49 protein-coding genes, 1 tRNA gene and 2 pseudogenes (1 of these 52 running past the window's edge) are annotated in these 57,041 nt (G+C 59.2%); 28 read left to right on the top strand and 24 right to left on the bottom strand.

Annotated elements, in window-relative coordinates; translation table 11 throughout:
- Positions 1-1,615, bottom strand: a 1,615-nt coding sequence (locus QRN41_RS09405; protein WP_285421471.1) for a DUF6531 domain-containing protein, incomplete at its 3' end; no start/stop codon positions are given.
- 249 nt (positions 1,616-1,864) lie between these two features.
- Between QRN41_RS09405 and QRN41_RS09410 the strand changes: the two genes are divergently transcribed.
- Complete coding sequence (locus tag QRN41_RS09410; RefSeq protein ID WP_034097203.1) at positions 1,865-2,950, top strand: DUF1615 domain-containing protein; 1,086 nt, start codon at positions 1,865-1,867, stop codon at positions 2,948-2,950.
- A gap of 142 nt (positions 2,951-3,092) precedes the next feature.
- Here the strand turns inward: QRN41_RS09410 and QRN41_RS09415 are convergent, their stop codons facing one another.
- Genes QRN41_RS09415 through QRN41_RS09425 form a run of 3 tightly spaced genes read right to left on the bottom strand, consistent with a single transcriptional unit; the run spans position 3,093 to position 5,678 of the window.
- Positions 3,093-4,274: an acetyl-CoA C-acetyltransferase gene (locus QRN41_RS09415; RefSeq protein WP_167417402.1), complete on the bottom strand. Its 1,182-nt coding sequence runs from the start codon at positions 4,272-4,274 to the stop codon at positions 3,093-3,095.
- A gap of 11 nt (positions 4,275-4,285) precedes the next feature.
- On the bottom strand, positions 4,286-4,945 hold the full coding sequence (locus tag QRN41_RS09420) for a CoA transferase subunit B (RefSeq protein ID WP_034097206.1): 660 nt from the start codon (positions 4,943-4,945) through the stop codon (positions 4,286-4,288).
- A 34-nt stretch (positions 4,946-4,979) separates the two neighbouring features.
- Complete coding sequence (locus QRN41_RS09425) at positions 4,980-5,678, bottom strand: CoA transferase subunit A (protein WP_034097208.1); 699 nt, start codon at positions 5,676-5,678, stop codon at positions 4,980-4,982.
- Positions 5,679-5,811: 133 nt separating this feature from the next.
- Here QRN41_RS09425 and QRN41_RS09430 point away from each other — a divergent pair, with 133 nt between their 5' ends.
- Positions 5,812-6,714 carry a LysR family transcriptional regulator gene (locus QRN41_RS09430; RefSeq protein WP_034137745.1) on the top strand — a complete coding sequence of 301 codons (903 nt, stop codon included), beginning with the start codon at positions 5,812-5,814 and terminating at the stop codon, positions 6,712-6,714.
- A gap of 122 nt (positions 6,715-6,836) precedes the next feature.
- Here the strand turns inward: QRN41_RS09430 and QRN41_RS09435 are convergent, their stop codons facing one another.
- The 4 genes from QRN41_RS09435 to QRN41_RS09450 all read right to left on the bottom strand — a co-directional run bounded on the left by QRN41_RS09435 (position 6,837) and on the right by QRN41_RS09450 (position 11,025).
- Positions 6,837-7,166, bottom strand: a complete 330-nt coding sequence (locus QRN41_RS09435) for a hypothetical protein (protein WP_034097212.1) — start codon at positions 7,164-7,166, stop codon at positions 6,837-6,839.
- Positions 7,167-7,649: 483 nt separating this feature from the next.
- The gene (locus tag QRN41_RS09440; protein WP_285421472.1) at positions 7,650-8,495 is read right to left on the bottom strand and encodes an NAD-dependent protein deacetylase; all 846 of its coding nucleotides are present in this window, start codon (positions 8,493-8,495) and stop codon (positions 7,650-7,652) included.
- Between the two features lie 8 nt (positions 8,496-8,503).
- Complete coding sequence (locus QRN41_RS09445) at positions 8,504-8,944, bottom strand: CBS domain-containing protein (protein WP_094066321.1); 441 nt, start codon at positions 8,942-8,944, stop codon at positions 8,504-8,506.
- Between the two features lie 131 nt (positions 8,945-9,075).
- Entirely contained in the window at positions 9,076-11,025 is a 1,950-nt protein-coding gene (locus QRN41_RS09450) for a DNA topoisomerase III (RefSeq protein WP_285421473.1), read from the bottom strand.
- Between the two features lie 47 nt (positions 11,026-11,072).
- Here QRN41_RS09450 and QRN41_RS09455 point away from each other — a divergent pair, with 47 nt between their 5' ends.
- Positions 11,073-11,246 carry a hypothetical protein gene (locus tag QRN41_RS09455; RefSeq protein ID WP_285421474.1) on the top strand — a complete coding sequence of 58 codons (174 nt, stop codon included), beginning with the start codon at positions 11,073-11,075 and terminating at the stop codon, positions 11,244-11,246.
- 21 nt (positions 11,247-11,267) lie between these two features.
- On the opposite strand, the gene QRN41_RS09460 is transcribed toward QRN41_RS09455, so the two are convergent.
- Both QRN41_RS09460 and QRN41_RS09465 read right to left on the bottom strand, forming a co-directional pair.
- Positions 11,268-12,890, bottom strand: a complete 1,623-nt coding sequence (locus tag QRN41_RS09460) for an MFS transporter (protein ID WP_285421475.1) — start codon at positions 12,888-12,890, stop codon at positions 11,268-11,270.
- Between the two features lie 65 nt (positions 12,891-12,955).
- Positions 12,956-14,602, bottom strand: a complete 1,647-nt coding sequence (locus tag QRN41_RS09465) for a GMC family oxidoreductase (protein WP_285421476.1) — start codon at positions 14,600-14,602, stop codon at positions 12,956-12,958.
- Between the two features lie 129 nt (positions 14,603-14,731).
- Here QRN41_RS09465 and QRN41_RS09470 point away from each other — a divergent pair, with 129 nt between their 5' ends.
- Entirely contained in the window at positions 14,732-15,625 is an 894-nt protein-coding gene (locus QRN41_RS09470) for a LysR family transcriptional regulator (RefSeq protein ID WP_034112917.1), read from the top strand.
- 109 nt (positions 15,626-15,734) lie between these two features.
- On the opposite strand, the gene QRN41_RS09475 is transcribed toward QRN41_RS09470, so the two are convergent.
- Both QRN41_RS09475 and QRN41_RS09480 read right to left on the bottom strand, forming a co-directional pair.
- Positions 15,735-17,081: a glutamine synthetase family protein gene (locus QRN41_RS09475; protein WP_094066320.1), complete on the bottom strand. Its 1,347-nt coding sequence runs from the start codon at positions 17,079-17,081 to the stop codon at positions 15,735-15,737.
- 11 nt (positions 17,082-17,092) lie between these two features.
- Positions 17,093-17,650 carry a helix-turn-helix domain-containing protein gene (locus QRN41_RS09480; RefSeq protein ID WP_034137752.1) on the bottom strand — a complete coding sequence of 186 codons (558 nt, stop codon included), beginning with the start codon at positions 17,648-17,650 and terminating at the stop codon, positions 17,093-17,095.
- Between the two features lie 161 nt (positions 17,651-17,811).
- Between QRN41_RS09480 and QRN41_RS09485 the strand changes: the two genes are divergently transcribed.
- On the top strand, positions 17,812-18,120 hold the full coding sequence (locus QRN41_RS09485) for an RcnB family protein (RefSeq protein WP_034097230.1): 309 nt from the start codon (positions 17,812-17,814) through the stop codon (positions 18,118-18,120).
- 88 nt (positions 18,121-18,208) lie between these two features.
- Positions 18,209-19,402, top strand: coding sequence for an MFS transporter (locus QRN41_RS09490; RefSeq protein ID WP_285421477.1), 1,194 nt, complete (start codon positions 18,209-18,211; stop codon positions 19,400-19,402).
- Here QRN41_RS09490 and QRN41_RS09495 read toward each other — a convergent pair.
- From QRN41_RS09495 to QRN41_RS09515, 5 genes are all read right to left on the bottom strand, one after another.
- Entirely contained in the window at positions 19,365-19,637 is a 273-nt protein-coding gene (locus QRN41_RS09495; RefSeq protein ID WP_034097233.1) for a DUF1652 domain-containing protein, read from the bottom strand. The genes QRN41_RS09490 and QRN41_RS09495 overlap by 38 nt on opposite strands.
- A gap of 133 nt (positions 19,638-19,770) precedes the next feature.
- Entirely contained in the window at positions 19,771-21,267 is a 1,497-nt protein-coding gene (locus tag QRN41_RS09500) for a helix-turn-helix transcriptional regulator (RefSeq protein ID WP_167417404.1), read from the bottom strand.
- Positions 21,268-21,428: 161 nt separating this feature from the next.
- Entirely contained in the window at positions 21,429-22,598 is a 1,170-nt protein-coding gene (locus QRN41_RS09505) for a hypothetical protein (RefSeq protein WP_285421478.1), read from the bottom strand.
- Between the two features lie 14 nt (positions 22,599-22,612).
- Positions 22,613-23,500, bottom strand: coding sequence for a nitrilase family protein (locus QRN41_RS09510; RefSeq protein ID WP_034137756.1), 888 nt, complete (start codon positions 23,498-23,500; stop codon positions 22,613-22,615).
- 111 nt (positions 23,501-23,611) lie between these two features.
- Entirely contained in the window at positions 23,612-25,570 is a 1,959-nt protein-coding gene (locus tag QRN41_RS09515) for a flavin monoamine oxidase family protein (RefSeq protein WP_285421479.1), read from the bottom strand.
- A 201-nt stretch (positions 25,571-25,771) separates the two neighbouring features.
- Between QRN41_RS09515 and QRN41_RS09520 the strand changes: the two genes are divergently transcribed.
- The 7 genes from QRN41_RS09520 (at position 25,772) to QRN41_RS09550 (ending at position 35,735) form a co-directional block, all read left to right on the top strand.
- Entirely contained in the window at positions 25,772-26,116 is a 345-nt protein-coding gene (locus QRN41_RS09520; RefSeq protein WP_094066315.1) for an FKBP-type peptidyl-prolyl cis-trans isomerase, read from the top strand.
- Between the two features lie 35 nt (positions 26,117-26,151).
- A complete protein-coding gene (locus QRN41_RS09525; protein ID WP_285421480.1) occupies positions 26,152-26,739 on the top strand; it encodes a GNAT family N-acetyltransferase in 588 nt (195 codons plus the stop codon).
- Positions 26,740-27,192: 453 nt separating this feature from the next.
- Positions 27,193-29,898 (top strand): magnesium-translocating P-type ATPase, encoded by a 2,706-nt coding sequence (mgtA, locus tag QRN41_RS09530; protein WP_034137759.1) that lies wholly within the window; start codon positions 27,193-27,195, stop codon positions 29,896-29,898.
- A gap of 16 nt (positions 29,899-29,914) precedes the next feature.
- On the top strand, positions 29,915-30,631 hold the full coding sequence (locus QRN41_RS09535; protein ID WP_034097241.1) for an MgtC/SapB family protein: 717 nt from the start codon (positions 29,915-29,917) through the stop codon (positions 30,629-30,631).
- Between the two features lie 300 nt (positions 30,632-30,931).
- Positions 30,932-31,561, top strand: a complete 630-nt coding sequence (locus QRN41_RS09540; RefSeq protein WP_034097243.1) for a response regulator transcription factor — start codon at positions 30,932-30,934, stop codon at positions 31,559-31,561.
- A 1-nt stretch (position 31,562) separates the two neighbouring features.
- Positions 31,563-35,177, top strand: a complete 3,615-nt coding sequence (locus QRN41_RS09545) for a transporter substrate-binding domain-containing protein (RefSeq protein WP_285421481.1) — start codon at positions 31,563-31,565, stop codon at positions 35,175-35,177.
- A gap of 135 nt (positions 35,178-35,312) precedes the next feature.
- Positions 35,313-35,735: an ANTAR domain-containing protein gene (locus QRN41_RS09550; RefSeq protein ID WP_285421482.1), complete on the top strand. Its 423-nt coding sequence runs from the start codon at positions 35,313-35,315 to the stop codon at positions 35,733-35,735.
- A gap of 75 nt (positions 35,736-35,810) precedes the next feature.
- Here QRN41_RS09550 and QRN41_RS09555 read toward each other — a convergent pair whose 3' ends face one another.
- Positions 35,811-36,881 (bottom strand): 3-deoxy-7-phosphoheptulonate synthase, encoded by a 1,071-nt coding sequence (locus QRN41_RS09555; protein WP_123480173.1) that lies wholly within the window; start codon positions 36,879-36,881, stop codon positions 35,811-35,813.
- A gap of 619 nt (positions 36,882-37,500) precedes the next feature.
- Between QRN41_RS09555 and QRN41_RS09560 the strand changes: the two genes are divergently transcribed.
- Together QRN41_RS09560 and QRN41_RS09565 are read left to right on the top strand one after the other, a co-directional pair.
- Positions 37,501-38,250 carry a carbon-nitrogen hydrolase family protein gene (locus QRN41_RS09560; RefSeq protein ID WP_167417410.1) on the top strand — a complete coding sequence of 250 codons (750 nt, stop codon included), beginning with the start codon at positions 37,501-37,503 and terminating at the stop codon, positions 38,248-38,250.
- Positions 38,251-38,682: a GNAT family N-acetyltransferase gene (locus QRN41_RS09565; RefSeq protein ID WP_167417411.1), complete on the top strand. Its 432-nt coding sequence runs from the start codon at positions 38,251-38,253 to the stop codon at positions 38,680-38,682.
- 35 nt (positions 38,683-38,717) lie between these two features.
- Here the strand turns inward: QRN41_RS09565 and QRN41_RS09570 are convergent, their stop codons facing one another.
- Positions 38,718-38,957 (bottom strand): DNA-binding protein, encoded by a 240-nt coding sequence (locus tag QRN41_RS09570; protein WP_034097254.1) that lies wholly within the window; start codon positions 38,955-38,957, stop codon positions 38,718-38,720.
- Between the two features lie 82 nt (positions 38,958-39,039).
- Here QRN41_RS09570 and QRN41_RS09575 point away from each other — a divergent pair, with 82 nt between their 5' ends.
- From QRN41_RS09575 to QRN41_RS26295, 7 genes are all read left to right on the top strand, one after another.
- Complete coding sequence (locus tag QRN41_RS09575; protein ID WP_034097256.1) at positions 39,040-39,405, top strand: helix-turn-helix domain-containing protein; 366 nt, start codon at positions 39,040-39,042, stop codon at positions 39,403-39,405.
- Between the two features lie 151 nt (positions 39,406-39,556).
- Positions 39,557-40,198: a response regulator transcription factor GacA gene (gene gacA, locus QRN41_RS09580; protein ID WP_003190387.1), complete on the top strand. Its 642-nt coding sequence runs from the start codon at positions 39,557-39,559 to the stop codon at positions 40,196-40,198.
- 1 nt (position 40,199) lies between these two features.
- On the top strand, positions 40,200-42,023 hold the full coding sequence (gene uvrC, locus QRN41_RS09585; RefSeq protein WP_034137765.1) for an excinuclease ABC subunit UvrC: 1,824 nt from the start codon (positions 40,200-40,202) through the stop codon (positions 42,021-42,023).
- A 32-nt stretch (positions 42,024-42,055) separates the two neighbouring features.
- Positions 42,056-42,616, top strand: a complete 561-nt coding sequence (gene pgsA / locus QRN41_RS09590) for a CDP-diacylglycerol--glycerol-3-phosphate 3-phosphatidyltransferase (RefSeq protein ID WP_034137766.1) — start codon at positions 42,056-42,058, stop codon at positions 42,614-42,616.
- 63 nt (positions 42,617-42,679) lie between these two features.
- Positions 42,680-42,755 (top strand) — tRNA-Gly (locus QRN41_RS09595).
- Between the two features lie 223 nt (positions 42,756-42,978).
- Positions 42,979-43,227 carry an Arm DNA-binding domain-containing protein gene (locus tag QRN41_RS26290; RefSeq protein WP_425326814.1) on the top strand — a complete coding sequence of 83 codons (249 nt, stop codon included), beginning with the start codon at positions 42,979-42,981 and terminating at the stop codon, positions 43,225-43,227.
- A gap of 94 nt (positions 43,228-43,321) precedes the next feature.
- Positions 43,322-43,894 (top strand): tyrosine-type recombinase/integrase, encoded by a 573-nt coding sequence (locus QRN41_RS26295; RefSeq protein WP_502941881.1) that lies wholly within the window; start codon positions 43,322-43,324, stop codon positions 43,892-43,894.
- Between the two features lie 421 nt (positions 43,895-44,315).
- Here QRN41_RS26295 and QRN41_RS26300 read toward each other — a convergent pair whose 3' ends face one another.
- Together QRN41_RS26300 and QRN41_RS09610 are read right to left on the bottom strand one after the other, a co-directional pair.
- A complete protein-coding gene (locus QRN41_RS26300) occupies positions 44,316-44,717 on the bottom strand; it encodes a hypothetical protein (protein WP_167389883.1) in 402 nt (133 codons plus the stop codon).
- 51 nt (positions 44,718-44,768) lie between these two features.
- Positions 44,769-45,712: pseudogene (locus tag QRN41_RS09610) on the bottom strand (LysR family transcriptional regulator).
- Positions 45,713-46,007: 295 nt separating this feature from the next.
- On the opposite strand from QRN41_RS09610, the pseudogene QRN41_RS09615 reads away from it, so the two are divergent.
- Both QRN41_RS09615 and QRN41_RS09620 read left to right on the top strand, forming a co-directional pair.
- Positions 46,008-46,852: pseudogene (locus QRN41_RS09615) on the top strand (SDR family NAD(P)-dependent oxidoreductase).
- A 2-nt stretch (positions 46,853-46,854) separates the two neighbouring features.
- Positions 46,855-47,739 carry an SMP-30/gluconolactonase/LRE family protein gene (locus QRN41_RS09620; RefSeq protein WP_285421484.1) on the top strand — a complete coding sequence of 295 codons (885 nt, stop codon included), beginning with the start codon at positions 46,855-46,857 and terminating at the stop codon, positions 47,737-47,739.
- A gap of 11 nt (positions 47,740-47,750) precedes the next feature.
- On the opposite strand, the gene QRN41_RS09625 is transcribed toward QRN41_RS09620, so the two are convergent.
- The gene (locus tag QRN41_RS09625; protein ID WP_285421485.1) at positions 47,751-47,903 is read right to left on the bottom strand and encodes a hypothetical protein; all 153 of its coding nucleotides are present in this window, start codon (positions 47,901-47,903) and stop codon (positions 47,751-47,753) included.
- Positions 47,904-48,069: 166 nt separating this feature from the next.
- Here QRN41_RS09625 and QRN41_RS09630 point away from each other — a divergent pair, with 166 nt between their 5' ends.
- Positions 48,070-48,690, top strand: coding sequence for a TetR/AcrR family transcriptional regulator (locus QRN41_RS09630; RefSeq protein ID WP_285421486.1), 621 nt, complete (start codon positions 48,070-48,072; stop codon positions 48,688-48,690).
- Between the two features lie 213 nt (positions 48,691-48,903).
- Here the strand turns inward: QRN41_RS09630 and QRN41_RS09635 are convergent, their stop codons facing one another.
- On the bottom strand, positions 48,904-50,373 hold the full coding sequence (locus tag QRN41_RS09635) for an efflux transporter outer membrane subunit (protein WP_285421487.1): 1,470 nt from the start codon (positions 50,371-50,373) through the stop codon (positions 48,904-48,906).
- A 301-nt stretch (positions 50,374-50,674) separates the two neighbouring features.
- On the opposite strand from QRN41_RS09635, the gene QRN41_RS09640 reads away from it, so the two are divergent.
- The 3 genes from QRN41_RS09640 (at position 50,675) to fabF (ending at position 56,256) form a co-directional block, all read left to right on the top strand.
- Positions 50,675-51,784 (top strand): efflux RND transporter periplasmic adaptor subunit, encoded by a 1,110-nt coding sequence (locus tag QRN41_RS09640; RefSeq protein ID WP_285421488.1) that lies wholly within the window; start codon positions 50,675-50,677, stop codon positions 51,782-51,784.
- On the top strand, positions 51,781-54,864 hold the full coding sequence (locus QRN41_RS09645; RefSeq protein WP_285421489.1) for an efflux RND transporter permease subunit: 3,084 nt from the start codon (positions 51,781-51,783) through the stop codon (positions 54,862-54,864). The genes QRN41_RS09640 and QRN41_RS09645 overlap by 4 nt, the downstream gene beginning before the upstream one ends.
- 96 nt (positions 54,865-54,960) lie before the next feature.
- Entirely contained in the window at positions 54,961-56,256 is a 1,296-nt protein-coding gene (fabF, locus tag QRN41_RS09650) for a beta-ketoacyl-ACP synthase II (protein WP_285421490.1), read from the top strand.
- 218 nt (positions 56,257-56,474) lie between these two features.
- Here the strand turns inward: fabF and QRN41_RS09655 are convergent, their stop codons facing one another.
- A protein-coding gene (locus QRN41_RS09655; protein ID WP_285421491.1) for an SDR family NAD(P)-dependent oxidoreductase crosses the window boundary here: on the bottom strand, positions 56,475-57,041 show its 3' portion. It continues 222 nt past the right edge of the window; 567 of the gene's 789 nt are visible here — the last part of the coding sequence; its start codon lies off the right edge, out of view; the stop codon is at positions 56,475-56,477.

The following is a 57,041-nucleotide window of genomic DNA, read 5'->3' on the forward strand; positions in this document are numbered from 1 at the left end:
ACCGCGATGCCTGGGCCAGCACCAGCTCATCCGGCGAAGCCCCCAGATAGATCGCCGCTTCGGCCAGGCTATTGGTGATTGCCGGCCTCGCAACGGTGGGCATTGGAAAGGAAATTGAGCGATTTTCATGGTCGGTCCAGACCACCGAATCGCCTGAAACCACCAGCCGCTGCGCCAGCCCATGGCTCCAGCCAACCCCCAGTCCTACATCGACTTCCACCGCACTGGTGCGATACAGGCGCGTCCACTCGAACGGCAACACCCCATCCAGAACACCGTCAGTCAGGGTCAGCAATTCCTCGCCGGTGACCATCGACACCGGGCAGCCGTTAGTGACGGTTTTATCCGCAGAAGCCGCCGCATCGCCGTTCGGGTTTTTTCCCGAAACTGGCACGTCATCCATAGGCTCCTGCCGCACCAACACCGTCTGCTGCGTCTTGTTGCGCGCCGCTGTGACCGGGTTGGAAACCCATTGATCCCCAGCCTTCAACGGCCCCACCGGGATCGTATCGACCGCCGTGGTCTGGCGACTGAGCAACACCGGCTTGGCCGCCTCGGCATGCTCCTCGACGCGCACCTTGCCAAACTGCTCGGCCAAATGTTCCAACCACTGGCGCGCGCGCCGCGACTTGATCCTACCCAGCACCTGCGCGCCCAAGCGAACCGCCACGCCCATGCCCGCTGTGGCCCAGATCAGCAACAGGTTGATCAGCACCTCGCCAGTGACTTCTCCGAGCAGCTCATTCATATACGGCGGTGGCAGCAGGCGCATCCAACTGACCATCGTCGCCAGGTAAATGAACAACAACGGCTCATCGCTGAGCATCAGCAAGCCCGTCGCAATAGCGTCGGCACCGAGCGCCAGCAACTGGTCAAACTCGGCCTGGGACAGATACCGCAGCCATTGCTCGGCATGGGCCACCGGGTCCGACAGCCACTGGAACAGTTGCTTGAGGTTGTCCCACAGCGAGTACAGCGCTTCGCCGAATCCGCGTGCGTAGGCGGCGTGGAGCGAGAGGTAGCGCTTAAGGAAGTTCGCCTCGGAGTAGTCCTGCCAAAGCGGTTCGAAGGTGTCGGACCATTCGCTGCGCAGCCACGCCTCCAGCGGCGCGATGACCGCCTGATAAGAGGCGTACAGCGCCTTGAAATGCGCGGCGGACACATTGGGGTAGAAGTGGATGCGGTAGCGCTGGTTGCGTTCGCATTCCTTGAGTTCAAGAATGCCGCTGGGCCCGATGGTTTTATGGATAGGCTCGCCCAGCAGCGTGCCGTCTGCATCGATGCGCTGGAGTATCACCGGTGTATCGCCGATGGGTACGAACCGTGAACTCTGGAACCGATGCACCAAGGTCAAGGTGCCATCGGCCCGGCAGGTCGCGACCGCGCTGCTGGGGAACAGCGAGCGGTTGATCGGCGCGACCCGCTCCGCTTCATCTCCGGCCTTGAACACCTGCTCGATATTCAGCGCCGAAAAACTGAGGACACTCTCGGCCCAGGCGTCGTAACTATTGAGGCATCCACGAAAATCCCTGAGTACCGACTCAACGTCGCGGGTCTTTGCATCCAAGGCGGCGAGTACCAGAAAGCCAATGGTCTGGCTGGTCGCGCCAATCATGAGGCTGCCCTATCAATCAGGGCCATAACGAAAAAAAACATCTGCAATCCTTCGCACTGTGTGATCAGGCGAGGGACTTTGCAGAGGTTTATGGGGCAGGGGAGTAGAGCTTATCCGGCGCTTGCGTGGGATGTTTCGGCAGCGGTCACATCCGGTCGTAACGGGCGAGCCTACCGAACCCACGAACCCTGGTTAGACTTACCTGTCGAAACGTGCAACTCACGGCCCGCCGTCACTCAAGGAATCTTCATGTATTCAAGCCGCCTGATCCTCTGCCTTTTGCCCTTGCTGGTACTGGCGGGGTGCTCCACCGCCCGTGGCCCGCAGCAACCGGAACGCAGCGAAGCCGAGGTCAAGGCGCAGATCGTGCGGTTGCTGCCACCCAAGGTTACGGACCGCAATGGCTGGGCCCAGGATATCTACACGGCCTTTGATACCCAGAAGATTTACCCGAGCACCGAAAATATCTGCGCGGTGCTGGCGGTGACCGAGCAGGAGTCCACCTTCCAGGTCGACCCGCCGGTGCCCAATATGGGCAAAATCGCCCAGGATGAAATCCTGCGCCGTGCCGGCAAGGTGCATGTGCCGGCCTTTGTGGTGCGCAGCGCATTGCAACTGAATTCGCCCACCGGCAAGACCTACGCCGAACGTCTGAGCGCCGCGCGTACGGAAAAAGACTTGAGCGGTATTTTCGATGACTTCATCAGCATGGTGCCGTTGGGCAAAACGCTGTTCGGCGGGTTCAACCCGGTGCACACCGCCGGGCCGATGCAGGTGAGCATCGACTTTGCACAGAAACAAGCGCGGGGTTATCCCTACACCGTGGACGGATCAATCCGACGCGAAGTGTTCACCCGCCGTGGCGGCATGTACTTCGGCATCGCCCATTTGCTCGGCTATCCGGTGAACTACGATCAACCGCTGTATCGCTTCGCTGACTTCAACGCCGGTTGGTATGCCAGCCGCAATGCGGCGTTTCAGGCGGCGGTCAGTCGGGCTTCGGGGGTCGAGCTGGCGCTGGATGGGGACTTGATTCGCTACGGCTCGCTACTGCCCGGTACCACGGAGCTGGCGGTGCGTTCGTTGGGCGCGAAGCTGGACATGCGCAACCCCAGCATCCGCAGCCAGCTGGAGCAGGGCGAGCGCTTGGATTTCGAAGAAACCACCCTTTACCAACGTGTGTTCGCCCTCGCCGACAAGGCTGCCGGCAAACCCCTGCCACGGGCGATTCTGCCGGGGATTGTGCTCAAGAGCCCGAAGATCACCCGTAACCTGACCACGGCATGGTTTGCCAAGCGCGTGGATGAGCGTTATCAGCGTTGTATGAAGCGCTGAAAGCCCCGTGCGAGATTTGTATGGCTGATGGCGATGGCTTCCAATGAGGTATTTGCAATGCCTCAAGCTGCCAGACAATGAAGATCAAAGGTGGGAGGGGGGGCAAGCCCCCTCCGATAGTTGAGCGATGTTGCTGTTTTTATCAGTTGCGTTCCAGGGCCAGGGCTACGCCCTGGCCACCGCCGATGCACAAGGTCGCCAGGCCTTTTTTGGCATCGCGCTTGATCATTTCGTGCAGCAGGGTCACCAGCACGCGGCAACCCGAGGCGCCAATCGGGTGGCCGATGGCGATAGCGCCGCCATTGACGTTGACCTTGTCAGCATCCCACTCCAGCTCTTTGCCTACCGCCAGGGATTGCGCGGCGAAGGCTTCGTTGGCTTCGATCAGGTCCAGATCGCCCAGGCTCCAACCGGCTTTGTCCAGGCAGCGACGGGTGGCCGATACCGGGCCGATGCCCATGATGGCCGGGTCCACGCCTGCGTTGGCGTAACTGGCAATGCGGGCTAGCACGGGCAGACCGAGGGCTTTCGCCTTATCGGAACTCATCAGCATTACTGCAGCGGCGCCGTCATTGAGGCTGGAGGCGTTGCCGGCGGTGACGCTGCCGTCTTTCTTGAAGGCCGGCTTGAGCTTGGCCAGGGACTCGGCAGTGGTGCCGGCGCGCGGTTGCTCATCCACGGCGAAGGCGATTGGGTCGCCCTTGCGCTGGGGGATCAGGATCGGGGTGATCTCATCTACAAATCGCCCAGCCTCGATGGCTGCCGCAGCCTTCTGCTGAGAAGCGGCGGCAAAGGCGTCCTGGGCTTCGCGGCTGATGCCATATTTGTCCACCAGGTTCTCAGCAGTGATGCCCATGTGGTAGTCGTTGAACGCATCCCACAGGCCGTCGGTGATCATGCTGTCGATCATCTTGGCGTGGCCCATGCGCAAACCAGTGCGCGCGGCAGGCAGTACGTAGGGGGCCAGGCTCATGTTCTCCATGCCGCCGGCGATGATGACGTCGGCGTCGCCGCAGCGGATGGCCTGGGCACCGAGGTGCAGGGCTTTGAGGCCCGAGCCGCAGACCTTGTTCAGGGTCAGGCTCGGCACCGCGTGGGGCAGGCCGGCGAGGATCGAGGCCTGGCGCGCGGGGTTCTGGCCGGAGCCTGCGGTGAGTACTTGGCCGAGGATCACTTCATCGACTTGGGCCGGGTCCAGGCCGGTCTGCTCCAACAGGCGACGGATTACGGCGGCGCCCAGTTCCGGAGCCGGGACGCTGGCCAGCGAACCTTGAAAGCTGCCCACGGCGGTGCGGGTGGCAGCAACAATCACGACGTCTTGCATGGAATCTGTCCTCACTGGAAATGCATTTCTGGAACGTGGTCCGGGACGATCAGTTTACCGGCGGTCTTGCTCACAATCTCTTCAACGCTGACGCCAGGTGCGCGTTCCTTGAGGACAAAAGCGCCATTTTCGATTTCCAGGTACGCCAGGTCCGTAAGCACGCGTTTGATGCAGTGCGCGCCGGTCAGCGGCAGGCTGCAGCGATCAAGCAACTTGGACTCTCCGTCTTTGGAGGCGTGGGTCATGATCACGATGATGTTTTCCGCACCGGCCACCAGGTCCATGGCGCCGCCCATGCCCTTGACCAGTTTGCCGGGGATCATCCACGAAGCGATGTTGCCCTGCACATCGACTTCAAATGCGCCGAGCACGGTGAGGTCGACGTGACCGCCACGAATCATCGCGAAGGACTCGGCAGAGGAGAAAATCGACGCACCGATGCGTGCGGTCACCGTCTGTTTACCGGCGTTGATCATGTCGGCATCGATGGTGTCTTCGGTAGGAAACGGGCCCATACCGAGCAGGCCGTTTTCCGATTGCAGCATCACTTCCATGCCGTCGGGGATGTAGTTGGCCACCAGGGTCGGAATGCCGATGCCGAGGTTGACGTAAAAGCCGTCCTGCATTTCGCGGGCGACGCGTTGAGCCATTTGTTCGCGGGTAAGAGCCATTTTGTGTGTCCTTATTGTTCGGGCTGGAGGCGGATTATTTGCGGACGGTGCGCTGTTCGATGCGCTTCTCGAAAGTGCCGCAGATGATCCGATCGACGTAGATGCCAGGGGTGTGGATCTGCGCCGGGTCCAGCTCGCCCGGTTCGACGATTTCTTCGACTTCGACCACGGTGATCTTGCCGGCGGTGGCGGCCAGCGGGTTGAAGTTCTGAGCGGTGTGGCGGTAGATCACGTTACCGAAGTGGTCGGCTTTCCAGCCTTTGACGATGGCGAAGTCGCCGGTGATGGACTCCTCCATCAGGTAAGGACGACCGTTGAACTCGCGGGTTTCTTTGCCTTCGGCCACTGGGGTACCGACACCGGTTGCGGTAAAGAAAGCCGGGATACCGGCACCGCCTGCGCGCATTTTTTCGGCGAGGGTGCCTTGGGGCGTCAGCACCACTTCGATTTCGCCGCTGAGCAATTGCTTCTCGAACAGCGCGTTCTCACCCACGTACGACGCGATCACTTTGCGGATCTGTTTTTCTTCCAGCAGCACGCCCAGGCCAAAACCGTCGACGCCGCAGTTGTTGGAGACCACGGTCAGCTCACGGGTGCCTTTGCGCTTGATTTCGGCGATGAGGTTTTCCGGGATGCCGCACAGGCCGAAGCCGCCGGCGAGTACGGTCATGCCGTCCTCCAGGCCTGCCAATGCCTCTTCGTAGGACGCCACGCGTTTATCGAAACCTGCCATATGCACCTCTTTTATTGTTTGTGGGCCAGCCAATGGACCGAGTGTTGCGCCGATGGATTGATTTGTTAAGTTGTTTTTTAAGGTTGATTGATTTAGAAAACAGCATAGTTGATCCGTCTCTCGGAGTACTTTCATGACCGTGAAACAGCTGCGTGCCTTCCTCGCCGTGGCCCAGAGCCTGAGTTTCGCCGCCGCCTGCGAGCGTCTGCACTTGTCCCAGTCGGCGCTGAGCCTGACCATCAAGGGCCTGGAAGAGGGCCTGGGCGGGCGGTTGTTCAGCCGCAATACGCGTAATGTGGCGCTGACCCCGGAAGGCGAATCGTTGCTGCCCCTGGCCCGCCGCCTGATGGCCGATTGGGATAACGCCGAGGATGAGCTGCGCCAGCGCTTCACCTTGCAGCGCGGGCGCGTCACGGTGGCGGCGATGCCGTCGTTCGCCGGCAACCTGCTGCCGCCGATCTTGAAGATATTCCGCGCGCGTTACCCCCAGGTGAACGTAACGGTGCACGACTTGATCAACGAACAGGTCTTGGAGATGGTGCGCGATCGCCAGGTGGAGCTGGGTGTGGCCTTCGAACCGTCTGAAGGCTCGTCGCTGGCCTTTACCCCGTTGTATCTGGATCGCTTCATCGCGGTCGTGTCGGGTGATTCACCCTTGGCGCAGTGCGACGAGATCGGCTGGGAGACTTTATTGGAACACCCCTTTATCACCTTGCAACGACCTTCCACGGTTAGGGTGATGCTGGAGGAGCATTTGGGTGCGCTACGGATGAAACTGCCGGTCGCCCTGGAAAGCCATCAATTGGCGACTGTAGGCAAAATGGTAGCCAGTGGCTTGGGCGTCAGCGCCGTGCCGGCATTGTGTGCCAGACAAATGGAGGAGGCGGGCGCGCATTGTATTACCTTGCGTGATCCGGTGATCGAGCGGCCGATTGGTGTGCTGACCAAGCCGGGGCATGAGTTGTCGGCGGCGGCGCAAGCCTTGTTCGATATTTTTCGCGATGAGGCGGGCAAGGGCCGGTTTCCAACATTTTGACCCGCAGCACAAACAAGTGTGGGAGATGGTTTGCCTGTTATCACGGTTTAACAGTCAACACTGTCGTTGAGCGTTAAATAGCTATCGCAGGCAAGCCAGCTCCCACATTGAACACGTTGTTTCTAGTAGTAGCGATCAATCACTTTTACTTGCGAGCTGTCTTTGAAAGACTCCCAAGCGTTGTTAAGTGTGTCGAATACTTGTTCGATAAAGTTGCGATCGGCAGCGGCCTTCTTGCCGACATAACCCTGGCCGCGGCGGTACATCTTCAGGCGCGCCGCTAACTCACGGTTATTACGGTCGAACTCGGCTTCTTCAGTGTGGGGCGCCAGGCAGTCGATCTTGACTTCGCCCGATTTGCCAATCCACAGGATATGGTCGTCGAGTGTGTCTTTCTGCGCTGCGAACATCTCAGCCAATTCATCGATAGTTGGTTGGTTGTTCAGATTCATGTGTAAGCCCCTTGACCAGTTGGCGATCTATCAGTTGGTTCCGTTAAAACTGCTTAGTTGTCTCCGGCTTCAATAACCGGGCGTTAGTAACTGGCTGCCGAATACGGGCAGGGTCTTGAACCTGATGCTTGTAGTCTTACTGATGAACTGCTACGCAATGCTTTCATAACGAAGACAAGGAGCATTCGAGCTTCTTGTACCGTGCTCTTACGAGTCGGTCAGCTTCATCAATCTGCCTTGTGGGCAGTGCACATCCGGAAAAAACAGCTCGGCGGTCAGACGAGCTCTTTCAAAACGCGTGTTACCAACGCTCCCGATCCGGGAGACGCCTTGATCATGCAAGGACAAAAAGGTTACGTCAACGGTTATGTAGTGATTATTTTCGATCACTACATAATTCGTCGTGGGCACGGGGAGATACGGCAGAGGCGTGACTTGAGCGTCATTTTTTGCGCTGGACGGTCGCTACGGTGGAGGAGGGGGCTATTGCAGGCGGTTCGCCAGCAAGGGCAGCAGTTGTTCGCATGAGGTTTCGATCTTTACCTGCAACAGCTCGTCGCCCCGGGTCTTGCCCAGGTTGATGGCGATCACCGGTTTGCCTTGCTCGACCATCGCCTTGCACAAGCGAAATGCCGAATACGCCATCAGCGAAGAGCCCACCACCAGCAACCCCTCGGACTGTTCCACTGCCGCCATTGCCTTGGCGGCAGTGGGCGGGGCGACGTTCTCACCGAAAAACACCACGTCGGGTTTCAATCGTTCACCCTGGCAATATGGACACCGGGGTACCTCAAAGCGCGCTTCAAAGGCCGGGTCGAGCAGCGTGTCTCCGTCAGGCGCCTGCACAGCATCGACGCCCGTCAGGTAGGGGTTCTGGGTTTCCATCAGCTGTTGGATCGCATCGCGCTGGCTGCGCTGCTGGCAGTCCAGGCACAGCACGCGGTGCAGGCTACCGTGCAGTTCGATCACACCTTGGCTGCCGGCCTGATCATGTAGGGTGTCGACGTTTTGTGTGATCAGCCCGGTGATGTGCTGGCGTTGTTGCAAGATGGCCAACGCTCGGTGCGCTGCATTCGGTTGTGCGACGCGTACGCGCGGCCAGCCCAGCATGGCGCGCGCCCAGTAACGTCGCCGCGCCTGCGGGGTGGCCAGGAATTCCTGGTACATCATTGGCGCCTTGCCTCGGCGCACGCCTTCGCTGTCCCGGTAGTCCGGAATGCCCGAGGACGTGCTGATGCCTGCACCGGTCAATACCAGAAAACGCCGATCAGTCATGGCCCGGTACAGGGTGTCGAGGTGGTCTTGCTGATGCGCCTGGGAATCGAGCATGGTTTCTCCTATTCGCCGCGGATGTACTGCTCCAGCTGCTTGATCAGGTCAGCCTGCTCGGCAATCGCCTCCTTGACCAAGTCACCGATGGACAGTAGGCCCAGCAGTTTGCCGTCTTCGACCACGGGCAGGTGGCGCAAGTGACTGTCGGTCATGATGTTCATGCATTCTTCGACGCGCTTATGGGTATCCACCGTGATCACCGGCGCGCTCATCACCTCATGCACCTTAGTGGTCACCGATGACAGGCCCTTGAGCATGATTTTGCGCGCGTAGTCACGCTCGCTGATGATGCCCACCACTTGGTTGTCTTGGACGACCGGCAATGCCCCCACGTTTTTTTCCGACATCCGCACCAGTGCTTCAAACACGGTGTGATCCCATTGGATGGTGTGGACGTCCTGGTTTTTCTGGTCTTTGGCTTTGAGCAACTGTGCAACGGTCTTCATGGCGGCCACTCCGGTGTTGTTGTAGGAAATCAGTGGAACCCCTACAGAATCCTAGACAGCCCGCGCCGTAGCAAGAACCAATGCGGCGTCAAACCTGTCGAAAAACGTCATTTACCGGTTTTTTTTGGTGTTTATCCGGTATTTACCGGTTTTTTTGCCCGTTTAGGGCTCGCTGTCGTCTTGCGAGGGGCTGCCTTGCGCTTCTTTTTCCACGGTGCGACCCCTCGTCCTGCCGGGCTCGCGGGGCCGGTGATGGTCATGCGCATGCCATTGCAACGCGCCACCTGTTTGCTCATCCAGGCTGCCTGTTTGGCGACGAATTCCTCCAGACTCATTTCACCGCTTTGCACCATGTCCAGCGCCTGCTCCCAGATGGCAGTGGTGCCGGGATCGGCGATGGCGCGGGGCACCGCGTCGATCAGGCTGAATGCCGCCGGTGTGGCGGCCAGCGCCTTGCCATTCTTGCTCAGATAACCGCGGTCGAGCAGCCCCTGGATAATGCCCGCGCGGGTGGCTTCGGTGCCGATGCCGGTGGTGTCCTTGAGCTTTTGCTTAAGCAACGGGTCTTCCACCAGTTTGGCCACGTTTTTCATCGCCTTGATCAGGTCGCCTTCGGTAAAGGGTTTGGGCGGCTGAGTCCATAGGTCCTTGAGCGTGACCTTGGCTACTGCGTAATCCTGGCCCTGTACCAGCGCCGGTAGGGCCTGGGGCGCTGGCGCTTCGCGGCCCTTGGTGGGTGCGAGTGCTTCGGGCAGGGCGCGTTTCCAGCCCGGCTCGATCACCACTTTGCCCACCGCGCGCAGGGCAAAACCAGCGCAGTCGAAATCTGCCTGGGTGCGATCGTATTCGTGGTGGGGCAGGAACTGCGCCAGATAGCGCGCGCGAATCAAGGTGTACACCGCGCGGTGCTTGCCGCTGAGCTGGCCCACGTCCTTGCCGGCCCCGGTAGGAATGATGCCGTGGTGGGCGCTGACTTTGGCATCGTTCCACGCCCGCGAGCGCCGCTGGGGATCGATATGCGGCATCAGCTCACTGACCGCCGGGTCGGCACGGCCCAGCGCGGCGAGAATCTTCGCTGCCTCGCTGTGCTGGCTCAGCGGCAAGTAGCCGCAATCGCTGCGCGGGTAGGTGATGACCTTGTGGCTTTCGTAGAGGGATTGGGCGATATCCAGGGTTTCCTGAGCGCCCAGGCCGAGTTTCTTCGAGCAGATTTCCTGCAGGGTGCCGAGGTCGAAGGGCAGGGGCGCGACGTCGCGCATGCGTTCGGTGCGCAGCTTCACCAGGCGTGCGCTGGCGGCGTTGCCCATGGCAGCGGCAGCGGTCTGCGCCAGCTGCGGGTTGAGGCAGCGACCCTGGTCATCACAGGCGTCTTCCGTGGCGCGCCATTGAGCGGTGAAGGTCATGTGCGCGTGGCGCAGGTCGACATCGATGGCCCAGTACGCCACGGGGACGAAATCGGCGATGCTGCGGTCGCGGTCCACCACCAGGCGCAAAGTGGGTGTTTGCACCCGGCCTACCGGTAATACACCCTGATAACCGGATTGACGCCCCAGCAAGGTAAACAGGCGGCTCATGTTCATGCCGATCAGCCAGTCGGCGCGGGAGCGGCCCAGGGCCGAGTGGTACAGGCTGAAGGTGTCGGCGCCGGGCTTGAGCGCGGCCAGGGCCTTGCGAATCGAGGCGTCGTCCAGCGCCGACAGCCACAATCGCTGGATCGGCCCCCGGTAGCGGCAATGTTCCACCAACTCGCGGGCGATCATCTCACCCTCGCGGTCGGCGTCGGTGGCGATCACCAGTTCCTGGGCTTCCCCCAGCAGGCGCTTGACCGCTTTGAACTGGCTGGCGGTCTTGGGTTTGACCAGCATCTTCCATTTGTCCGGCACGATCGGCAGATCGGCCAGCACCCAGCGTTTGTACTTGGCGTCGTAGGCATCGGGCGGGGCGGTTTCCAGCAGGTGCCCAATGCACCAGGTAACGGTGACCCCATTGCCCAGCCAACACCCATCGCCACGACGACCGGCACCGAGCACCGCCGCAATGTCCTTGGCCTGGGAGGGTTTTTCACAAAGGTACAGCCGCATGGTCATCACATCAGATCGGGTTGATGCTTTGCAGGATGCTCAGTCGGATGGATTTGAGCAACCATTATCTGTATGGATGTACAGCTAGGGGTTTCAAGCGGCAAGCTGCAAGCGGCAAGAAAGAGCCGATTGGCTTTTACTTGCAGCTTGCAGCTTGCAGCTTGCAGCTTGAAGCTTGCAGCTTGCAGCTTGCAGCTTGCAGCTTGCAGCTTGAAGCTTGAAGCTTGAAGCTTGCAGCTTATTCAGTTGCTATCGATATCCACATGCCGCGTTTCCTTGAGGCAGAACAACCCGACAATCAGGCTCACCCCCGTCACCATCACCGGGTACCACAGGCCGTAGAAGATATCGCCCGTATACACCACCAGCGCAAACGATACGGTCGGCAGGAACCCGCCGAACCAGCCGTTACCGATGTGGTAGGGCAGGGACATCGAGGTGTAGCGGATACGCGTCGGGAACAGTTCCACCATCAGCGCCGCCAGCGGGCCGTAGCACATGGCGGCGATCAGGATCAGCACCACGATCAGCACCACCACCATGACCTTGTTGACCTGCGCCACATCCGCCGAAGACGGGTAACCGGCCAGGGTCACGGCACCGCGCAACGCCGCTTCGTCAAAACCGTCGATCTTGACTTCGCCGACGCTCACCTGCACCGGGCTGCCGGCCGGCGCAGCAGCGCTGGTGTAGGGCAGGCCTTGTTTGACCAGGAAGGTTTTTACCTTGTCGCATGGGCTGTCAAACCGCGCCTTGCCCACCGGGTCGAATTGGAAGGTGCAGGTAGCCGGGTCGGCCAGCACGGTGATCGGAGCCTGGTGGCTGGCCTGATCCATCGCCGGGTTGGTGTAGTGCGCCAGGCCCTTGAAGATCGGGAAGTACAGGGCGGTGGCCAGCAGCAGGCCGAGCATCAGCACCGGTTTGCGTCCGATCTTGTCCGACAGCCAGCCGAACAGGATAAAGAACGGCGCGCCAATCACCACGCTGATAATCAGCAGCATATTGGCCAGGGCCGGGTCCATCCGCAGGAATTGAGTGAGGAAGAACAGCACGTAGAATTGCGCCGCATAGAAGGTCACCGCTTGCCCGCCGTTGATGCTGAACAGCGCGATCAGCACCACCTTGAGGTTTTCCCACTTACCGAACGACTCACGGATCGGCGCCTTGCTGGCCTTGCCTTCTTCTTTCATTTTCAAGAAGGCCGGCGACTCGTGCAGGCTCATGCGGATCCAGGTGGAAATGCCCAGCAGCACGATGGAAAACAGGAACGGGATGCGCCAGCCCCACACTTCGAACTGGTCGCCGGTGAAGTAGCGGCACGCCAGCACTACCAGCAGCGAGAGCAGCAGGCCGATGGTGGCGGTGGACTGGATCCAGCTGGTGTGGAACCCGCGTTTGCCGACCGGCGCATGCTCGGCGACGTAAGTGGCGGCGCCGCCGTATTCACCGCCCAGGGCCAGGCCCTGCAACATGCGCAGCACGATCAGGATGATCGGCGCGGCGATGCCGATGCTGGCGTAGGTCGGCAACAGCCCGACGCAGAAGGTCGCTACGCCCATCAGGATGATGGTCACCAGGAAGGTGTACTTGCGCCCGATCATGTCGCCCAGGCGGCCGAACACCAGTGCGCCGAACGGCCGCACCACAAAGCCGGCCGCGAAGGCCATCAAGGCAAAGATAAAGGCCGTGGTGTCGTTGACCCCGGCAAAGAACTGCTTGCTGATCACCGCCGCGAGGGCGCCGTAGAGGAAAAAGTCATACCACTCGAACACCGTCCCCAAGGACGAAGCGAAGATGACTTTCTTGGAGTCGTTGCCGGTGCTCGTTTCTACTGCCGAGCCCAGGGTTTGAGCATGTTCTGACATCGGGTAACCCTCACAGTGATTATTTATTGTTGTTCCACTGTCGGCGCCGGGTGCGGCGCCGCTATTCAGATTGCGTGAACCAGTTCTTTCTCCGGCGCGAGGCTCCTTGTGTGCGGCGAAAGGATCAGCTGCGCGGCTTTTTCCGCGATCATCAGCGTGGGTGAACAGGTATTGCCGGACGTAATGCGCGGCATGATCGAGGCGTCGGCGATGCGCAGGCCGGGCACGCCGTGCACGCGTAGCTGGGCGTCGACCACTGCGTCCTTTTCGTGGCCCATGCGGCAGGTGCCTACCGGATGGAAAATCGTCGTGCCGATGCGTGCGGCGGCTTCGTGCAGTTGTGCTTCGGTTTGCAGCGAATCGCCCGGCAAATACTCCACCGGCTTGAACTGGCTCAAGGCCGGCGCTGCTACGATGCGCCGGGTCAGGCGGATGGCATCGGCGGCTACGCGCAGGTCTTCGGGGTGGCTGAGGTAGTTGGGCTGGATCAGCGGCGCATCCGCCGGGTTGGCCGAACGGATATCGACCCGGCCACGGCTCTGCGGGCGCAGATCGCAGACCGAGGCGGTGAACGCCGGGAAGCCATGCAACGGCTCGCCGAAACGCTCCAGGGACAGCGGCTGCACATGGTATTCGAGGTTGGCCGAGGCCTGCTCCGGCCCCGAGCGGGCAAATGCGCCGAGCTGGCTGGGTGCCATCGACAATGGGCCGCTGCGGTCGTACAGGTAGCGCAGGCCCATGCCCATCTTGCCCCACAGGGTGCCGGCGATCTGGTTGAGGGTGCGTGCGTTTTCCAGCTTGTAGATCAGACGTAGTTGCAAGTGATCCTGCAGGTTGCCGCCCACGCCGGGCAGTTCGTGCAGCACGTTGATACCGAGGGGTTTGAGCACGTTGGACGGGCCGATCCCCGAGCGTTGCAGGATGCCTGGGGAACCCACGGAACCGGCGCACAGGATGATTTCCTTGCGCGCTTTCCAACTCAGGGACTGACCGAGCCTGCGCCCGACCACTTCGCACGCTCGCCCGTTTTCCAGCAGCACACGGTCGACTTCCACTTCGGTGAGCACGGTGAGGTTGGTGCGCTGGCGGACCGGTTTGAGAAACGCCTTGGCCGCGTTCCAGCGCACGCCGGCCTTCTGATTGACCTGAAAGTAGCCGCAGCCTTCGTTATCGCCCTGATTGAAATCGCTGACCTTGGCGATGCCGCTTTGCGCCGCCGCTTCGCGGAAGGCATCCAGGATCGGCCACGACAGCCGTTGCTGCTCGACGCGCCACTCGCCGCTGTCATTGTGGAATTCCGAGCCGCCGGCAAAGTGGTTCTCGCTGTGCTTGAACAGCGGCAACACGTCGTTCCACGCCCAGCCGGCGTTGCCTTCGGCGGCCCAGCCATCGTAGTCACGGGCCTGGCCGCGCATGTAGATCATGCCGTTGATGGAGGAGCAGCCGCCCAGCACTTTACCCCGTGGGTAACTCAACGCGCGGCCTTGCAGACCAGGCTGGGCTTCGGTTTTGAAGCACCAGTCGGTGCGCGGGTTGCCGATGCAGAACAGGTAACCGACGGGGATGTGGATCCAGGGGTAGTTGTCGCGGCCGCCGGCTTCTAGCAGCAGCACGCGGTGGGCGGGGTTGGCGGACAGTCGATTGGCCAGCAGGCAACCTGCGGGGCCGGCGCCTACTACTACGTAATCGTATTCAGCAGCTGCATTGGGCATCTGAGGTCTCGCTTGTTTTTCTTATTGGCCCCATCCTAGTTGTTAGTTTTCGTCTTAAAAATGTTAGTTTTTACCCAGCTGCTGTGCGTTTTTGAACAGTGCTTCAGCGGCCCACGCATTGGAGGCGGCATGTTCGATTGGAATGACTTGCGGTTTTTTCTTGAGTTGCAGCGCAGTGGTCGCTTGCTCACCGCCGCGCAGCGCCTGAAAACCACCCACGCCACGGTGGCGCGGCATATCGAGGCCATCGAAAAGAGCCTGGGCACCGCGCTATTCGTGCAGCATGCCCACGGTTACGAGCTGACCCCCTCTGGCGAGGCCCTGCTCAAACATGCCGAAGCCATGGAAAACGTGGCGCTGCTGGCCGAAGACGAACTCACCCACACCGCCGCGCCGCTGGGCAAGATCCGCCTCGGTGTGGCCGAAGGTCTGGGGGTGATGTTTCTGGCCGGACGCATGGGCGGCCTGTTCGAACGTTATCCGGGGCTGGAAGTGGAACTGGTGGCCGTGCCGCGCTTCGTCAGCATCCTTAACCGCGAAGCGGAAATCAGCATCCACCTCGAACGCCCCAGCGTCGACCAACTCGTCACCCGCAAACTCACGGACTACCGCCTCTCCCTTTACGCCAGCCGCGCCTACCTGGATCGCAACCCGCCGATTGAAAAACGTGAAGATCTCGCGGCCCATGCCTGGATTGATTATGTCGACGACCTGCTGTTCAGCCAGGAGCTGAAATTCCTCAGCAGTTTCTGTCGCAACCCTAAAGTTGTGTTCCACAGCACCAGCGTCATTGCTCAACACCAGGCGGCGCGCTCGGGGTTGGGGATTGCGGTATTACCCTGCTTCATGGCCGCCAGCGACCCGGACCTAGTGGCATTGCTGCCGGGGGAGGGCATCCAGCGCAGCTACTGGATCAGCTCGCGTCGGGAGTTGCATAAGTCCGTGCGGCTGCGGGTGTTGTGGGATTACGTGGTTGAGTTGTGCGCGCGGGAGCAGCCGCTGTTGCTTGGCGAGTCCGGCTGATGCCTTCACCCAGCAGTGTCTAGAGAGAGGGCCGCTCCGCACCCCAGCGCGGGCGGTGCGACGATTCGACAAGCCCGCTCACCAAAAAAGCTCACTGACCACAGCAGGGTTAAAGAAACCAGCGGTACTCACGCACACTTATCTCTTGTTGAAAGGCCAGATGATCCTGGCGTTTGTTTTCGCAATACACGTCGACAAATTCCGCACCCAGCTTCTCGCGCACGCTGGGGTGCTGCTGCATGGTGCGTACGGCGTCGAGCATGTCCAGGGGGAAGTCGGTGCCGCTGGTGCGGTCCTCGTTCAAGGGCGCGATGGGCTCGCGCTGGGTGTCGAGGCCATGTTCCAGGCCGGCGAGGATCGCCGCGAGCACCAGGTATGGGTTGGCATCGGCGCTGGCCAGGCGGTGTTCGATGCGCAGGTTGCGCGGGTCTGATTCGGGAATGCGCACGCACGCATCGCGGTCTTCGAAGCCCCAGCAGGCGCGGGTGGCGGCGTTGACAGTGCCGCCCAGGCGGCGGAAGGCATTGTGGTTGGGCGAGAAGATCGGCATGCAATGGGGCAGCAACTCCAGGCACCCAGCCACGGCATGGCGTAACGGTTGCTGCTGATGCGCCGCCAGCAAATTGTTGCCCGCGCCGTCATACAGGCTGACATGCACATGCATGCCGCTGCCAGGATGTTCCAGGTATGGCTTGGCCATGAAGCTGGCGCGATAGCCATGCTTGAGCGCCACGCCACGGGTGCTGCGGCAGAACAGCGCGGCCCAGTCGGCGGCGCGCAGGCCGTCGTCGAGGTGGCCGAAATTGATCTCGAACTGGCCGGGGCCGAGTTCAGCGGTAATCACCGTGATGTCGATGCCCTGGTCCTTGGCGGTCTGGGCCATATCGTCCAGGACTTCCGAGAAGCGCGACAGCCGTTCGATATGCAGGGTGGGCTGGTCGTCGGCGTCGTCGCTCAGTGGGTCGCGGGCAAATTGCGGCAGGCCGTGGTCGAGGGTTTTGTCGAACAGATAGAACTCCAATTCGAACGCCACCACCGGGTGGATGCCTTTGTGGTGCAGGCGCTGCAGCACCTTGGCCAGCACTTCGCGGGGTTCGAATTCAATGGGGGCTTCGGTGCCATCGGAGGTGATCAGCATCTGGCCCAGAGGCTGCGATTCCCAACTCACCGGCTTGAGCGTGCCGGGTACCAGGCGTCGGTTAGCGTCCGGGTCGCCGTCGTGGAAGCAGTAGTCGCCGATCTTGAACAACCCGCCCTGGGTCCCCAGCAACACGGCATTCTGCGGCAGTTTCAAGGGGCTGCCGGCGGCGACTTTTTCGAGCATCTCGATCGGGTAGCGCTTGCCGTAGAAATGCCCGGGAATGTCCAGGGCGATCAGGTCGACATAACGCACGTCCGGGTGGTGCTGGCGAAAGGTCCGTACTTCGGCCAGCAGCGTGGAAGATTGGCTTTTCACGGGTGATGCTCCTAGTTGTAAACCCAGAGTACGCGGGCGGGCAGGTCGGTCAGGTTGGCGTAGCGGCAACGGGCAAAGCTGGGCAGGTGAAAGCTGTCGCCGGGGCCGAGGGTCACCACGTCGTTTTCACCGTCCACCCACAGCGTCAATTCGCCTTCCAGCACAAAACCGGCCTGTTCGGCGCGGTCGCTCATGCTCTGCTCACCGCTGTTGGCGCCCGGGGCAAGCAGGCTATCGAGCATCGAGAACGCGCCGTTCATGCTGGGGGAGACCAGGATGTCGGTGATGCCATTGGCGTAGTACACCGTGCGCCGCTCGTTGGGCCGGGTTACCCAATCAATCGCCTTGGGCTTGGGCTGGCTGTAGAAGTAGGTGGTAGGCACATCGAGGGCGTGGCTGATGGCGGTCAAGTCCGCCACCGTCGGGCGCGACAAACCACGCTCGACCTGGGAGAGGAAGCCTACCGAGCGCTCGATCTTCTGTGCCAACTGGGCCAGGGTGAGCTTCTTGTGCTTGCGCAGGTCATGGATCAGGGCGGCGAGGGTGGCAAGTTCGTCTTGTGGGGTCATGAAATTTATTTCTTAAAATTTCATGAAAAATTACACGATTAATTTCATGTGGGCAATGGGCAGGTCGGGCAGGTGTGCTTTTCCTTTGCTAATGCCCGCTGAATGATTCCGCCCCGCTGCGGTCGGAACCTGGGTACGCATCATTCATTGAAGGAGCACCTATGCAGTCCAAAACCTTAGCCGCTTGCGTGTTGGTAGCCGCCAGCCTGTCCACCGTCAGCTTCGTGGCCCAGGCTGGTGATACGCCCCAGGAAACCGTGCAGCCTTCTACGATCAACACCCGTGATTTGAAAGAGGGCGATCGTGCCCCGGATATCCTGATGCGCAAAGAATCCGCCGTCACCGACTGGAAAAAGCGCGGCCTCAAGCAGCCTGAAGAAGACAGCCAATGGGCACGCGTCGGTGATCGTTTTGTGCTGCTCAAGACCACCAACGGGACGATTCTGGAGATCACGCCGGTCAAAAAATAACTCGCCGGCAGCGCCTGCTTTTTTGCAGAAACCTGGGTTATGGTAGCCGACCGCAATGGTCGCGTTACCTTCCAGGAAAGAGAGCAGGATGCTTGCCACAATCAAACATTACCCCCGCACCGTAAACCTGTTGCTGTGTGCCACCTTGCTGCTGACCTTGGCCAAGGCAATCACCTTTCCCTACCTGGTCATCTACCTCACCAGCCATTTCTCCCTGGATATCAGCCAGGTCGGCCTGGTGATCGGCAGCTCGCTGATTGTGGGCTCGTTGCTCAGTGTGTACGGCGGCTTCCTGGTCGATCGCGTCAACAGTTATCGCTTGCTGCTGGGCCTGAGTGTGGTGTTCGTGTTGGGGTTTATCGGCACGGTGCTGGCGCAGGATATCTGGACGTTCTATACCTGCCTGATTTTGATCAACCTGGCCTACGCGGTGATCGACATTGCGGTGAAAGCCGGGTTTGCCAGCCTGCTGCCCGAAGAGGCACGCAGCGAAGTGTTTTCCATCAAATACACCCTGACCAATATCGGCTATGCCGTGGGGCCGTTTTTTGGCGCGATGGTGGCCAAGGTGGATATCAGCTTGCCGTTTATCCTGTCGGCCTTGTTGGGAGTGGGGTTCTTTCTGCTTTACGCACGTTGGGGTGACCGTGCCCTTACCACCGCCGAGGTTGCGCAGAAACCGGTGTCGTTCCTCGCGGTGGGCCGCGTGCTACTGCGCGACCGTCGACTGGTGTGCTTTACCCTCGGCGGTTTGCTCAGTGCCGTGGTATTCGGCCAGTTCACGGCCTACCTGTCGCAGTACCTGGTGACGACCACCAGCGCGGAATACACCTACACCGTCATCAGCGCGGTGCTCACCACTAACGCCGTGCTGGTGATCGCCTTGCAATACCTGATTGGCCGGCGCATTTCCCACCGTTACCTCAGCCAGTGGCTGATCGCGGGCTTGAGCATGTTTATGCTGGGGTTGATCGGGTTCGGGTTGTCCACCAGCGTGTTGGGGTGGGTGCTGGCGATGGCGGTGTTCACGGTGGGGGAGATTATCGTGTTTCCGGCCGAGTACATGTTTATCGACCGAATCGCCCCGGACCACCTGCGGGGCATGTATTACGGGGCGCAGAATCTGTCCAACCTCGGCGCCGCGCTGGGGCCGGTGCTATGCGGGTTGGTACTGGCCAGCCTGCCGGCCCATTACATGTTCTACATGCTGGGCGCGTTTATCGTCGGGGGTGGGGTGTTTTACTTTATCGGTGCGTCGATAAAGGCAAGTCATCCAGCGTGAGCTTGCCCACGTTATTGCTTTGCAGCTCGTAGCGCAGTTCTTCGACCATTTTTGCCACTTCTTGCGGGGTATGCAGCCGGTTGGTGCTGATCCCTGTGACCACCAGATCCACCCGGCCGGTTTCAGCGTCGTAGACCTTCAGGGTCAAGGACGCATCCCGGCACAGGGTGAATTCGCAGGTCAGTGGCGATAGGCCTTCTTCGATGCAGTTTCGCAGTTGAGCGAGGGTGAACATGCGGTTTCCTTCAAAGCATGAAAAAGCGACGGCACAAGGTCAAAGCTCCCTGTACCCACGGGCTGAAGGTTAGGGATTGCAGATCCAGGCCATAAGGCGAATTCGCACTAGTGGCACTGGTGCATTTGCACTGTCAGCGTCTATTTTTCACCCTCAAGTCCCCTGCAAACAGCCCGCGTTCCCGCGCCCACACGATCGCCGCGCTGCGGCTGTGTACCCCCAGCTTGGAGTAAACCGTGGCCACATGGTTACGCACAGTGTTGGGAGCCAGTTTCAGTCGTGAGGCGATCTCTTTGTCCGCCAGACCTTCGCAGATCAACCCCAGCACATCGCGCTCGCGGGCGGTGAGGTCGGTGAAGCTCACATTCGGCAAGTTGGGGCTGTTAACGCTTTTAGCGTTGGCCAGTTTTTCGATCAGCGTCTGGCTGAACCATGAAGCGTCTTGCATGACCTCTTCGATGGCCGCTACCAGCTCCAGCTCTGAGCGCTTGCGCTCGGTGATATTCATCATGACCAACAGATAGCAGGGCATGTCCTGGATCACTACCGTGTCGGCCGAGACCACACAGTCGATCACTTCGTTACCTTTCTTGCGCACCTTGAGGTCTTGGCCGTCGAGATTGCCGGCCTTCTCGAGAGTGGCGAACAACTGCTCGCTCGCCGCGTTGCCGTCGATAAACCCGATTTCTTCGATGGATTTGCCGATCAGCTCTTCGCTGATGTAACCGGTAATGCTTATGAACGCTTCGTTGACGTCCACCACATGGCGATTGTCGGCGTTGCACACCAGGGTGGGCACGGGTGTCAGGCGGAACGACTTGGCGAAGCGTTCCTCACTCTGGCGCAGGGCGATTTCCGCTTTGCGCCGCGGTTCCAGATCCATGAAAGAAAACAGCATGCAATCTTCTTCGTTCATGTCCAGCGGTTGACCGGCAACGATCACCAGTTTGCTGCCACCTTTGGGTAGTTTCAGTTCCGCTTCCATCTGCGGGATAGTGTTGCCTTCGCTCAGGCGCTGGATGGCCAGGTCCTTGCGTTCGGCCTGTTCCAGCACGTCCAGCTCGTACACCGAGCGGCCGATCACCTGATCGCGGCTGTAGCCGGTCATCTCCAGGAAACCCTGGTTGACCTTGATGTAGCGCAGGTCGCTCAAGCGGCAGATCACCGCCGGCGCGGGGTTGGCGTTGAAGGTTTTTTCGAAGCGCTGCTCGGCGCTGGCCCATTGGGTGGCGTTGCTGAGGATCAGCACCAGCAATTCAGGCTCACCTCGTGAATCGGTGATCACCAGGCTGCGCAGGCGGTGCACCCAGGTTTTGTCCGGAGTGGCCGTGGGCGTGACCTCCACGATCACATCACTGAATTCGTCACCGGCCGCCGCGCGAGCCAGCGGGTAGCTGTCGTCCTGCAACGGATGGTTATTGCGATAGCGCAGCGAAAAACGCTCGGCGTACTGCTGCCCATTGGCGCCCAACCCCATCACGTCGCCGACGCCATGCATGGTCAGCGCCGCTTCGTTGGCCCACAGGATGGTCTGGTCGACTTCGGCCAGAATCACACCGTCGGACAAACCGGAGATGATTTGCTGCAATTGGCGGCGGTTGGTTTCTTTGGCAAGGACGTCCTGGCTCATGCTGTCTCCCGAAAAAAGCACATGAAAATTCCGACAGCCTTGGCTCGTGATAGTGCAAACAAAATGCAGGAGTGGTAGGTAAGAATGCACTCGAACGGGTGGTGCATTTGGCCTATGAGGGTTCAAGAGATGGGGTTAGGGGCGGGCCCTAACCACACACCTCAGTTTGCCAGCCAGCCGACAATCGGCACGATCATCAACGTGCTCAACGCCATTGAGATCACGTTGCCGATATAGGGGTGGAAATGCGCGGGTAGCCTCGACGCAATCGCAAAGGCCAACGGTGGTGCGACCAGAGCACCGAGCAATGCGCTGGCGCCCATCACGGTCAAACTCCCGCCATGGGTCAACACCGCCGCCGGAACGACCGACACCAACGGAACATAGGTGGGGTACCAGCCGTGCCGTATCCATTGCCGACGCCATATCACCACGCCCGCTGCCGATGTCATTGCCTGTGCGCCGATCATGGACAGGAGCAGGCCAGAGCCATATGCCGGGCTCATGGGGTTGAGCGCATAAGCGAGCAGAACCCCCGCCAGCAGACCGAGACTGGCCAGCTCATTGCCGAAAAACGGCGCTTCGGAAAAATCAGCCAGCACTCGGCGCAGGCTCCAAACAACACCATAGTCAGCCGGTGCAACCGGAGCGGGCTTCTCGGGAGCGATGTAGTCCGAACGCACCAGCGAGGGCACTTTATGACACAACGTAAAGGCGATCACGCTTCCAACGGCCATGCCCAATACGTTGCCGACCACGGCGGGCAAGCCCAGCGGTACGCACACCAGATTGACGATCAGCAAGCACATGGGCGTGACCAGCAATGCACCCAGTACCGCGCCGTTGAGGGTGACCTTCCAGCCGCCGCCAAACATCAGCACCATCGCCGCCGGCAACGAAACGAACGCCGCGAAGGTAGGCTGCCAGGTTTCGGCCGTGACACTCCAGCCCCACAGCAGATTGCTCAGCAGCAAGCCGATCAACGAACTGGTCACCAACCAGGGCCATAAGCCGGTGCCATAACAGATGGAAAAGCCTTGCCAGGCTTTGCCCTGCCGACTCGCCCACCAGGCCAGATAAGCACCACTCAACAGACCCAGGGATGCCAGCTCATGCTTGTAGAAGGCGACCTCGCTGATGTCGCCTGTTACCCAACGCAACCAGGCCGCCGGATCCGGCAAGGCCGTGACCATGTCGCGATAACCCGGCCATGAGCCTTGGTGAGTGGAGACCACATAGAGCATCACTAAGATCGCGATGGCTCCCAGGGCCAGGACGGTTAAATCCAAGCGTGAGCGCGAGGGTATTTTCTTGGTCAGTAAAGGCTCCATAAATCGCCCTCCGCTCAACGAGGCAGGGCGGGGTGGTGGGAGTAGCCGAGCATCTGATCGTACAAATCATGGCGGCGGTCTCTGTGCAGGTCATTGAGGCTGTTCCAGATCGGCGCGCTGCGAGCACTGGTGACGTCGATGTCGGCAAACAGGATTTCCTGGCGATTGGCCGAGGCCACTTCACCGATCGGCCAGCCATTGGTGCCGGCGATCAACGAGCATCCGAGGTAGCGCGCATCCCGCTCTTGGCCGATGCGGCTGGCGGCTGCGATAAACACGTTATTCACATGGGCGGCGGTCATCGTCAGATACGACGCCATGCACTTCCCGGCTTCATCGAACAGCGGCGGTGGCGTCCACACCCAGTTGTTCACGCTGCAGATAATATCGGCGCCTTGCTGGCTGAGAATGCGCGGCACCTCCGGGAACCAGATGTCCCAGCAGATCAACAGGCCGATGCGGCCTATTGGTGTTTCAAACACCGGGAATCCAGTATTGCCCGGTGTGAACCAGAGCTTTTCCAGGTTCCATAGATGGGCTTTGCGGTACTTACCGATAAAACCTTCGGGGCCCAGCAACACCGCAGTGTTGAACAGCTGCCCATGCTCAATCTCGTTTAGACCGGCCACCAGGTACACCTGATGCTTGCAGGCAAAATCCGTCCATTCCCTTACGCTCTGGCCATTCGGCACGGCCTCTGCGTGATCGAAGGCATCCTGGCGACTGCTGAAGAAATATCCGCAATTGGCCAGTTCCGGCAGCACGATCAGATTCGCGCCACCGTTGGCCGCTTCGGCAGCGAGGGAAAGGCTTTGACGCAGGTTATCGCTTCGATTGGCGACTCCAACCTGTGGATCGAACTGAATGACGGCAACGCGGGCGGGGCTTGTGGGTGTGCTCATGAGGTTGGCCTCTTATTGTTATGCAACCGGATTTGGTTGGGTGTTTATAAGAGGCGGGTTAATGTTTAAATGAAAGTCAGATGATTCCTTTTGTGTTGTAGTCGGTTTCCTTTAGAGGATTGCATGCTCTGTTTTGTACTCGGGGTAGTCTCGCATGCTAAATCCACCGTTGAAGCTCGCCTTGGTTGTGTTGCAGATGTTAATTACTGTGTCGACGGCGCCCCTGAAACAAGGCTCCGTCCAACCTGAATCAACAGAAAAGGATTCGCCGCATAGATAAAGTCCAGAGATGGGTGAGAAGTCTCTGTTGTATTTCATTAAGCCTACGGCCTCGTGATAAGTTCCCGGTCGATAAAGCTTTGCACAGCCTAAAGAATTTTTATCTTGCATCCATCGCTGAACAATTGCCTGGTCGCGCCCTATATAAGGGGATATACGCTGTTTAATATTATTTGAGTTTAGAAGGATTCTATCTAGTTCTGCTATGCATTTGTCGACAAGTTCTTTGTCGGTGAACGATGAAAGCTTCATTGCGTCATCCTCCCATGTATAGCTCAAGAGGATGCAGTCATAAGTGTCATTGTTGTTGTAGCGGTAAGTGTAAACGTCATGAATGAAACTGTCGGTGACAATGGCTTGGGGTATTTTTTTGTTGAGGCTTAGGAATGTTTTTTTCAATGGTGCATATACTTTGCAGCTGCTTTCCCAATGAGCTGTCTTGTAGGCGGTTATAGTTTCGAAAGGCAGCATTTTTTGATCAAATCCCTCGAGCTGAATTTGCGTTTCTATCAGCCATGACGGAAGCGTCATGACGACTGAGTCAGCATCAATAAACTCTTGCTTGGTCATGAGAGGGGATGTGACGTTCCAATCGTAATAAACCCTGATTTTTGCGTTGCCTAGTTTTTTAAGTTTTGTGACGGCGCAGTTTGTCAATAATCCAGCAGGGCTTTTAATTAGATGTTCGTAAGGTGAGTCTGCGGTTTCGCGCGATTTTATAAAGAGTAGGGATTCTGCCAGCGAGGCGAGGCCAATATAGTTTGGTTTACTAAATTTTAGCCCTCTTGAATCACTGATTGTCCTTGCTTCAAGATAGGGAGATGGTATCGGTTTACCATCGCTATCCACGCGTCCGTGGATTAGCTGTAGATGACTGCTGAAGCCAAACATCGCTGTGCGTATCGGGTAAAGTGAACATACATCGTAGAATGCCCCCCAACTGCCGTCACCAATACCGATGGAATAAAAAATAGCAGATTCCTGCGCGGTCATACCCATCCCGCCGAAATTCCCAGGATCAATCTGCGACCATTGATCTATGGCAGGCATCTTCACGAGATCACGAAATGAAGTTGCTTCGTATTTTTTAACGATCGCAGCCCACATTGTCTCCCAGTACTCGGAGCCGTAATGCTCGCAAATATGCATTGTCATCCGCTCGGCAAAGGTTTTCCACTTGGTAAATACGAGGCGTAAGAGTTCTCCAGGCGGAGCCGTTTTTCCATCTGTATTTTTCCAAATAAGCATGTTCGGTTCACTATCCCCATCCAAGCATCCCTCACGCAGATAGATTCCGGTTGAATGGACTGTAGGGCTTCCGGGGTTTGGGAAATCGGAGTGGACCAGTTCAAACTCGCTGGCGTAATAAGCCATGAGGGACCGGCCATCTTTGGGAGGCTCATTTGTTTTGTTGAAAAAAGGCATTCTCATTGCACCTAACTCAAAAGGAGGGCGACCGACAGTGGCCGTGTTGTTGCTGCCTAGGGCTGTAAAGTGTCGCCCGCCCACGCGGCTCGACTTTTCAATCAATGTAATGTTTTCGAAACCGCATCTATGCAATTCGCGAACAGTCGTTAAGCCTGTAATACCTGCACCTATTACGCAGATTTTGTGGCCTACGTCGGTCGCTTTAGCGATGCCATCGTCTTGCTCCACCAACCTTCGATAGTCGAAACACAAGTCGGGTGGATTGGGGAATGAGGCTCTCCACTTTTCGTTAGCGTTTCGCTTTTTGTGACGACGCTCCCGGGCGATATCTGCGGGGTAATTGAAACTGGAGCCGATGGTCATTTCTAATCTTCCTGTTCAGAGGTATTGGTTACTCTTCAGGTTGAACATCAACACCGAATGTGAAAATCAGCAGCGTGTGATTTGAGGTAAAGGTAAGTCACCGTCGCGTGTAGGTGGAGGGCGTCTGACGGTTGTCTCCAAGCTTGCCAAGCCCGCCCGATTCTGGGAAAACGCTGAGTTTTCAACTTTCAACGAGTCGCCATGAACCCCAACGAACTCCAGATCACCGACATCCGCCCAGGCACCGGCAAAGCCGTGGTCAAAGGCGCGCTGATCACCACTCAATACACCGGTACGCTGGCGGACGGCACCGTGTTCGATTCCTCTTGGGAGCGCGGCAAGCCCTTCCAGTGCGTGATCGGCACAGGGCGCGTGATCAAGGGCTGGGACCAGGGCCTGATGGGCATGCAGGTGGGCGGGGTGCGTCGCTTGTTCGTGCCGGCGCATCTGGCGTATGGCGAGCGTTCGGTGGGCGCGCATATCAAGCCCAACAGCGATTTGCATTTTGAGATCGAGTTGCTGGAAGTGCTGACGCGGGATGATTAATCCCTGGGCAAATGATCAGGAGGAGGGAGCGCGACATGGAGGTTTTGCCTGAATGCGGCGTTGAAGGCATTCGCGTGAGTGAATTGCACGCTGCCGACGAGGCGCAGTTGCAGTGTTTTTTTGCGCAAGCACCGGATTATTTCATCGCGGTCAATGGCGAGCCGGCCCGCCCGACCGAGGCGCGCGAAGAACTACAGAGCCCATTGCCGCCAGGCTGGCAGTGTCGACGGATGTATTGGCTGGGTTACCGCGATGCGGAGGGGCAGTTGGTCGCGGTCGTGAACATGGCTGCCGATGTGCTTGCTGCCGGCGTGTGGCATATCGGTTTGCTTCTGGTGCACACACGCTTGCACGGCACCGGGTTTGCCCAGCGCCTGCATTCAGGCTTGCAGGCATGGGCGGTAAAAAACGGTGCCCGATGGTTGCGGCTGACCGTAGTGATCGGCAATCGCAAGGCCGAGCGTTTCTGGTCCCGGCTCGGCTATTTGCCGGTGCGCACGCGCGCAGGGATCGTCATGGGACGCCAGGAAAATAGCGTGTCGATTCGGGTCATGGCGTTGTGTGGTGCAGGGATGGATGAGTATTTGAGCCAGGTGCCGCGAGACCGAGCGGATGCCCCTTGACCCAGACTCTCCGTCGCCCAAGACGCCCTTCCTGAACCCATCCTGAAGAACTTTCTTATTCATCATGCAGAAACTTTCCTACGGTTTACTCTCCGGAAATCGGGGCGTAAGCTTCGCGCGTTTTCATCAATTGCGGAGACCCTCAGTGGGTACTTGTTCGAGTGACAGTAGTCGGCCGGTTCTGGTAACCGGCACATACTTGGCAAGATAACGCGCATGCTTTCGATGCCGTTGTCTCGCCACTAACGCGAGAAGCGGCATCCCGGCCGCAGCCTGTCCTGGCTGTGCCTCGATCCTCTCTCATCGACGCTGACCAGCTCCCGGGTTCTCTCGGGCTGCTACGGACGCGCCTGCCTTTTATCCGGCGGGCGAGCCCGGTGCGACTGTGCCTGTTCGGCGCGGTGCGCACGGGCCGTACCTGCACGACGGTTTCCTCGCGCAGGAGTAATACTCATGAACCTCGCTCTGCTTAAAGAGTTCTTCGCCGGCTTCCTGCGGACCCGGCACATTGCCCGGCACTTCCGTCGCCTGGCCATGCTTGAGACCGTCAACGACGCCAGCGTCAGCCGCGAAGTGCCGCCGACCCTGGCACAAACCCTGGTCGGCGCGGCTAACAGCAGCGCTGTGCAATTGCTCGGTACGCTGGGCAGCCACACCGACGGCCTGACCGCCGCTGAGGCCGACGCTCTGCGCGTGCAGTACGGCCTCAACGAGGTCGAGCACGAGCAGCCGCTGCCGTGGTGGGTGCACCTGTGGCACTGCTATAAAAATCCGTTCAACCTGCTGCTGACCCTGTTGGCGGTGATCTCCTGGCTGACCGAGGACATGAAGGCCGCCACGGTGATCTTCTCCATGGTGGTGCTCTCGACCTTGCTGCGCTTTTGGCAGGAGGCCAAGTCCAACAAGGCCGCCGATGCGTTGAAGGCCATGGTCAGCAACACTGCCACGGTGCTGCGCCGGGATGACGGCAAGCGCATCGAACTGCCGATCAAGCAGCTGGTGCCGGGCGATCTGATCGTGCTGTCGGCCGGGGATATGATCCCCGCTGATTGCCGCGTGCTCAGTGCCAAAGACCTGTTTGTCAGCCAGGCGGCGATGACCGGCGAATCGATGCCGGTGGAAAAATTCGCCCAGCAGCAGGACGCCCAGACTCGTAACCCGCTGGACCTGGAAAACATACTGTTCATGGGCACCAACGTGGTTTCCGGTGCGGCCACGGCGGTGATCCTCACCACCGGCAACAGCACCTATTTCGGCGCGCTGGCCCAGCGGGTCACCGCTACTGACCGTGCAACCACCTCGTTTCAGCATGGGGTGAACAAGGTCAGTTGGTTGCTGATCCGCTTTATGTTCGTGATGGCGCCGCTGGTGCTGTTCATTAACGGCTTCACCAAAGGCGACTGGACCGAAGCGCTGCTGTTCGCACTGTCGATTGCCGTGGGCCTGACCCCGGAAATGCTACCGATGATCGTCACCTCGACCCTGGCCAAGGGCGCGGTATTTCTGTCGCGCAAAAAAGTCATCGTCAAGCGCTTGGACGCGATCCAGAACTTTGGCGCGATGGACGTGCTGTGCACCGACAAGACCGGCACCCTGACCCAGGACAAGATTTTTCTGGCACGCCATGTCGACGTGTGGGGCGAAGAGTCCGACGACGTCTTGGAAATGGCCTACCTCAACAGTTACTACCAGACCGGCCTGAAAAACTTGTTGGACGTGGCGGTGCTTGACCATGTGGAAGTGCACCGTGAGCTGAAAGTGGGTACGGCGTTTCAGAAAGTCGATGAGATTCCGTTCGACTTCAACCGCCGGCGCATGTCGGTGGTGGTGGCTGAACAAGGCCTGCCGCACCTGCTGATCTGCAAGGGCGCCGTGGAAGAGATTCTGTCGGTGTGCAACAGCGTGCGCCATGGCGACACCAATGAAGCGCTTACCGAAGAACTGCTGGCGCGCATCCGGCAGGTGACTGCTGCATTTAATGAAGAAGGGCTGCGCGTGGTAGCGGTGGCCGCGAGGCCAATGACAGCGGGGCGTGACACCTACAGCCTGGCCGATGAAAACGACCTCACGCTGATCGGTTATGTGGCGTTTCTCGATCCGCCCAAGGAAAGCACTGCACCGGCACTCAAAGCGCTCAAGGCCCACGGAGTGGCAGTCAAGGTGCTGACTGGCGATAACGAACTGGTCACCGCCAAGATCTGCCGTGAAGTCGGCCTGGAGCAACAGGGCCTACTGATGGGGAACGACATCGAAGCGATGACCGACGCTGAGCTGGCCACGGCGGTGGAAACCACCAACGTGTTCGCCAAGCTCACGCCGGCTCACAAGGAACGCATCGTGCGCCTGCTCAAGGCCAACGGGCATGTGGTGGGCTTTATGGGCGATGGCATCAACGATGCGCCGGCGCTGCGTACGGCGGATATCGGTATTTCGGTGGACAGTGCGGTGGACATCGCCAAGGAAGCCGCGGACATCATCCTGCTGGAAAAGAGCCTGATGATCCTGGAGGAGGGCGTGCTGGAAGGCCGGCGCACCTTCGCCAACATGCTCAAGTACATCAAGATGACCGCCAGCTCCAATTTCGGCAACGTGTTCTCCGTGCTGGTCGCCAGCGCGTTCATTCCGTTCCTGCCGATGCTGCCGATGCACCTGCTGGTGCAGAACCTGCTGTATGACATCTCGCAGATCGCAATTCCGTTCGACAACGTCGATGCGGACATGCTGGCCAAACCGCAGCGCTGGCAGCCGGGGGACGTGGGGCGCTTTATGTTGTTCTTCGGGCCGATCAGTTCGATCTTCGACATCACCACCTTCGCCCTCATGTGGTACGTGTTCGATGCCAATACGCCGGATCACCAAACCCTGTTCCAGTCCGGTTGGTTCGTGGTGGGCCTGCTGACCCAGACGCTGATCGTGCACATGATCCGCACCCCGAAAATCCCGTTCTTGCAAAGCCGTGCGGCGCTGCCGTTGATGGTGATGACCGGCGTGATCATGGCGGTGGGCATCTTTCTGCCAATGGGCCCGCTGGCGCATTACTTCAAATTACAGGCGCTGCCATCGCTGTACTTTGTGTTTTTGCCGGTGATTCTGCTGGCGTACATGGGGCTGACCCAGGCGGTGAAGGGCTACTACATCCGTAAGTTTGGCTGGCAGTGAAACGGGGTGATTTACCATGCAGGCAATCAACAACATCAACCTCGATTCCCTGATCGATACCCTGGTCAGCCTCACCGCGGCGTTTATTCTCGGTGGGCTGATCGGCTTCGAACGTCAGTATCGCCAGCGCACGGCGGGGCTGCGCACCAATGTGCTGGTGGCGGTGGGCGCGGCCATTTTTGTCGACATGGCCAACCGCCTCGGCGGCGCGGACGGCGCGGTGCGCGTGGTGGCGTATGTGGTGTCGGGCATCGGCTTTCTGGGGGCCGGGGTGATCATGCGCGAAGAAGGTAATGTGCGCGGGCTTAACACCGCCGCCACGCTGTGGGCGTCGGCGGCGGTGGGGGCCTGCGCCGGCGCGGACCTGATTCTCGAAGCGCTGCTGGGCACCTTGTTTGTGCTGGCGGCCAACACCTTGCTGCGGCCGATCGTGAATAACATCAACCGTCAGCCGCTGGATGTGGTGTCGGCGGAGGTCACCAACATCCTGTACGTCATCGCGCGGCGTACCCAACAAAAAGCCGTGTTGGCATTGCTCGAAGCGGAACTGGCGCGCTGCAACTACCCGGCCAGCGACGTGGACGTGCGCCCGTTCGGTCCTGAGGAAGTGGAGATTGAGGCCACACTGGCCGTGACCTCGGTGGACGGTGACGAGTTGGATGCTCTGGTGGCGCGCATCTCTATGTCGACCCTGGTGGTGCAGGCGTTCTGGAGCCCCAGTACCACCGAATAACCCCCTGAGGCAGACGCCTACGCTGACGAGCTTGGCTATGCTGTGGTGAGGAAAATTCCTACAAGTATTCGGGACTAGCCCTTCATTTGAACACGCGCACCGTTGCTATGGTTGCGCGCTTGCGCCCGCTTCAGATCAAGGCGCAACGCTACGTTTTTACTGTGTGTTCAAAAAGGAAGGGCCCGTACTGCCTGTAGGCGTTGCGCTGAGTTTCAGAACCGTTTGTCGGAACTGTTACTTTTCACAGGTAGATGAGGCTCGCTTGATATGTAAGCGTATTGATCCTCCCAGGGGAGTCTTATGAGCAACAAAGCTTTAATTGTGGATGATCATCCTTTTATACGTGCCACCGTCAAATACCTGTTGAAGCAAGAAGGCTTCGATAAGATTTTTGAAGCAGGCAATGGTGCCGATGCGATGCAGATTGCTCGAGAGGAACGCCCGGACCTGGTCATTCTCGACTTGGCGATGCCCAAGCTCGGCGGGCTGGAGGTTATCAGTCGTATCAAAGCCCTGGAACTTCCCTGCAAGATCCTGGTGCTCACGTCGTATCTGGCGGAGTTCTTTTCCACGCGCTGCATGCGCGCCGGTGCGATGGGGTTTGTCGCCAAAACCGGTGAGCTCGATGAACTGCAAAAGGCTATCAGGGCGATCCGCTCGGGCTACAGTTGCTTTCCCAGCCTGGCTACCAGTTCGGTGCGCCGTGACGATCTACAGTCCTCGGAGAAGGAATTGGTGGATTCGTTGTCGGACCGCGAACTGACTGTGTTGCAGAAACTGGCCCTGGGCCTGGGCAACAAGCAGATCGCCGCGGATATGCTGTTGAGTCACAAGACCATCAGCACCTACAAAACCCGGCTCAAGGAAAAACTACGCATGTCCTCGGTGGTGCACTTGTCCAAGTTCGCCCAACGCAATCACCTGATTTGAAATGATCACCTCTCGGCTGGCGAAACTCACGGCCATCCTGCTGATAGGGCTGTTGCCGCAGGCGGCGATGGCCCTGGACGATCCGCATCAACTGCGGTTGCTGGGGCACTCCACGCTGGAAAACGCCTCCGTGACGCTGGACGAGGCCGATTGGCGCTGGCTGCGGGAGCGGCGCACGCTGGTGATGGGGGTGTCCGGGCCGGATTACGCCCCGTTTGATTTAACCAACAACAAGAACGAACTCGAAGGCATCACCGCCGATTATGCGGCGTTGATCGCCGGGGTACTCCACGTGACGGTGGAGGTGCAGCGCTTCGATACTCGCGATGAGGTGATCGAAGCCCTCAAGACCGGTGTCGTGGATTTTGTGGGCTCGGCCAATGGCTATGAGGCGGCTGACCCGCAATTAGTGCTGTCCCGCTCTTATGCCAATGACCAACCGGCATTGGTCACACGCACCGGCGACAGTCACGCCCTCAGCGCGGACCTGGCGGGCAAGCGCGTGGCGATGCTTTACCACTATATGCAGCCCGATGCCGTCCAGGCCTTTTATCCCGATGCGCAGTTGCTGCTGTTTGGCTCGACGTTCGAAGCCATCGGCGCCGTGGCGTTCGGCCAGGCAGATGTGTACCTGGGCGACGCGATCAGTGCGCGTTACCTGATCAACAAGAACCACCTCAATAATGTGCGCTTGGCGGACTTCTCTGCGTTGGAGGTCAACCCGTTCGGCTTTGCCTTCGTCAAGGACAATACCCGTCTGCTGACGATTATTAACGCCGCGCTGGCCGCGGTGCCGGCTAACCAGCAGATGGAAATCCTGCGCCGCTGGAGCGCTGGCGGCAGCGGCTTCCTGGAAGCCGACCGGCTACGTTTGAGTGCGAGCGAACAGCGCTGGCTGGAGAAAAATCCCCGGGTGAAAGTAGCGGTGCTCGACAAGTTTGTGCCGCTGTCGTACTTCAATGAGAAGGCGCAGTTCGAAGGGTTGAGCGCCGAGGTGTTATCGCGCATCAGCCTGCGTACCGGTTTGAAATTCGACGTGGAGCGTGGCAGCTCGCTGCCTCGGCAAATTGATGAGGTGGGTAGCGGCCAAGCGGACATGCTGGCGGTCGTCACGCCAAGCGTGGAGCGCTCAGAGAAAATCCGTTTTACCCGGCCCTACCTGTCCAACCCCTATGTATTAGTGGTGGCCTCAGGCAATGAAAACCTGATCACCCTGGAAGACATGGTCGACAAGCGTCTGGCGTTGATCGGCGGCGGTGGTCTGGCGTCCTACATCGCCGTGCATTATCCGCGGATTGATTTTGTCGATGTGGAGAACCCTGAGCAGGCCATGGCGTTGGTGGCCAGTGGCGGTGTGGAGGCCGCCGCCGTTTCGCTGATCAGCGCGCGCTACATGATCGCGCGCCATTACCGTGACGGACTGCGCATCACCAGTACTATCGGCACCGAGCCGGCGCGCATCACTTTCGGGGTCAATCGTGGCCAATTGGAGCTGTACTCGATTCTCGACAAAGCCTTGCTGAGTATCACGCCCGAAGAAATGGACGAGCTGACCAACCACTGGCGCAACGAGATCATCCTGGAAGACAGCTATTGGATACGCCACCGCAATGTGATCATTCAAGGCTTTGGCCTGGCGGCACTGCTGCTGGTGGTGACGTTGGGCTGGGTCCTCTATTTGCGCAACCTGATCCACAAGCGCTCCCAGGCTGAGCGGGCGTTGAGCGATCAGATGCGGTTCATGAGCGTATTGATCGATGGCACGCCCCATCCGATTTATGTGCGTGACCGCCAGGGTCGGCTGATGGCCTGTAACAATGCTTACCTGGACGTGTTCGGCTTCAAGCTCGAAGACGTGATCGGCAAGACCGTGGTGGAAACCGACACCGGCAACCCGCCCCAGGCCCAGTCGTTCCATGCCGATTACCTGCAATTGATGGAGCGTGGCGAGCCACAGATTCATGACCGCGTGCTCAAGCTTCCCAGTGGCGAAGTGCTGACCATCTATCAATGGATGCTGCCGTACCGTGACGGTGACGAAAAGGTCGTGGGCATGATTGCCGGCTGGGTCGACGTCAGTGAGCGCCAGCGCTTGCTGGGCCAGTTGCAAGAAGCCAAGGAGGAAGCCGACGCCGCCAACCGGGCCAAGACCACGTTCCTGGCCACCATGAGCCATGAGATTCGCACCCCCATGAACGCCGTGATCGGCATGATCGAACTGGCGCTGAAGAACGCCGAGCAGGGCCGTGCCGATCGCGATGCTCTGGAAGTGGCGTCGGTGGCCTCGCGCGGCATGCTGGAGCTGATCGGCGATATTCTCGATATCGCGCGCATCGAGTCCGGCCATCTATCCCTGACCCTGGCTCCGGCCAACCCGCACGAACTGCTGACGTCAGTCGCGCGAGTGTTCGAGGGCCTGGCGCGAGACAAGGGGCTGGCGCTGCAGGTGGAGCTCGATCCGTTGATCGACTGTGCGGTGATGCTTGACCCGTTGCGCTTCAAGCAGGTGGTGTCCAACCTATTGGGCAATGCGATCAAGTTCACCGCCACCGGCCAGGTGCGCCTCGGCGCAATGGGCACAACCAGTCTGGACGGTCACTTGAACCTGCGGTTATGGGTCGAAGATACAGGCATCGGCATCAGCGCCGAAGACCAGCAGCGCTTGTTCAACCCGTTTATACAAGGCGGCAATCACGAACAGTCCGCGCGCAGCGGTTCAGGCCTGGGGCTGGTGATCAGTCGCAACTTGTGCGAGATGATGGGCGGCCAATTGCACCTCACCAGTGTGCTGGGCAAAGGCACACGGATAGACGTGGCGTTGGTGCTGGCGCTGACGACCGAGGCGCCGGTCTCTTTGCCTGTGCCGCACATTCCGCCGGCCCGGGCGCTCAACATCCTAGTGGTGGACGACTACCCGGCCAATCGCGTGTTGTTGGCGCGGCAACTGAGTTTCCTTGGGCATCATATCGTGACGGCCGACGACGGCGAGCAAGGGCTGGCGTTGTGGCAGAGCGGGCATTTCGATGGGGTGATCACCGATTGCAATATGCCCCTCAAGGATGGTTACGCGCTGACCCGCGACATCCGCGCCCAAGAGCGTCAACGTGGCCTGGTGCCGTGCCTGGTGTTGGGATTTACCGCCAATGCCCAGCCCGAAGAAACCGCGCGTTGCCGCCAGGCCGGTATGGACGGATGCCTGTTCAAACCGACCGGTCTGGAGGATTTGCGCTCGGCGCTGGCGCCCCTCACAGCGCATGCCGCCACCAATGCAGCTGAACCAGTGTTCGACTTGAGTGCGTTGATCTCGCTGACGGGCGGTGACAAGGCTGCCCTTGATGAGCTATTAGCGCCTTTGCTTGCCAGCCTTAAAGAGGATCGCGCCGTGCTGCCGGCGTTGTACGAGCAGCGCAATTTATCCAAACTGCATGACCTGGCCCATCGCGTCAAAGGTGGCGCGCGCATGGTCAAGGCCCAAGTGTTGATCGCGTGCGCCGAAACCCTGGAAACCGTTTGTGAGCGCCAGCAACTCGACGCCTTGGGCGCGGCGGTCGAGGCGATAGGGTTGGCTATCGACAGCTTGCACCATAGCCTGGCGCTTTACTGCAATCAGACATGACGGCAATAAAAGGTCATTCGGTTGATTTGGGAGAACTCCTACGTGAACGGGGAACATGCCTGATTTTGTCGTCGGAATATGTCTGGACAATGGGCAGGGCTCACCAACGAGCACTGCCTGCCCAGGGGGGTTGCCATGCCGAACAAAGCACTGACTATCCTGATTGCCGATGAACAGCACCTGCAACGGCTGTACATCGAAAAAATGCTCAATCAATTGGGGTACCACCGGATTGTCCCGGTGCAAACCTTCGAAGAGGTCCAGATACTCACGGCCATCCCGGCCGAGCCGTTTGATGTGCTGATCATCAATGCGGGGCTGCTGGTCGATACTTGCGAGCCGCAACCTCAGGCGCGTCATGTGCTGGTCTACGACCACCTCGACCTCTGCAAGCCGACCGGCGCTACGCCGGCGGTACTGGTGCGCTTGCCGGGTGTACCGGACAACGTCAATCTCGAACACTTTATGGATATCATCGACCCACCCGAGGTCGCTACCGGCCTGCGGGTGTTGCCTTGGCTACGCGAGCTATCCCGCCAGCCAGTGGCCGGAGTCTAGCCCCGCTGCGGGACGATGCCTGGGCCGCTCAGCAGCGGACATGACTGCACTACGCGGCGAGCACGTTCGGCTGAATCAGCAGCGCTCGCGCAAGCGTTGTGCCGCGCCGCGTAGCAACTGCTCGGTGCTATCCCAGCCCAGGCATCCATCGGTCACCGACACACCGTATTGCATCGACGCGCTCAAGGGCTGGCAGCCCTCGAACAAATGGCTTTCAAGCATCATGCCGATCAGCGAGGTGTCGCCCTGCAGGCGTTGCTCCAGCACGTCGTTGAACACCGCCGGTTGCCGCAATGGGTCCTTGCCACTGTTGGCATGGCTGCAATCGACCATGATCCGCGCCGCCACCTTGGACTTGGCCAGGTCGCCCTTGACCTGCGCCACGCTCTGCCCATCGTAGTTCGGGCCTCGGTGGCCGCCGCGCAGCACCAGGTGTGTATCAGGGTTGCCTGAGGTCTGGATGATCGCCGGATGCCCCTGGCTGTCGACGCCGAAGTGGCGATGTGGGTGGGCCGCCGAGCGCATGGCGTCACAGGCGATGGCGACGCCACCGTCGGTGCCATTCTTGAAGCCTACGGGCATGTCCAGGCCGCTGGCCATTTCGCGGTGGATCTGCGATTCGGTGGTGCGCGCGCCAATTGCCACCCAACTGAGCAGGTCGTCGAAGTACCCGGCGGCCATTGGCTGCAGCAGCTCGGTCGCGACCGGCAGGCCCAGACGCAGCATTTCGCGCATCAATTGGCGTGACAGGGTCAGGCCGGCGGCCATGTCATCGCTGCCGTCCAGGTGAGGATCATAGGCCAGACCTTTCCAGCCGATGGTGGTGCGCGGTTTTTCGACGTAGGCACGGATCACCAGCAGCATCTGGTCGCTGACTTCGAGGGCGAGTTTCTTTAACTTGCGCGCGTATTCCATGGCCGATTCGGGGTCGTGGATCGAGCACGGGCCGACAATCACCAGCAAACGCGAATCTTCGCCATTGAGGATGGCACGCACGGCTTGGCGATGGGCGTGGATCTGTTCGACAAGGAACGGACTGAGCGGCAACTGGTGCTTGAGCTCAAGGGCGCTGGGCAGACGCTGGGTCAGGGCCTGATTGGCACTGATCAGGGTGGAGACGGGCAGAGCGGCGACGGAGGAGTTCATATTCAAGGCTTCCTGGGCGAGCAGCGGGCGATTCCCGCGCTCAGCCCTACAGGGGTGTTCGACAATTGGCCATATCGGCGATGTGTGTTGGTTTGCCACCCATAGGTGACCGATCGGAGGCGGCAGGCTGTCCCGAGCGGAGCTGGCTAAATCGCCATGCGGTGCAAGTGTCGTAGCGGTAATAGGTGGCGTAGTTCATGTCGTGCTTCCTGTTAAGTGTTCGTGATCAAGCAAAAAGAATAAGTGTCAGAAAAAACAAAACCCCCGGTCGGGGAGCCGACCGGGGGTTAGATTTCTCTGGCAGGCGACCCCTTGAGTAGTGGCCGCCGATTTCAGGTATCAGGCGCGCCAGTGGCTAAACCAATACCCAAAATAAAAGCTGACAGGTGCGCTCGAACCGTTCACGCAGGCGACCGACACCGAACGCATGGCGCTGGCGGCTAGGCATACCTGAGGGTGGGCGAGTTGCAACATGTTATGTCTCCAAACGATGGCGGGAGCTTACTAGAGACGCGCGATGGGATTCAATCGGTAATTTCTATTGCATGAAGGGACTTACCGCTATGGGGGAGTGCCGATATGCTGGTAACACGTTACGACTGATTATTCGGACACCCCCATGACGGCCTTGACTCTTGCTGCGGCTCAATCGATTTCCGTCCCCGGCGATGTGCCTGCCAACATCCGCAGGCACATGGCATTTATGCAGGTGGCGGCAGAACAGGGCGTACAACTGCTGATATTCCCTGAGCTGTCGCTGACCGGTTATGAGCCTTCGCTCGCGGCCGACTTGGCCATCGCACCAGACGCTGCGCAACTGACGCCTTTGCGCGTAATGGCCAGGGAGCTTGGACTGACCGTCGTGGTGGGGATGCCGATCCGGCTGGTGCCCGATGCCGGTGTCATGATTGGCGCACTGGTACTTGGAGCGGATGGTTCCCGGGCGGTCTACACCAAGCAGCACCTGCATCCAGGCGAAGAAGTGGCGTTTGTCCCGGGGCAGGGCGGTGTGGCCTTAGCGTTCGGGGATGACCGCATCGCTTTGTCGGTATGTGCGGACTTCACTCATGCCAGGCATGCGCGTGCCGCCGCTGAAGCGGGCGCGAATGTCTATGCCGCCAGCGTGCTGATCAGCGAAGGCGGTTATGCAAAGGATTGTGCACAGTTGCAAACTTACGCCGCCGAATATCGTTTGCTGGTGTTGATGGCCAATCATGGTGGCCCATCGGGGGGCTGGGATTGTGCTGGCCGTAGCGCAATCTGGTCCGCCGATGGCCGATTGCTTGCCGCTGTGCCTGGCGTGGGCGAAGCACTCTTGGTGGCGCGCCGCAATAACGACGTGTGGGCTGGCCACGTAGTGGCGCTCTGAATGATGTTTAACCTGCGCGCCGCCACGGACAATGACCGAACTTTCGCCCGAACCCTGACCTATGAGGCGATGAGCCGCTACTACCAGCAGTATGGTTTGCTGTGGTCCAACGATGGCTTTGATGTGGCGTGGGACGGTCGCGAAAACTGGCTGATCTGCCGCGAGGCTTCAGTTTTGGGCTTTATCAGCTTGAGCCGCGACAGCAAGGCGCTCTACATCCGTGAGCTGCATATGCTCGAAGGCTGTCGTGGGCTGGGCGCCGGCAGTTGGGTGTTGCAGCAAATGGCCCTGAAGGCGCAATCCTTGGGGCTATTGCGATTGACCGTGTTCAAAACCAACCCGGCGCGCAGGCTGTATCAGCGCATGGGGTTGAGCATTGTTGGCGAAGAGGATTGCTTCTGGCGCATGGAGCGCGTCTGTCGTCCAAGCTAAACAGTGCGTGTAAACCTAATAAGCGCATACTGGCCTCAGGAGTCGACTTCCTGATCGTTGTTTTGGCCATCAGCCTCAGAAAGGATGATCCCTTCTTTCATACCCAAAAGGACCGCTACCTTATGGGCCTCTCCACGTCGCCCCTTTTTGCGCCCAGCGAGCACTTGATAGGTGGTTGCCGGATCTACGCCATGTTCACGGGCGAACGCTTGAACTGACTTTCCTTGATGTTCCAGCCAGGCCTTGGCTTGTGCAGCAGTACGGATTCCGGGCATAGTTCAAAACCGTTCAAGTTCGTTTAACGAAGAGATGAGGGTGTCACCTCTTGGGGTGTGCCAACTAGGATCATACATCCAAATGAGTGGAATCGGTTCGCGTTTGAGGCAAGAAAGAGAGCGACTTGGCCTGTCGCAGAAAGTTTTTGGTGAAATTGGAGGTGTCGAAGCCAATGCACAAGGTAAATACGAAAGCGGTGGGCGCGCGCCTAAAGCCGATTATTTGTCACGCGTCGCTGCAAGAGGCGTGGATGTGCTCTATGTATTGACTGGCACTGCCACGCCCCTTCAACTCGATAATTTGAGCCAGATCGAAGAGAAAGTATTGGGTGACTACCGCGCGATGTTCAAGGAGGACCAAGATGCAATTCGTCGCCTCACCTCCACCTTGGCCGAACACAGCGCTTCAGTGAACGGAAAATCCAAGGTCCAGCCCTCGGATTCCTGACCTTTCGTCCAGCAATTGCGGCTATCCGCCCCTCGGCGGATGGCCTTTGCTTATCCAACGTCCATATATATGACGCGTGCAGCTAGGTCTGCGCCTTGGTTTTTTGCTAAGGTGTTCAGCAACCTATAAGACCATATCGCGAGGTGTCTGCTTGATTAGGGTGCTAGTAGTCGATGACCATGATCTCGTTCGTACAGGCATTACACGAATGCTGGCTGACATCGACGGCCTGCAAGTAGTCGGTCAGGCCGAGTCGGGGGAGGAGTCCCTGATCAAGGCCCGGGAGTTGAAACCCGATGTGGTATTGATGGACGTCAAGATGCCAGGCATCGGCGGTCTGGGTGCCACCACCAAATTGCTGCGCAGCCATCCGGATATCAAGGTCGTGGTGGTGACTGTGTGCGAGGAAGACCCGTTCCCCACGCGCTTGCTGCAGGCCGGCGCGGCCGGTTACCTGACCAAGGGCGCCGGCTTGGCGGAAATGGTGCAAGCCATTCGTTTGGTGTTTGCCGGTCAGCGCTATATCAGCCCGCAGATTGCCCAGCAGTTAGCTATCAAATCGTTCCAACCCACCAGCGATTCGCCGTTCGACGCCTTGTCTGAGCGGGAGATCCAGATCGCTTTGATGATCGTCGGCTGCCAGAAAGTGCAGACGATCTCCGACAAGCTGTGCCTGTCGCCCAAGACCGTCAACACCTACCGTTATCGTATCTTTGAGAAGCTCGCCATCAGCAGTGATGTTGAATTGACCCTGCTCGCGGTGCGCCACGGCATGGTGGACGCCAGCGCCTGACATGACCACGCCGTTTGATCCCAGCGCCTTTCTCTCGACGTGCAGCGGCCGCCCCGGCGTGTACCGCATGTTCGACACCGAGGCGCGCCTGCTTTATGTGGGCAAAGCCAAGAACCTGAAGAACCGCCTGTCGAGCTACTTTCGCAAGACCGGGCTCGCGCCGAAAACTGCGGCCCTGGTGGCGCGTATCGCTCAGGTCGAAACCACCATCACCGCCAACGAAACCGAAGCGCTGTTGCTTGAGCAGACGCTGATCAAGGAGTGGCGGCCCCCCTATAACATCCTGCTGCGGGACGATAAGTCTTACCCGTACGTATTCCTGTCCGACGGCAACTTCCCACGCCTGAGTATTCATCGCGGGGCCAAGAAGCAGAAGGGCAAGTACTTCGGGCCGTATCCCAGCGCGGGGGCGATTCGTGAAAGCCTGAGCCTGCTGCAAAAAACCTTTTTTGTGCGCCAGTGCGAAGACAGCTTCTACAAAAACCGCACGCGGCCTTGCTTGCAATACCAGATCAAGCGCTGCAAGGCGCCCTGTGTGGGGCTGGTGGAGCCGGCGGAGTATGCCGAGGATGTGCGCCATTCGGTGATGTTCCTCGAAGGTCGCAGCAACGCGCTCACCGATGAGTTGTCAGCGGCCATGGAGCAGGCGGCCAGTGCCCTGGATTTCGAGCGGGCTGCCGAACTGCGCGACCAGATCTCGTTGCTACGGCGGGTGCAGGACCAGCAGAGCATGGAAGGTGGCAGTGGCGATGTCGATGTGATCGCCGCGTTCGTCAACCCGGGCGGCGCGTGTGTGCACCTGATCAGCGTGCGGGGCGGGCGGGTTCTGGGCAGTAAGAATTTCTTTCCGCAGACCGGTATCGACGAGGACGTGGCCGAAGTCATGGCGGCGTTTCTGGGTCAGTACTATGTCAGCAGTCCGGAGCGCGACTTGCCTTCGGAACTGATTGTCAACGTGGTCCATGAAGACTTCCCCGCACTGATCGAAGCCATTCACGAACTGCGCGGCCGCGAGCTGGATATCAGCCATCGCGTGCGTGGCACGCGTGCGCGTTGGCAGCAACTGGCGGTGACCAATGCCGAGCAGGCCCTGAGTGCGCGCCTGGCCAATCGACAGCATGTTGCCGCACGCTTCGATGCTTTGGCCGAGGTGCTCAACCTGGACGAACCACCGCAGCGCCTTGAGTGCTATGACATCAGCCACTCCAGCGGCGAAGCCACTGTGGCCTCCTGCGTGGTGTTTGGGCCGGAAGGGCCGATCAAGTCCGATTACCGACGCTACAACATTGAAGGGGTCACCGCCGGCGACGACTACGCGGCCATGCATCAGGCCCTCACACGGCGCTTCAGTAAATTGAAGGATGGCGAGGGCAAACTCCCTGACATCCTGTTGGTGGATGGTGGCAAGGGCCAACTCTCCATGGCCCGTGACGTACTCAACGAACTGGCGGTGCCCGACCTGATCCTGCTGGGTGTCGCCAAGGGCACCACGCGCAAGGCCGGTTTTGAAACGTTGTACTTGAATGATGCTGCCCATGAGTTCACTTTGAAAGGTGACTCGCCGGCCCTGCATTTGATCCAGCAGATCCGCGACGAAGCTCACCGTTTCGCCATTACCGGCCATCGCGCCCGCCGTGGCAAAACTCGACGAACCTCAACCCTGGAAGGGGTTGCGGGGGTGGGCCCGACGCGCCGCCGCGACTTGCTCAAACATTTTGGTGGCTTGCAGGAGCTGTCCCGTGCCAGCATTGACGAGATAGCCAAAGCACCCGGTATCAGTAAAAAGCTCGCTGAGTTGATTTATGCGAATCTGCACAGCGAATAGAATGCCTTTCCACCTCGTAGCCAGTTGTGCCGATGAATATCCCTAATCTGATTACCGTTCTACGCGTCCTGCTCATCCCGATTTTTATTTTGCTGTTTTATTTGCCCTACCAATGGAGCTACGTGGCCTCAAGTTCGGTATTCGCCTTCGCGGCAGCGACCGACTGGCTCGATGGCTACCTGGCGCGGCGCTTGGAGCAGAGTACGCCGTTCGGCGCATTCCTCGATCCCGTGGCCGACAAGCTGATGGTGGCTGTGGCCCTGGTGCTGCTGGTACAGGAGCACGGCAACCTGTGGCTTACGTTGCCGGCCGCCGTGATCATCGGCCGCGAGATCGTGGTGTCGGCCCTGCGTGAATGGATGGCCGAAATCGGCGCCCGCGCCCACGTTGCGGTCTCCAACATGGGCAAGTGGAAAACCGCCGCGCAGATGCTTGCCCTGGTGATCCTGCTGGCCAATCCGTCGCATTTCACCTTTTGGGTCCTGTTGGGCTACGCCTTACTGCTCATCGCCGCTGGCCTCACCTTGTGGTCCATGCTCCAATATTTACGCGCCGCCTGGCCTCATCTGCGCACCACCGTTGAAAAGAAATAAAACATTTTTGAATCAAGGGGTTGACGGGTGATGAGGATTCTATAGAATGCGCACCACCAAGACGCGGGAATAGCTCAGTTGGTAGAGCACGACCTTGCCAAGGTCGGGGTCGCGAGTTCGAGTCTCGTTTCCCGCTCCAAATATAGATCCACAGATGTCCGCTGGACGCTGGGATCCACGAAATAGACGCTTAGGCGTCTTTTTTCGTTTCTGCGGAAAAATACTGAAAACCAGGGTGATCCAGTACGTTTAAGTACCTTTTTGAGTACCTTTTTCCGGGAAGACTCAAATTCGTATTGTTGATGGATCCTTTCAGGTCGCCAGACGAGCATCGGGTGCTGACTCTCTAACAGGAGCTCACCATGCCTCTCTCAGATATGGCAATTCGGCACGCCCGACCTACAGATAAAAACTACACCATTGGCGATTTTGACGGCTTGTCACACATGGTGACTGCCGCTGGCAAAAAGCGATGGTTGTTCCGTTTTTATTGGGAAAGCCAGCAAGCCAAAATGTCCTTCGGCAGCTACCCAGCAGTCAGTCTGAAACAAGCACGTGAATGGCGTGATGACGCGCGCAAACTGCTTGCTCAGAATATAAACCCCCGGTGAACACCGTAAGCAGCAGCGCCTTGAGGCGGAGGATGAAGGAAAACATACCTTCCAAGCGGTCTACGACGAGTGGATCAACTTCCGCCGCCTGAGCTTGAACGAAGGTCGTCAAAGCACGCTGTCACAGATCCTCAGGGTCTTCAAAAAGGACGTCCTGCCCACCCTGGTCGAGCGCCCTATCAAAAACATCACCCGCCACGACCTGCTGGCCATCCTCAGCGCCATCGAGCAACGCAAAGCTTTCACCATGGCTGAAAAGTGCCGAACCTGGTTCAACCAGTTGTTTCGTTACGCCCTGGTAAAAGTCGAAGGTATGGAACTCAATCCTGCCTCAGACCTTGACGTTGTCGCGCTGCCCAAACCACCCGTCACCAACAATCCTTATCTGCTGATGGAACGGTTGCCCGACCTACTGACGGCCATTCGAAAATACAGCGGTCACCTTCAAACCAAACTGGGATTGCGCCTGCTCTTATTGACCGGCGTTCGCACCGGCGAGTTGCGCTACGCCACACCCGATCAGTTTGATCTGGAAAAACAGCTCTGGGCGAAACCAGAACCGAGTTGGTCGTCCGCTTTTGAGGTAGACATCCAGACAAAGCCCAAGCGTTTTCTGGCGCTGTCACGAGATGGAGATAGATGGCATCACCGACCACAATTTTTCTGACATGTCCGCTTATGGCCGATTGTGTTGAAAAAGTCAGTTTTCCCAAAACACTCGAATATTAATGTATGAAAACACCTCTGTTGCCCGCTGCTACGTGAGATCCGAGTACTGAACCTTCTGCCAAAAATTCAGATTTCAATCTCAGGCGCGTACTTTTCTGGCGTGGAATTCGAGGCCGACTGTTTTCAACAGAATCGGCCAAAAGCGGTCACTCCGCATGCCTACGAAGCCAGGGGCGATTCAGGTGTCGCCGAAAACATAAAAACTGTACGCCCGAAAGTCACATCCCCTCATGGAACTTCCCGAAAAAATGATGTCAATTTGATTGCTCGTTACAGCAACAAGATTATCTTGGATCAGTCAGCGTCAGGCTATTTCCTGAGACCCCATGGAAAGAGTGATGAGAGCCATCATTGCGATGTTATTGATGTTGAGTACCTACGCTCATGCTAGTTGCAGCAGCATCAGTGACAGCGATCAACGCGCTTATTGCGAGGCCAAAACCAATGGCCAAAGCTGCGGCAATATCCGGGACAACGACCTTCGGGCCAGTTGCTCGGCGGAAATGAACGGTCAAAGCTGCGGCAACATCAGTGACAACGATCAACGCGCTTACTGCAATGCCAAAGTCAACGGTCAAAGCTGCGGCAATATCCGGGACAACGACCTTCGGGCCAGGTGCTCGGCGGAAATGAACGGTCAAAGCTGCGGCAACATCAGTGACAACGATCAACGCGCTTACTGCAATGCCAAAGTCAACGGCCAAAGCTGCGGCAACATTCAAGACAACAACTTGAGTAACGAGTGTGATGCCATAAAGCATTGATCTCCGAATCACGCATGACCAGCCGCTCTTCATCGATCCGCTGGCGCTCTAACTGATTTGGGCGGCGATCATCCCCTCGACCCGGGGAGCGGCATTGAAGTCCAGCATGGAAATGAAGCTTTCCATCAACGGTGATTCGTTGTGGGTGTTCCAGCTCATGTACAGGCCGATGGCCGGGTTGGGGGAGGCTGTCACGGCGTAGATCCGGCGAAACAGGACCTTGTCGCGCATGATTGAGTTGGCAATCGACTCAGGCACCAGGGCAACGCCAAAACCACAGGCTACCAAGCCGATCAAGGTATGGATCTGCGCTGCCTCCTGCACTACTTTGGGGTAAAAACCGGCGGCCTCACACAAGGCGATCAGCTGACTGTGATAGCCGGTGCCCAGGGCTTCGGGGGTGAATACGAAGTCTTCCCCAGCAAAATCCCTCAAGTCGATCGGACCTTCCTTCGCCTTCGCCTTCGGGTGATGGGCGGGCAGCGCCATCACGATCTCTTCGTCGAGCAACAGGCGTGACTCAACGTTTTCCGCCGAGATCGGCAACTTGCGCATAAAGGCAATATCCGCTTCCCCGGACAAAATAGCTTTGGCCTGGCTGGAAGAGGGCATCTCCTTGATGATCAACTGGACCTTGGGGTAGGTCTCGCGGAACTGGCGCAGGGTGCTGAGCAGCGACTCGTAGTAGGCGATCGACACCGCAGTCACTGTGAGTTTGCCGGCAATACCCTCGGATACTTGGCGTGCGTGTTCGATGCCCAGCCTCAACTCCTTCAATGTGCTGTAGGCAGCGTTCAGAAACGCACCGCCGGCGGGGGTCAGCTTGACCCGCGTTTATTGCGCATGAACAGACGGAATCCCAGTTTGTCTTCCAGCCGATTGATGGCTTGGCTCAACGGAGGCTGGGCCATGTGCAGGCGAATGGCGGCCTTGTGGAAATGCAGCTCTTCAGCCACGGCGATGAATTGACGTAGCAGACGGGTTTCGATCATTTCTTCTGTTCCTTCATTTGAACTGATCTGTGGACTGGGCGAGGCAATGTTACCTGTAAACAGGCGCTCGACAGGGTAAGTTGAACTTCGGACCTAAAGCTTGCAAGTGCTGTCGAGCAGGCCTGAATGCCGTGGGGAAGTGTCGGGGTGGGCCTTTAGGGGGGTAAACGCCAACGATTCATTCGCGTTGAGCGTCAACTTGATACGAGCCAAATATCAACTTGCGCCGCCGTTAGTATTAAACAGCGTGAATACCCCTTGTTAAGGTGAGGTGGCACTCAAGAGGAAACAGCCAATGAACTTTACAGGAAAGACGGCAGTTGTAACGGGCGCTGGCCGAGGGCTCGGTTTTAGTTATGCGCAGGCGCTAGCCACGCTGGGCGCCAATGTCCTGATCAGTGATATCGGCGCAGACAAGCTGGGCGCCGGGGGCGATGGCTCCATCGCCATGGAGGCTGCGCAAACCCTCAGGGACAAAGGTTTGAACGTGGTGGGGCATCATGGCGACTTGTCCAGTGAACAGGGCTGCGAGCAATTGGTGGCAACGGCTATCCAGACGTTTGGCCAACTCGACATCTTGATTCACAACGCCGGTTGGGTCGGTTATCAGGCGATTGAAGAGGCCGATACAACATTCATCGGCCGCGCGGTGGATATCAATATCTATACCCCCGTGTGGTTATGCAAACATGCCTGGAAACACTCAAACAGTCTGCTGCTGCACGAATCGTACTGACCTCATCCGACCGCGCGGTGTACCAGCAATATGCCCAACCGGGCCTGGTGGCGTATGCCGCCGGCAAGATGGCGCAACTGGGCATCATGAATGCGCTGAGCATGGAAGGCACGGATGCTGGCATCCTCGTCAATGCGGTATCCCCAGTGGCCAAGACCCGCATGTGGGGCGTGACGGGCGAACCAGAGGACCTCAAGCCTGAGTGGGTGACGCCTGGGGTGGTGTTTCTGGCGTCGCAGCATTGCCAGGACTCCGGTTATGTCCTGCGTGCCAGCAATGGGCAGTTTACGGCGACGCGGTTTGTCGAAAACCCAGGTGTCGACTACCCCGTCGACTTGGCCCGAATTAAGGCCACCAGTGCCGAACAAGTTGCCCAGCTTTGGGACCAAATTAAGGAGCATTGAATATGCCTGCTCAGGAAGAGCTCAAACTGTTTTCAGCGTGCCAGGCCGATCTGGGTGAAAGCCCGGTCTGGGATGAAGCCCATCAGTGCCTGCTGTTCGTGGACATCAGTGGCGGTCAGATCAATGCCCTGGACCAACATGGCCGCCTGACGCGGCTGTATGAGTCGCCTGCGCGCATCGGCGCCCTGGCATTGACTGAAAAGGGCAACCTGATTTTCAGCCAGAATGCTGGCGTTGCCATCCTCGACCGCACCAGCCTACGGGTCACCCAGAACTCAAAACTGGCCATTACGCTGTCGTCCTATCGCTTCAATGATGGTGCGTGCGACCCCCAGGGCCGCTTCATCACCGGGTTGATGGATGAAGGTCACAGCGGCAATACGGGCAAGCTCTATCGCTACGATGGCGGCCTTAACGCCTCGGTCATATTGGACGGCATCAGCCTGCCCAACGGACTGGCATGGACAAGTCAGGGCGACGAGTTGTTGTTCGTAGACTCGGTAGCGCGCACTCTCTACCGCGCTCCTTATCCAGCGAACGGCAACGCTCTACAAAAGTTATCGGTGTTCGCCAGGACGCCGGAAGAACTGGGCCGACCGGACGGCCTGGCGCTGGATATCGAGGATAACCTGTGGGTTTGCCAATTCAACGGAGGCTGCCTGCTGCAGTACGACCGCAATGGGGTCCTGTTGCAGACGTTGTCGGTGCCGGTGCCACGCCCCACCAGTTGCTGCTTTGGCGGGCCGGATATGCGCACCTTGTTCATTACCACCGCCAAATTCGGCATGTCGGCGACCGAACACGCGGACTATCCGGCGGCGGGTAATATCTACAGTATCCGGTTGCCGATGCCCGGGCGGCCGCGCCACCGTTTCAAAGAGCTCTAATCGCACAGGCATCAGGGACGTGGAACGCCGGCAGGTATCCGTGAATAGTCGGTCAACGCCATCACCTTTTCCTGAATCTGACCCATCATTGCGCCGTGCTCCGCGGCGCTTTTTTCTTTGATGGCGGACCATTCCTGGTCAGCCATCAGGTTTACCCAAACCATGCGCTTCCATCCGCCCATCTGATCAGATAGGCAAGCTCAGTACCGTGGTCCTGGAAAGCTTGGGAGTGGGGCGGGTTTGTGCAATATCGATGGAGCAAGTCTGGGTGACAAAAGGATAATTTGGTCACTCGTTGTCAAGCGCATTTCGGGTGCGTAAGCTAGCCGCATGAACAAGACAACCATCGCTTCCACGAGCATCCGTGGTCCTGCCGATCATGAAATCCGGAACCAGATCGTCGCAGCGGCCAATCAGCACTTCAGTCAATACGGCTATAGCAAAACCACGGTTTCCGATCTGGCGAAGGCGATCGGGTTTTCCAAGGCGTACATCTACAAGTTTTTTGATTCCAAGCAGGCGATTGGTGAAGCTATCTGTGCCAATTGCCTGGCGCAAATGATCGCGGCAGTGGAGCAGGAAATTAATGTTGGTGGCCTCACGCCGACCGAGCGTTTACGACGCTTGTTGAAAACGCTGGTGGCTACCGGTGTGAACTTGTTCTTCAGTGAGCGAAAACTCTATGACATCGCTGCTTTTGCAGCGTCTGAAAACTGGCCTTGCGCTCAGCAATACGATGCCTTGATCAGGGACTTCGTCGTGCAGATTGTGCGTGAAGGGCGAGAGCTCGGCGAGTTTGAACGCAAAACGCCGTTGGACGAAACAGTCGATGCAATCCACCTGGCGCTACGGCCTTTCGTCAATCCGTTGCTATTGCAGTACAACCTTGATGTCGTCGAGATGGCTCCGGTCCTCACCTCCAATCTCATTCTGCGTAGCTTGATGCCGTGAGCCTACGCCAAACCCTGTATAGCTTTTTGCGCTGATATCAACGTTTAGTCTGTGGGTGAACACTGCCCAACTGGGCCTGTCCGCTTGCCAATAATGTGACTGTTTGTGGGAGTGGTCACACTAATAAACAGGACATACCTGTCCTTGAGGGATCACCCTCAAGCAGCGCTGTTGCAATCAACGACTCATGGGCGCGGATCTTCCGGTCGCTCGTCACCTGAGCGGATATCGACTCGTCAGTTGGGTAGCCGAAGGCTGCCAGCCGCCGCCCAGTGCCCTGAACGTGGCGACGGCCGCGCGTGCCGATTCGGTCTGTGCCTGTGCCCGAGCGTCGGAAGCCTGAAGCAAGGTCTCGTCAGCGTGCAGGACGTCAATCAAGCTCGCCGTGCCTTTCTCATAAGCAATGAACGACGATTGGCGAGCTTGAGTCAGCGCCGTCTCGCCTCCCATGAGGGTGGTGGCTTGGGCGTCCCGATTGACCAGCGAGGAGAGCGCGTTCTCGACGTCCTCGGTGGCGCGCAGCACGGATTGACGGTAAGCGGCCAGGGCTTCGGCTTCCTGTCCCTTGGCTTGGTCGATTTGGGCGTTGATGCGGCCGAAATCGAACAGTCTCCAGCGCAGCCCCAGTACGCCAGCCGATTGACTGGCGCCGCCGGAAAAAAGATTGCCTGCGGACACCGCTGTCGCACTCCCCAGTAACGCACTTAGCGAGAACTTCGGGTAGTACTCGGCAATCGCTTCCCCGATGCGTGCGTTGGAGGCGGCAAGGCGGCGCTCGGCCACGATGAGGTCAGGCCTGCGCCGCAGCAAATCGGCGGGGGTTCCCAAGGTCGTTAACTGCGGTGCTACCGGAATGCTCCCGACCATGGCAATTTGCGTACGGTGAGTACCGGGTGGCGTGCCGAGCATGACATCGAGTGAGTTCATGGCAGCATCCAGACCGGCCTGCAGGACCGGCACCGTGGCTTGGACCTGGGCTAACGCCCCCTCGGTTTGACGCACCTCATAGCTGGCGGCAAGCCCTTTGCTATAGAGCAATTGGACTTTCTCCAGCAGTCCCTGCTGGGTTTTGACTTGTCGATTCGCAATGTCCAATCGAGCCTGCAGCCCACGGATAGTGATGTAGGTATCCGCGGTCTGCGCGGCGATGGCCAATCGTGTGGCAGCGGCGCCTGCCTCGCTGGCCTGGTACTCGGCCAGCGCCGCCTCGCGTCCGCGTCGCAGGCCGCCAAAGATATCCACTTCCCAACTGGCATTGAGGTCGGCCTCGTAGGAACTCCCATACCGATCGTAGTCAGGCGTTGAGTTCAACACCTGGCCGAGCGGGGTCTCGATGGATTGATAGGCGCGTGCGGCCTGAGCGCTGATGTTTGCTGAGGGCGCCAAAGCGGCATTGGCGGCGCTGAGTCCGGCCCGCGCCTGCGTGACTCGCGCCTGGGCCTGTGCCAGATCGAGGTTCTGCTCAAGCGCCTTGGAGACGAAGCCGGCGAGCAGTGGATCACCGAAACTCTCCCACCAGATGACCAGACTGGCAGGTGTTGCCGCTGGTCTCTGCCCGACAGAAAACGGGCCCCAGTATCGGTCCGGGAGCGGGGCGTCTGGACGGCGATAGTCCGGGCCGACCGCACAGCCTGTCATCAAGGTGGCGCTTATCAGAAAAGCAGCGGGGCGCAGGGAGAGCATTGATATTCCTTGAATCGCGGGATGTTTGTGACCATATTACTTTATGGTCACAACCTGTCAATTGAGGCCTCTGAGTTAAATTCAGGCATGGCTAGAAAATAACCCTCGACTGCCTTACATGCAGCCCTTGCAAAACGTCGCCTTGTACCGATCCAGTCTGAGTGAAGGGGCATCTAGAGCTTTCGCGTAAGGGGCATTGCACGGCTAAGGTCCAGCTGGATTCTTGATTTGTGACTGTTGACAATAATGGTCACCAGTCTGAATATAGCGCTCCTGCTCTCTCTATTTAATAAGGGAACCTATGCTCCGGCTCCGACCTTTCCCCATTGCCGCCTGCTTGTTGCCTCTCGTCCTGACGGCGTGTGGTGACTCCTCCAATCTTGTTGATCCGCGCACGCAGGCTCCGCTGGTAAGGCCCGGAACGGTTGAGGGTGCCTCAGAGGCTTCACGCTCATTCACAGGGGTAGTGGCGGCCCGCGTGCAGAGCGATCTGGGCTTTCGGGTTTCCGGCAAGATTCTTGAGCGGTTGGTCGAAACCGGCCAGAGCGTTAAACGCGGTCAGCCGCTTATGCGCCTTGACCCTATCGACCTCGGGTTGCAGGCGCGAGCACAGCAAGAGTCGGTCATCGCCGCCAAAGCCCGAGCCAAGCAGACAGCCGATGACGAGGCGCGATACCGCAGCCTGGTAGCCGCAGGCGCTATTTCTGCATCGGCCTATGACCAGATCAAAGCCTCAGCGGATACCGCAAAGGCGCAGCTTAGCGCCGCTGAAGCGCAGGCTGACGTAGCCCGCAATGCTTCTGGCTACGCAGTGTTATTTGCCGACTCCGACGGTGTCGTGGTGGAGACGCTCGCCGAGCCCGGGCGAGTCGTCAGCCCGGGGCAGCCTGTGGTTCGACTGGCGCGCGCAGGTCAGCGCGAAGCCATCGTGCATCTGCCCGAGACGTTGCGTCCTGCCCCAGGTTCCACTGCGCAAGCGACGCTTTATGGAGATACCGCCAACGCAGTGACTGCGAAGCTGAGGCTGCTTTCCGACTCTGCCGACCAAGCCACGCGCACGTTTGAGGCGCGGTACGTGCTGGCGGGCGCGCTGACCAATGCGCCGATAGGTTCGACGGTTACCCTGCGCATCGCAGAAGGCGCCGCGCAAGCGCAGGCTTTGCGAGTCCCCATCGCGGCCCTTTATGACCCAGGCAAAGGCACAGGCGTGTGGGTGATCGCCGGCTCACCGGCAAAAGTTTCTTGGCGCCCTGTTCAAGTGCTGGGGTTGAGCGACGATGCCGCGCGCGTGGCAGGCGATCTCAAGGTCGGTGAGCAGATCGTAGCGTTAGGCGCCCATCTGTTGCGTGATGGCGAAGAAGTGCGAGTGCCCGGGCAGGATCAAGCCAACGTTGCCGGGAGCCATCCATGAGCGAAGGCCGCTTCAATATCTCAGCGATCGCCGTTCGTGAGCGATCTATCACGGTGTTTCTGATCTTTCTGATCTCGGTGGCAGGCACCCTGGCGTTCTTCAAGCTGGGGCGTGCGGAGGATCCACCGTTTACGGTCAAGCAGCTGACAGTCATTACCGCGTGGCCCGGCGCAACCGCGCAGGAGATGCAGGACCAGGTAGCCGAGCCCCTTGAAAAGCGTTTGCAGGAATTGAAATGGTACGACCGCACGGAAACCTACACGCGGCCGGGTCTTGCTTTCACCATGGTGTCGCTGCTCGACAGCACGCCGCCGTCGCAAGTGCAGGAGGAGTTTTACCAGGCGCGCAAAAAACTCGACGACGAGGCCACCAAGCTACCGGCGGGTGTGATCGGGCCATTGGTCAACGACGAGTATTCGGACGTGACGTTCGCGCTGTTCGCTCTCAAAGCCAAAGGCGAGCCGCAGCGCCTGTTGGTGCGTGATGCGGAGTCGTTGCGTCAGCAACTCTTGCATGTGCCGGGCGTGAAGAAGGTCAATATCATCGGCGAGCAGGCCGAGCGCATTTTTGTGTCCTTCTCCCATGATCGGTTGGCCACTTTGGGCATTGCGCCTCAGGACATCTTTGCCGCGTTGAATGATCAGAACGTACTGACGCCGGCCGGTTCGATCGACACCAACGGGCCGCAAGTCTTCCTCCGCCTGGACGGTGCCTTCGATAAGCTGGAGAAGATTCGCGATACACCGATTGTGGCTCAGGGGCGCACGCTCAAGCTTTCCGATGTGGCGACTGTCGAGCGTGGTTATGAAGACCCGGCCACCTTTGTGGTGCGCAATAACGCAGAAGAGGCCCTGCTGCTGGGGGTCATCATGCGTGAAGGTTGGAACGGCCTGGATCTGGGCAAGGCGCTGGACGCCGAGACCCGCAAAATCAATGAGCACATGCCACTGGGCATGACCCTGACCAAGGTCACCGATCAAGCCGTCAACATCGACTCGGCCGTAGGCGAGTTCATGGTCAAGTTTTTTGTCGCGCTGCTGGTGGTGATGCTCGTTTGCTTCCTCAGCATGGGCTGGCGTGTGGGCGTGGTGGTCGCCGCTGCCGTGCCATTGACACTGGCGATCGTGTTTGTGGTGATGGCGGCCACCGGAAAGAACTTCGACCGTATTACCCTCGGGTCATTGATCCTGGCGCTCGGGTTGCTGGTAGATGACGCGATCATTGCTATCGAAATGATGGTGGTGAAAATGGAGGAGGGCTACGACCGCATCAAGGCCTCGGCGTATGCCTGGAGTCATACGGCCGCGCCGATGCTCTCCGGCACACTGGTAACGGCGGTTGGCTTCATGCCCAACGGTTTTGCCCAGTCCACTGCCGGCGAATACACCAGCAATATGTTCTGGATCGTGGGCATTGCGTTGATTGCGTCCTGGATTGTCGCAGTGGCTTTCACCCCTTACCTGGGCGTGAAGTTGTTGCCAGAGATCAAGCCGGTCGAGGGTGGGCATGCTGCTATCTACAATACTCCCCGCTACAACCGCTTCCGCCGGGTCCTGACACGGGTCATCGCCCTCAAGTGGGTGGTGGCTGGCACGGTTATTACGTTGTTTGTTGTAGCCGTTCTGGGCATGGGGCTGGTGAAGAAGCAGTTCTTCCCGACGTCGGACCGTCCCGAGGTGATGGTCGAGGTGCAAATGCCCTACGGAACCTCCATCGAACAGACCAGTGCCACCGCGGCAAAAGTCGAGGCTTGGCTGCAACAGCAGGAAGAGGCAAAAGTCATCACCGCCTACATTGGCCAGGGCGCGCCGCGTTTCTTCCTGGCGATGGCACCCGAACTGCCGGACCCATCGTTCGCCAAGATTGTGGTGCTCACGGCCAGTCAGGAAGCGCGCGAAACCCTCAAGGTCCGTTTGCGCGAAGCTGTTGCTGCAGGGCTCGCCCCAGAGGCCCGTGTCAGGGCGACGCAAATTGTGTTCGGTCCGTATTCACCTTTCCCTGTCGCCTACCGAGTGATGGGGCCTGACCCGACCAAGCTGCGCGAGATTGCCGGGCGCGTACATGCGGTCATGCAAGCGAGCCCGTTGATGAGGACGGTCAATAGCGATTGGGGCCCACTGACACCGACCTTGCATTTGCGCTTGGATCAGGATCGCTTGCAGGCGGTAGGGCTGACCTCCAGCGCAGTCGCCCAGCAGTTGCAGTTCTTGCTGACCGGCGTGCCGATCACAGCGGTTCGTGAAGACATTCGTTCAGTGCAGGTGGTGGGGCGCGCCGCGGGTGACATCCGCCTGGATCCGGCTCGGATCGAGGGGTTTACATTGGTGGGCGCGGCGGGCCAGCGTATCCCTCTGTCCCAGGTCGCAGAGGTGGATGTGCGTATGGAAGACCCCATTCTCCGGCGCCGTGACCGTACCCCGACGATCACCGTGCGCGGCGATATTGACGAAGGTCTTCAACCACCTGATGTGTCGGGTGTGATCGTCAAGCAACTGCAGCCGATTATCGACACGCTTCCCAACGGCTATCGGATCGAGCAAGCGGGCGCAATCGAGGAGTCGGGCAAGGCCGGCCAGGCGATAGTGCCGTTGCTACCCATCATGATTGCCCTGACGCTGCTGATCATCATCGTTCAGGTACGTTCGATCTCGGCAATGATCATGGTGTTTTTCACAGCACCGTTGGGGCTGATTGGCGTAGTGCCGACCCTGCTAATGTTTCATCAACCATTTGGTATCAACGCCCTGGTTGGTCTCATCGCGCTGTCGGGCATCCTGATGCGTAACACGCTGATTTTAATTGGGCAGATCCATCACAACGCTCAGGAAGGCTTGGATCCATTTCACGCCGTCATCGAAGCCACCGTGCAGCGGGCTCGTCCGGTGCTGCTGACGGCGATGGCGGCGATCCTGGCATTCATCCCGCTGACCCATTCGGTGTTTTGGGGCACCCTGGCCTACACGCTGATCGGAGGCACGTTAGTCGGCACCGTTATGACGCTGGTATTCCTGCCGGCGATGTACGCCATTTGGTTCAAGATCCGTCCTGACAATGCAGGTCAAACCGAGCCCGCGAATTAAGTAAGCAAACCCAGTGGATGGGGCGCCATCCCGTCCTCTCGCCGTGCACCTCATCGCTGTAGCGTGGGCGGCGACTGAAAAAATGAAGAGGGTTCAATGAGTAATCTCGAAGCTCAAAAGCGAATCGTGGTCACCGGCGTCGGCATTGTCGGGCCTTTGGGGTGCGCAGTAGAGGAAGTCTGGAAGAGATTGCTGGCCGGGCGTTCTGGTATCCGCAACCTGCCTGACGACATTACTGAGGGTACGGGCATCGCAGTAGGCGGCCAGGTGCCGTCTCTCGAAGAGGATGCCATCGCCGGTTACGACCCGGAGCGCATCATCTCGGCCAAGGATCGCAAAAAGATGGATCGCTTCATCGAGTTTGCATTGGTGGCGGCGCACGAAGCGCTGGAGCAGGCCGGCTGGCATCCAACAGAGGTCACGGACCAAGAGCGGACGGCGACGATCATTGCATCGGGCGTGGGTGGCTTCGGCGCGATTGCCGACGCTGTCCGCACCACCGATGCGCGTGGTCCTCGCCGACTGTCGCCATTCACTGCACCTTCATTTCTCGCCAATATGGCGGCCGGGCACGTCTCCATCCGTCACGGCTTTAAAGGCCCGCTCGGCGCTCCCGTCACGGCCTGCGCCGCAGGGGTACAGGCTATCGGCGACGCGGCCAGAATCATCAGGGCCGGTGAGGCGGATATCGCGATATGCGGCGGTACCGAGGCCGCGATAGACCGTGTGACCCTAGGCTGTTTCGCAGCGGCCCGCGCGCTATCCACGGGGTTTGCCGAGCACCCGCAGGCAGCCTCGCGACCGTTCGATCGTGATCGTGATGGCTTCGTCATGTCCGAAGGTGCCGGTTTATTGGTGATCGAGTCACTGGAGCACGCCCTCAGGCGTGGGGCCAAACCCCTGGCGGAGTTGGTCGGCTATGGCACCAGCGCTGACGCGTATCACCTGACGGCCGGTCCGGAGGACGGCAGCGGCGCACGTCGCGCCATGGAGCAGGCGCTGCGCCAGGCGGCGGTGAGTCCCGCCGACGTTCAGCACATCAACGCGCATGCAACCTCCACCCAGGTCGGCGACAAAGGCGAGTTGGCAGCGATTCGCTCGGTTTTCGGGAGCGGCGCCAGTGTCGCGATCAGTTCGACGAAGTCCGCCACCGGGCATCTGCTTGGCGCAGCCGGAGGCATTGAAGCGGTGTTCACGGTGCTAGCGCTTCGCGACCAAGTGGTGCCACCCACGCTCAACCTCAATCATCCCGATGAGGCAGCCGACGGCCTTGATCTGGTCGCCCTGAACTCGCGACAGTTGCCAATTACCCATGCGCTCTCGAATGGATTCGGATTCGGTGGTGTGAACGCCAGCGTGCTGTTTCGCCGCTGGGCGCCGGAGGCTGAATAATGAACGCGGCGTGACGTGGCGAGGGCTTTGTCCAGTGGGCCGAAGCGATCTGGTCGCCGGGTTTGAGCACCCCGCGGCTTTTTCACGCCGTCATAGCCGCTCAGCACCTGTTCAACGCCAATATCCGGGGGCTTTGCCGTAGCGTTTGAAGGTCAGTGCTTTCAAAACTGCCTTGGGCCCGATGCCATTGAAGGAAATGAGCGGCTAATGACGTTTGCTCAGGACTGCGCCTGATACCGCTCGGCGGCGCGCGCCTGGCGGATATCCGAGAGCAGCCCCTGGCGCGCCTGATCCAGTTGGTCCCAACGGCCTTCGACGTGCAGCGGCGGGATGGTCACTGGCTCGCGGCGGTCGAACCCCAGCAGCGCCGCGTCCACCAGCTCATCCACGTCCATCACTTCCGGCAGTGCGTTGATGTCGATGCCGGCGCGTTCCCAGATTTCGGTGCGGGTGGCGGCGGGCAGAACGGCTTGGATGTACACGCCCTTGGCGGCCAATTCCACGGTCAACCCTTGGGACAGGAACAGGACGAATGCCTTTGTCGCGCCATATACCGACATGCCGAACTCAGGCGCAAAACCCACCACCGAGCCCAGGTTGATGATCGAACCGTTACCGGCCTGCGCATAGCGCGGTGCCACGGCGGCGGCCAGACGCGTCAGCGCCACCACGTTCAGCGCGATCAATTGGTCGAGCGCCTGGGCACTCTGGTCAACGATGCCACCGGACTGCGCCATGCCTGCGTTATTGATCAGGATGCCGATACGGGCGTCCTCTCGCAGGCG

The organism is Pseudomonas sp. efr-133-TYG-23 (genome assembly GCF_030209215.1).
In the GTDB taxonomy this organism is placed as follows: Bacteria; Pseudomonadota; Gammaproteobacteria; order Pseudomonadales; family Pseudomonadaceae; genus Aquipseudomonas; species Aquipseudomonas rhodesiae.

Excerpts from the sequence above, each read along its gene's own strand:
- QRN41_RS09410 (WP_034097203.1), top strand. The coding sequence starts at position 1,865 with ATGTATTCAAGCCGCCTGATCCTCTGCCTTTTGCCCTTGCTGGTACTG.
- QRN41_RS09415 (WP_167417402.1), bottom strand. The coding sequence starts at position 4,274 with ATGCAAGACGTCGTGATTGTTGCTGCCACCCGCACCGCCGTGGGCAGC.
- QRN41_RS09420 (WP_034097206.1), bottom strand. The coding sequence starts at position 4,945 with ATGGCTCTTACCCGCGAACAAATGGCTCAACGCGTCGCCCGCGAAATG.
- QRN41_RS09425 (WP_034097208.1), bottom strand. The coding sequence starts at position 5,678 with ATGGCAGGTTTCGATAAACGCGTGGCGTCCTACGAAGAGGCATTGGCA.
- QRN41_RS09430 (WP_034137745.1), top strand. The coding sequence starts at position 5,812 with ATGACCGTGAAACAGCTGCGTGCCTTCCTCGCCGTGGCCCAGAGCCTG.
- QRN41_RS09435 (WP_034097212.1), bottom strand. The coding sequence starts at position 7,166 with ATGAATCTGAACAACCAACCAACTATCGATGAATTGGCTGAGATGTTC.
- QRN41_RS09440 (WP_285421472.1), bottom strand. The coding sequence starts at position 8,495 with ATGCTCGATTCCCAGGCGCATCAGCAAGACCACCTCGACACCCTGTAC.
- QRN41_RS09445 (WP_094066321.1), bottom strand. The coding sequence starts at position 8,944 with ATGAAGACCGTTGCACAGTTGCTCAAAGCCAAAGACCAGAAAAACCAG.
- QRN41_RS09450 (WP_285421473.1), bottom strand. The coding sequence starts at position 11,025 with ATGCGGCTGTACCTTTGTGAAAAACCCTCCCAGGCCAAGGACATTGCG.
- QRN41_RS09455 (WP_285421474.1), top strand. The coding sequence starts at position 11,073 with ATGGATTTGAGCAACCATTATCTGTATGGATGTACAGCTAGGGGTTTC.
- QRN41_RS09460 (WP_285421475.1), bottom strand. The coding sequence starts at position 12,890 with ATGTCAGAACATGCTCAAACCCTGGGCTCGGCAGTAGAAACGAGCACC.
- QRN41_RS09465 (WP_285421476.1), bottom strand. The coding sequence starts at position 14,602 with ATGCCCAATGCAGCTGCTGAATACGATTACGTAGTAGTAGGCGCCGGC.
- QRN41_RS09470 (WP_034112917.1), top strand. The coding sequence starts at position 14,732 with ATGTTCGATTGGAATGACTTGCGGTTTTTTCTTGAGTTGCAGCGCAGT.
- QRN41_RS09480 (WP_034137752.1), bottom strand. The coding sequence starts at position 17,650 with ATGACCCCACAAGACGAACTTGCCACCCTCGCCGCCCTGATCCATGAC.
- QRN41_RS09485 (WP_034097230.1), top strand. The coding sequence starts at position 17,812 with ATGCAGTCCAAAACCTTAGCCGCTTGCGTGTTGGTAGCCGCCAGCCTG.
- QRN41_RS09490 (WP_285421477.1), top strand. The coding sequence starts at position 18,209 with ATGCTTGCCACAATCAAACATTACCCCCGCACCGTAAACCTGTTGCTG.
- QRN41_RS09495 (WP_034097233.1), bottom strand. The coding sequence starts at position 19,637 with ATGTTCACCCTCGCTCAACTGCGAAACTGCATCGAAGAAGGCCTATCG.
- QRN41_RS09500 (WP_167417404.1), bottom strand. The coding sequence starts at position 21,267 with ATGAGCCAGGACGTCCTTGCCAAAGAAACCAACCGCCGCCAATTGCAG.
- QRN41_RS09505 (WP_285421478.1), bottom strand. The coding sequence starts at position 22,598 with ATGGAGCCTTTACTGACCAAGAAAATACCCTCGCGCTCACGCTTGGAT.
- QRN41_RS09510 (WP_034137756.1), bottom strand. The coding sequence starts at position 23,500 with ATGAGCACACCCACAAGCCCCGCCCGCGTTGCCGTCATTCAGTTCGAT.
- QRN41_RS09515 (WP_285421479.1), bottom strand. The coding sequence starts at position 25,570 with ATGACCATCGGCTCCAGTTTCAATTACCCCGCAGATATCGCCCGGGAG.
- QRN41_RS09520 (WP_094066315.1), top strand. The coding sequence starts at position 25,772 with ATGAACCCCAACGAACTCCAGATCACCGACATCCGCCCAGGCACCGGC.
- QRN41_RS09525 (WP_285421480.1), top strand. The coding sequence starts at position 26,152 with ATGGAGGTTTTGCCTGAATGCGGCGTTGAAGGCATTCGCGTGAGTGAA.
- mgtA (WP_034137759.1), top strand. The coding sequence starts at position 27,193 with ATGAACCTCGCTCTGCTTAAAGAGTTCTTCGCCGGCTTCCTGCGGACC.
- QRN41_RS09535 (WP_034097241.1), top strand. The coding sequence starts at position 29,915 with ATGCAGGCAATCAACAACATCAACCTCGATTCCCTGATCGATACCCTG.
- QRN41_RS09540 (WP_034097243.1), top strand. The coding sequence starts at position 30,932 with ATGAGCAACAAAGCTTTAATTGTGGATGATCATCCTTTTATACGTGCC.
- QRN41_RS09545 (WP_285421481.1), top strand. The coding sequence starts at position 31,563 with ATGATCACCTCTCGGCTGGCGAAACTCACGGCCATCCTGCTGATAGGG.
- QRN41_RS09550 (WP_285421482.1), top strand. The coding sequence starts at position 35,313 with ATGCCGAACAAAGCACTGACTATCCTGATTGCCGATGAACAGCACCTG.
- QRN41_RS09555 (WP_123480173.1), bottom strand. The coding sequence starts at position 36,881 with ATGAACTCCTCCGTCGCCGCTCTGCCCGTCTCCACCCTGATCAGTGCC.
- QRN41_RS09560 (WP_167417410.1), top strand. The coding sequence starts at position 37,501 with ATGACGGCCTTGACTCTTGCTGCGGCTCAATCGATTTCCGTCCCCGGC.
- QRN41_RS09565 (WP_167417411.1), top strand. The coding sequence starts at position 38,251 with ATGATGTTTAACCTGCGCGCCGCCACGGACAATGACCGAACTTTCGCC.
- QRN41_RS09570 (WP_034097254.1), bottom strand. The coding sequence starts at position 38,957 with ATGCCCGGAATCCGTACTGCTGCACAAGCCAAGGCCTGGCTGGAACAT.
- QRN41_RS09575 (WP_034097256.1), top strand. The coding sequence starts at position 39,040 with ATGAGTGGAATCGGTTCGCGTTTGAGGCAAGAAAGAGAGCGACTTGGC.
- uvrC (WP_034137765.1), top strand. The coding sequence starts at position 40,200 with ATGACCACGCCGTTTGATCCCAGCGCCTTTCTCTCGACGTGCAGCGGC.
- pgsA (WP_034137766.1), top strand. The coding sequence starts at position 42,056 with ATGAATATCCCTAATCTGATTACCGTTCTACGCGTCCTGCTCATCCCG.
- QRN41_RS26290 (WP_425326814.1), top strand. The coding sequence starts at position 42,979 with ATGCCTCTCTCAGATATGGCAATTCGGCACGCCCGACCTACAGATAAA.
- QRN41_RS26300 (WP_167389883.1), bottom strand. The coding sequence starts at position 44,717 with ATGCTTTATGGCATCACACTCGTTACTCAAGTTGTTGTCTTGAATGTT.
- QRN41_RS09620 (WP_285421484.1), top strand. The coding sequence starts at position 46,855 with ATGCCTGCTCAGGAAGAGCTCAAACTGTTTTCAGCGTGCCAGGCCGAT.
- QRN41_RS09625 (WP_285421485.1), bottom strand. The coding sequence starts at position 47,903 with ATGGTTTGGGTAAACCTGATGGCTGACCAGGAATGGTCCGCCATCAAA.
- QRN41_RS09630 (WP_285421486.1), top strand. The coding sequence starts at position 48,070 with ATGAACAAGACAACCATCGCTTCCACGAGCATCCGTGGTCCTGCCGAT.
- QRN41_RS09635 (WP_285421487.1), bottom strand. The coding sequence starts at position 50,373 with ATGCTCTCCCTGCGCCCCGCTGCTTTTCTGATAAGCGCCACCTTGATG.
- QRN41_RS09640 (WP_285421488.1), top strand. The coding sequence starts at position 50,675 with ATGCTCCGGCTCCGACCTTTCCCCATTGCCGCCTGCTTGTTGCCTCTC.
- QRN41_RS09645 (WP_285421489.1), top strand. The coding sequence starts at position 51,781 with ATGAGCGAAGGCCGCTTCAATATCTCAGCGATCGCCGTTCGTGAGCGA.
- fabF (WP_285421490.1), top strand. The coding sequence starts at position 54,961 with ATGAGTAATCTCGAAGCTCAAAAGCGAATCGTGGTCACCGGCGTCGGC.